59 protein-coding genes and 1 riboswitch (2 of these 60 running past the window's edge) are annotated in these 55,085 nt (G+C 66.7%); of the genes, 23 read left to right on the forward strand and 36 right to left on the reverse strand.

Annotated elements, in window-relative coordinates; translation table 11 throughout:
• The 5 genes from D3877_RS09075 to D3877_RS09095 all read left to right on the forward strand — a co-directional run.
• Positions 1-574: the 3' portion of an extracellular solute-binding protein gene (locus D3877_RS09075; RefSeq protein ID WP_119830289.1), read on the forward strand. 1,256 nt of this gene lie to the left of the window's left edge; the window shows 574 of its 1,830 coding nt (coding positions 1,257-1,830); its start codon lies beyond the left edge, outside the window; its stop codon occupies positions 572-574.
• A gap of 130 nt (positions 575-704) precedes the next feature.
• On the forward strand, positions 705-2,531 hold the full coding sequence (locus tag D3877_RS09080) for an extracellular solute-binding protein (protein WP_420796894.1): 1,827 nt from the start codon (positions 705-707) through the stop codon (positions 2,529-2,531).
• A 38-nt stretch (positions 2,532-2,569) separates the two neighbouring features.
• Positions 2,570-3,682, forward strand: a complete 1,113-nt coding sequence (locus D3877_RS09085) for a microcin C ABC transporter permease YejB (RefSeq protein ID WP_119830291.1) — start codon at positions 2,570-2,572, stop codon at positions 3,680-3,682.
• A 9-nt stretch (positions 3,683-3,691) separates the two neighbouring features.
• Entirely contained in the window at positions 3,692-4,732 is a 1,041-nt protein-coding gene (locus D3877_RS09090; RefSeq protein ID WP_119830889.1) for an ABC transporter permease, read from the forward strand.
• Between the two features lie 7 nt (positions 4,733-4,739).
• Positions 4,740-6,371: an ABC transporter ATP-binding protein gene (locus tag D3877_RS09095; protein WP_119830292.1), complete on the forward strand. Its 1,632-nt coding sequence runs from the start codon at positions 4,740-4,742 to the stop codon at positions 6,369-6,371.
• Positions 6,372-6,374: 3 nt separating this feature from the next.
• Here the strand turns inward: D3877_RS09095 and D3877_RS09100 are convergent, their stop codons facing one another.
• Together D3877_RS09100 and D3877_RS09105 are read right to left on the reverse strand one after the other, a co-directional pair.
• Positions 6,375-6,896: a GNAT family N-acetyltransferase gene (locus D3877_RS09100; protein WP_238474794.1), complete on the reverse strand. Its 522-nt coding sequence runs from the start codon at positions 6,894-6,896 to the stop codon at positions 6,375-6,377.
• 21 nt (positions 6,897-6,917) lie between these two features.
• Positions 6,918-7,562 (reverse strand): glutathione S-transferase family protein, encoded by a 645-nt coding sequence (locus D3877_RS09105; protein WP_119830293.1) that lies wholly within the window; start codon positions 7,560-7,562, stop codon positions 6,918-6,920.
• 201 nt (positions 7,563-7,763) lie between these two features.
• On the opposite strand from D3877_RS09105, the gene D3877_RS09110 reads away from it, so the two are divergent.
• From D3877_RS09110 to D3877_RS09125, 4 genes are all read left to right on the forward strand, one after another.
• Positions 7,764-9,134 (forward strand): leucyl aminopeptidase family protein, encoded by a 1,371-nt coding sequence (locus D3877_RS09110; protein WP_119830891.1) that lies wholly within the window; start codon positions 7,764-7,766, stop codon positions 9,132-9,134.
• A 164-nt stretch (positions 9,135-9,298) separates the two neighbouring features.
• Positions 9,299-10,321 (forward strand): flagellar motor switch protein FliG, encoded by a 1,023-nt coding sequence (fliG, locus tag D3877_RS09115; protein WP_119830294.1) that lies wholly within the window; start codon positions 9,299-9,301, stop codon positions 10,319-10,321.
• Positions 10,322-10,486: 165 nt separating this feature from the next.
• Positions 10,487-10,876 carry a hypothetical protein gene (locus D3877_RS09120; RefSeq protein WP_147395121.1) on the forward strand — a complete coding sequence of 130 codons (390 nt, stop codon included), beginning with the start codon at positions 10,487-10,489 and terminating at the stop codon, positions 10,874-10,876.
• Positions 10,877-10,993: 117 nt separating this feature from the next.
• Positions 10,994-11,458, forward strand: a complete 465-nt coding sequence (locus tag D3877_RS09125) for a MarR family transcriptional regulator (RefSeq protein ID WP_119830296.1) — start codon at positions 10,994-10,996, stop codon at positions 11,456-11,458.
• Between the two features lie 34 nt (positions 11,459-11,492).
• Here D3877_RS09125 and D3877_RS09130 read toward each other — a convergent pair whose 3' ends face one another.
• Positions 11,493-12,419: a 2-hydroxyacid dehydrogenase gene (locus tag D3877_RS09130; RefSeq protein WP_119830297.1), complete on the reverse strand. Its 927-nt coding sequence runs from the start codon at positions 12,417-12,419 to the stop codon at positions 11,493-11,495.
• A 96-nt stretch (positions 12,420-12,515) separates the two neighbouring features.
• Here D3877_RS09130 and D3877_RS09135 point away from each other — a divergent pair, with 96 nt between their 5' ends.
• On the forward strand, positions 12,516-13,181 hold the full coding sequence (locus D3877_RS09135; protein WP_119830298.1) for a pseudouridine synthase: 666 nt from the start codon (positions 12,516-12,518) through the stop codon (positions 13,179-13,181).
• 19 nt (positions 13,182-13,200) lie between these two features.
• On the opposite strand, the gene D3877_RS09140 is transcribed toward D3877_RS09135, so the two are convergent.
• The 4 genes from D3877_RS09140 to D3877_RS09155 all read right to left on the reverse strand — a co-directional run bounded on the left by D3877_RS09140 (position 13,201) and on the right by D3877_RS09155 (position 16,318).
• Positions 13,201-14,340, reverse strand: coding sequence for a TAXI family TRAP transporter solute-binding subunit (locus tag D3877_RS09140; protein WP_238474795.1), 1,140 nt, complete (start codon positions 14,338-14,340; stop codon positions 13,201-13,203).
• Positions 14,341-14,428: 88 nt separating this feature from the next.
• Positions 14,429-14,923 (reverse strand): HupE/UreJ family protein, encoded by a 495-nt coding sequence (locus D3877_RS09145; protein ID WP_119830300.1) that lies wholly within the window; start codon positions 14,921-14,923, stop codon positions 14,429-14,431.
• Positions 14,924-15,018: 95 nt separating this feature from the next.
• A complete protein-coding gene (locus D3877_RS09150; protein WP_119830301.1) occupies positions 15,019-15,540 on the reverse strand; it encodes a hypothetical protein in 522 nt (173 codons plus the stop codon).
• 40 nt (positions 15,541-15,580) lie between these two features.
• Positions 15,581-16,318, reverse strand: a complete 738-nt coding sequence (locus tag D3877_RS09155) for an SDR family NAD(P)-dependent oxidoreductase (protein WP_119830302.1) — start codon at positions 16,316-16,318, stop codon at positions 15,581-15,583.
• Positions 16,319-16,436: 118 nt separating this feature from the next.
• Here D3877_RS09155 and D3877_RS09160 point away from each other — a divergent pair, with 118 nt between their 5' ends.
• Positions 16,437-17,654 carry a ChaN family lipoprotein gene (locus tag D3877_RS09160; protein WP_238474796.1) on the forward strand — a complete coding sequence of 406 codons (1,218 nt, stop codon included), beginning with the start codon at positions 16,437-16,439 and terminating at the stop codon, positions 17,652-17,654.
• Between the two features lie 27 nt (positions 17,655-17,681).
• Here D3877_RS09160 and D3877_RS09165 read toward each other — a convergent pair whose 3' ends face one another.
• From D3877_RS09165 to D3877_RS09180, 5 genes are all read right to left on the reverse strand, one after another.
• Positions 17,682-18,836 (reverse strand): glycosyltransferase, encoded by a 1,155-nt coding sequence (locus tag D3877_RS09165; RefSeq protein ID WP_119830304.1) that lies wholly within the window; start codon positions 18,834-18,836, stop codon positions 17,682-17,684.
• Entirely contained in the window at positions 18,833-20,293 is a 1,461-nt protein-coding gene (locus D3877_RS09170) for a Mur ligase family protein (RefSeq protein WP_158599825.1), read from the reverse strand. The genes D3877_RS09165 and D3877_RS09170 overlap by 4 nt, the downstream gene beginning before the upstream one ends.
• Positions 20,290-21,273, reverse strand: coding sequence for an MvdC/MvdD family ATP grasp protein (locus D3877_RS09175; protein ID WP_119830306.1), 984 nt, complete (start codon positions 21,271-21,273; stop codon positions 20,290-20,292). Before D3877_RS09175 ends, D3877_RS09170 begins: the two co-directional genes overlap by 4 nt.
• A 10-nt stretch (positions 21,274-21,283) precedes the next feature.
• A complete protein-coding gene (locus D3877_RS29790) occupies positions 21,284-21,454 on the reverse strand; it encodes a hypothetical protein (protein ID WP_158599829.1) in 171 nt (56 codons plus the stop codon).
• Between the two features lie 262 nt (positions 21,455-21,716).
• Positions 21,717-22,487, reverse strand: coding sequence for an SDR family oxidoreductase (locus tag D3877_RS09180; protein WP_119830307.1), 771 nt, complete (start codon positions 22,485-22,487; stop codon positions 21,717-21,719).
• 125 nt (positions 22,488-22,612) lie between these two features.
• Here D3877_RS09180 and D3877_RS09185 point away from each other — a divergent pair, with 125 nt between their 5' ends.
• Complete coding sequence (locus tag D3877_RS09185; RefSeq protein ID WP_119830308.1) at positions 22,613-23,050, forward strand: winged helix-turn-helix transcriptional regulator; 438 nt, start codon at positions 22,613-22,615, stop codon at positions 23,048-23,050.
• Between the two features lie 20 nt (positions 23,051-23,070).
• Here the strand turns inward: D3877_RS09185 and D3877_RS09190 are convergent, their stop codons facing one another.
• Positions 23,071-23,691, reverse strand: a complete 621-nt coding sequence (locus tag D3877_RS09190) for an NUDIX hydrolase (RefSeq protein WP_119830309.1) — start codon at positions 23,689-23,691, stop codon at positions 23,071-23,073.
• Positions 23,692-23,852: 161 nt separating this feature from the next.
• Between D3877_RS09190 and D3877_RS09195 the strand changes: the two genes are divergently transcribed.
• Complete coding sequence (locus D3877_RS09195) at positions 23,853-25,283, forward strand: DNA recombination protein RmuC (RefSeq protein WP_119830310.1); 1,431 nt, start codon at positions 23,853-23,855, stop codon at positions 25,281-25,283.
• 6 nt (positions 25,284-25,289) lie between these two features.
• Here the strand turns inward: D3877_RS09195 and D3877_RS09200 are convergent, their stop codons facing one another.
• Positions 25,290-26,273 carry a GlxA family transcriptional regulator gene (locus D3877_RS09200; RefSeq protein WP_238474797.1) on the reverse strand — a complete coding sequence of 328 codons (984 nt, stop codon included), beginning with the start codon at positions 26,271-26,273 and terminating at the stop codon, positions 25,290-25,292.
• A 96-nt stretch (positions 26,274-26,369) separates the two neighbouring features.
• On the opposite strand from D3877_RS09200, the gene D3877_RS09205 reads away from it, so the two are divergent.
• Positions 26,370-27,056, forward strand: a complete 687-nt coding sequence (locus tag D3877_RS09205) for a DJ-1/PfpI family protein (protein WP_119830312.1) — start codon at positions 26,370-26,372, stop codon at positions 27,054-27,056.
• Between the two features lie 6 nt (positions 27,057-27,062).
• Here the strand turns inward: D3877_RS09205 and D3877_RS09210 are convergent, their stop codons facing one another.
• The gene (locus tag D3877_RS09210; RefSeq protein WP_119830313.1) at positions 27,063-27,434 is read right to left on the reverse strand and encodes a hypothetical protein; all 372 of its coding nucleotides are present in this window, start codon (positions 27,432-27,434) and stop codon (positions 27,063-27,065) included.
• Positions 27,435-27,573: 139 nt separating this feature from the next.
• Between D3877_RS09210 and D3877_RS09215 the strand changes: the two genes are divergently transcribed.
• The 6 genes from D3877_RS09215 to D3877_RS09235 all read left to right on the forward strand — a co-directional run bounded on the left by D3877_RS09215 (position 27,574) and on the right by D3877_RS09235 (position 33,431).
• The gene (locus tag D3877_RS09215) at positions 27,574-28,131 is read left to right on the forward strand and encodes a DUF2975 domain-containing protein (RefSeq protein ID WP_119830314.1); all 558 of its coding nucleotides are present in this window, start codon (positions 27,574-27,576) and stop codon (positions 28,129-28,131) included.
• A 4-nt stretch (positions 28,132-28,135) separates the two neighbouring features.
• Entirely contained in the window at positions 28,136-28,381 is a 246-nt protein-coding gene (locus D3877_RS09220) for a helix-turn-helix domain-containing protein (protein WP_119830315.1), read from the forward strand.
• Positions 28,382-28,615: 234 nt separating this feature from the next.
• A complete protein-coding gene (locus D3877_RS09225) occupies positions 28,616-30,634 on the forward strand; it encodes a methyl-accepting chemotaxis protein (protein WP_119830316.1) in 2,019 nt (672 codons plus the stop codon).
• 97 nt (positions 30,635-30,731) lie between these two features.
• The gene (locus tag D3877_RS30185) at positions 30,732-30,905 is read left to right on the forward strand and encodes a zinc ribbon domain-containing protein (protein WP_199720731.1); all 174 of its coding nucleotides are present in this window, start codon (positions 30,732-30,734) and stop codon (positions 30,903-30,905) included.
• A 178-nt stretch (positions 30,906-31,083) separates the two neighbouring features.
• Complete coding sequence (locus D3877_RS09230; protein ID WP_119830317.1) at positions 31,084-33,105, forward strand: methyl-accepting chemotaxis protein; 2,022 nt, start codon at positions 31,084-31,086, stop codon at positions 33,103-33,105.
• Between the two features lie 41 nt (positions 33,106-33,146).
• Entirely contained in the window at positions 33,147-33,431 is a 285-nt protein-coding gene (locus tag D3877_RS09235; RefSeq protein WP_238474798.1) for a hypothetical protein, read from the forward strand.
• A 53-nt stretch (positions 33,432-33,484) separates the two neighbouring features.
• Here the strand turns inward: D3877_RS09235 and thiC are convergent, their stop codons facing one another.
• The 17 genes from thiC to ffh form a co-directional block, all read right to left on the reverse strand.
• Positions 33,485-35,209, reverse strand: a complete 1,725-nt coding sequence (gene thiC, locus D3877_RS09240; RefSeq protein ID WP_119830318.1) for a phosphomethylpyrimidine synthase ThiC — start codon at positions 35,207-35,209, stop codon at positions 33,485-33,487.
• A 106-nt stretch (positions 35,210-35,315) separates the two neighbouring features.
• Positions 35,316-35,445: riboswitch (TPP riboswitch) on the reverse strand.
• 271 nt (positions 35,446-35,716) lie between these two features.
• The gene (locus tag D3877_RS09245; RefSeq protein WP_119830319.1) at positions 35,717-36,700 is read right to left on the reverse strand and encodes a CorA family divalent cation transporter; all 984 of its coding nucleotides are present in this window, start codon (positions 36,698-36,700) and stop codon (positions 35,717-35,719) included.
• A 52-nt stretch (positions 36,701-36,752) separates the two neighbouring features.
• Positions 36,753-37,049: a hypothetical protein gene (locus D3877_RS09250; RefSeq protein ID WP_119830320.1), complete on the reverse strand. Its 297-nt coding sequence runs from the start codon at positions 37,047-37,049 to the stop codon at positions 36,753-36,755.
• Positions 37,050-37,096: 47 nt separating this feature from the next.
• Positions 37,097-37,996: an acetylglutamate kinase gene (argB, locus tag D3877_RS09255; RefSeq protein WP_119830321.1), complete on the reverse strand. Its 900-nt coding sequence runs from the start codon at positions 37,994-37,996 to the stop codon at positions 37,097-37,099.
• Between the two features lie 62 nt (positions 37,997-38,058).
• Positions 38,059-39,333, reverse strand: a complete 1,275-nt coding sequence (locus tag D3877_RS09260; protein WP_119830322.1) for a cation:proton antiporter domain-containing protein — start codon at positions 39,331-39,333, stop codon at positions 38,059-38,061.
• Positions 39,334-39,337: 4 nt separating this feature from the next.
• Positions 39,338-40,015: a ribosome biogenesis GTP-binding protein YihA/YsxC gene (gene yihA / locus D3877_RS09265; protein ID WP_119830323.1), complete on the reverse strand. Its 678-nt coding sequence runs from the start codon at positions 40,013-40,015 to the stop codon at positions 39,338-39,340.
• Positions 40,012-40,389 (reverse strand): helix-turn-helix domain-containing protein, encoded by a 378-nt coding sequence (locus tag D3877_RS09270; protein WP_119830324.1) that lies wholly within the window; start codon positions 40,387-40,389, stop codon positions 40,012-40,014. Before D3877_RS09270 ends, yihA begins: the two co-directional genes overlap by 4 nt.
• Positions 40,386-40,673: a type II toxin-antitoxin system RelE family toxin gene (locus D3877_RS09275; RefSeq protein ID WP_119830325.1), complete on the reverse strand. Its 288-nt coding sequence runs from the start codon at positions 40,671-40,673 to the stop codon at positions 40,386-40,388. The genes D3877_RS09270 and D3877_RS09275 overlap by 4 nt, the downstream gene beginning before the upstream one ends.
• A 78-nt stretch (positions 40,674-40,751) precedes the next feature.
• Positions 40,752-42,500, reverse strand: a complete 1,749-nt coding sequence (gene yidC, locus D3877_RS09280; protein ID WP_119830326.1) for a membrane protein insertase YidC — start codon at positions 42,498-42,500, stop codon at positions 40,752-40,754.
• A gap of 55 nt (positions 42,501-42,555) precedes the next feature.
• Positions 42,556-42,843, reverse strand: a complete 288-nt coding sequence (gene yidD / locus D3877_RS09285; protein WP_238474799.1) for a membrane protein insertion efficiency factor YidD — start codon at positions 42,841-42,843, stop codon at positions 42,556-42,558.
• On the reverse strand, positions 42,840-43,289 hold the full coding sequence (gene rnpA, locus D3877_RS09290) for a ribonuclease P protein component (RefSeq protein WP_119830327.1): 450 nt from the start codon (positions 43,287-43,289) through the stop codon (positions 42,840-42,842). Before rnpA ends, yidD begins: the two co-directional genes overlap by 4 nt.
• A 7-nt stretch (positions 43,290-43,296) precedes the next feature.
• The gene (gene rpmH / locus D3877_RS09295; RefSeq protein WP_085555993.1) at positions 43,297-43,431 is read right to left on the reverse strand and encodes a 50S ribosomal protein L34; all 135 of its coding nucleotides are present in this window, start codon (positions 43,429-43,431) and stop codon (positions 43,297-43,299) included.
• Positions 43,432-43,526: 95 nt separating this feature from the next.
• Positions 43,527-43,937, reverse strand: a complete 411-nt coding sequence (gene rplS, locus D3877_RS09300; RefSeq protein WP_119830328.1) for a 50S ribosomal protein L19 — start codon at positions 43,935-43,937, stop codon at positions 43,527-43,529.
• 40 nt (positions 43,938-43,977) lie between these two features.
• Positions 43,978-44,793, reverse strand: coding sequence for a tRNA (guanosine(37)-N1)-methyltransferase TrmD (gene trmD / locus D3877_RS09305; RefSeq protein ID WP_119830329.1), 816 nt, complete (start codon positions 44,791-44,793; stop codon positions 43,978-43,980).
• Complete coding sequence (rimM, locus tag D3877_RS09310; protein ID WP_119830893.1) at positions 44,790-45,368, reverse strand: ribosome maturation factor RimM; 579 nt, start codon at positions 45,366-45,368, stop codon at positions 44,790-44,792. The genes trmD and rimM overlap by 4 nt, the downstream gene beginning before the upstream one ends.
• 27 nt (positions 45,369-45,395) lie before the next feature.
• On the reverse strand, positions 45,396-45,749 hold the full coding sequence (gene rpsP, locus D3877_RS09315; RefSeq protein WP_119830330.1) for a 30S ribosomal protein S16: 354 nt from the start codon (positions 45,747-45,749) through the stop codon (positions 45,396-45,398).
• A gap of 70 nt (positions 45,750-45,819) precedes the next feature.
• Positions 45,820-47,187 (reverse strand): signal recognition particle protein, encoded by a 1,368-nt coding sequence (gene ffh, locus D3877_RS09320; protein WP_119830331.1) that lies wholly within the window; start codon positions 47,185-47,187, stop codon positions 45,820-45,822.
• Positions 47,188-47,486: 299 nt separating this feature from the next.
• Here ffh and D3877_RS09325 point away from each other — a divergent pair, with 299 nt between their 5' ends.
• On the forward strand, positions 47,487-48,839 hold the full coding sequence (locus D3877_RS09325; protein WP_119830332.1) for a pentapeptide repeat-containing protein: 1,353 nt from the start codon (positions 47,487-47,489) through the stop codon (positions 48,837-48,839).
• Positions 48,840-48,845: 6 nt separating this feature from the next.
• Here the strand turns inward: D3877_RS09325 and D3877_RS09330 are convergent, their stop codons facing one another.
• The 4 genes from D3877_RS09330 to D3877_RS09345 form a co-directional block, all read right to left on the reverse strand.
• On the reverse strand, positions 48,846-49,538 hold the full coding sequence (locus D3877_RS09330; protein ID WP_119830333.1) for a J domain-containing protein: 693 nt from the start codon (positions 49,536-49,538) through the stop codon (positions 48,846-48,848).
• A gap of 86 nt (positions 49,539-49,624) precedes the next feature.
• Positions 49,625-50,263, reverse strand: a complete 639-nt coding sequence (locus tag D3877_RS09335; RefSeq protein WP_119830894.1) for a hypothetical protein — start codon at positions 50,261-50,263, stop codon at positions 49,625-49,627.
• A 26-nt stretch (positions 50,264-50,289) separates the two neighbouring features.
• A complete protein-coding gene (locus D3877_RS09340) occupies positions 50,290-51,615 on the reverse strand; it encodes a DUF2336 domain-containing protein (RefSeq protein ID WP_238474801.1) in 1,326 nt (441 codons plus the stop codon).
• Positions 51,612-53,345 carry a sensor domain-containing diguanylate cyclase gene (locus D3877_RS09345; RefSeq protein ID WP_238474802.1) on the reverse strand — a complete coding sequence of 578 codons (1,734 nt, stop codon included), beginning with the start codon at positions 53,343-53,345 and terminating at the stop codon, positions 51,612-51,614. Before D3877_RS09345 ends, D3877_RS09340 begins: the two co-directional genes overlap by 4 nt.
• Before the next feature lie 205 nt (positions 53,346-53,550).
• On the opposite strand from D3877_RS09345, the gene D3877_RS09350 reads away from it, so the two are divergent.
• Both D3877_RS09350 and dapD read left to right on the forward strand, forming a co-directional pair.
• Entirely contained in the window at positions 53,551-54,267 is a 717-nt protein-coding gene (locus tag D3877_RS09350; protein ID WP_119830897.1) for a pyrimidine 5'-nucleotidase, read from the forward strand.
• Between the two features lie 100 nt (positions 54,268-54,367).
• On the forward strand, positions 54,368-55,085 hold the 5' portion of the coding sequence (dapD, locus tag D3877_RS09355; protein WP_119830334.1) for a 2,3,4,5-tetrahydropyridine-2,6-dicarboxylate N-succinyltransferase. The gene runs 125 nt beyond the window's last position; 718 of the gene's 843 nt are visible here — the first part of the coding sequence; it begins with the start codon at positions 54,368-54,370; its stop codon lies off the right edge, out of view.

Consider the following 55,085-nt stretch of genomic DNA (forward strand, 5'->3'; position numbering starts at 1 on the left):
CTGGGAAGCTCGCAACGGCAAACTGACCAACGTGAAAAGCGGCGAAATCTTCCGCATCGAGTTTCTCGACGGCAGCGGCGCCCTGACCCGCGTGATCCAGCCCTACATCGAGGCCCTGCGCAAGATCGGCGTCGAGGCCAGCCTGCGCATCGTCGACAGCGCCCAGTATCAGGCGCGGTTGGACGATTTCGATTTCGACGCGGTCGTGGTGAACATGAATTTCTTCACCCCGCCGGGCACCGAATTGCGCGGCTATTTCGGCTCAGCGGCGGCGGCGACCAAGGGATCGGCCAATTACGCCGGAATCCGCGAACCCGCCGCCGACTCTCTGATCGAAAAAGCCCTGTCGGCCAAGGATCTGGACAGCGTGCAGGCCGCCACCCGCGCGTTGGACCGGGTGCTGCTGTGGGGCTTTTACATGATCCCGCACTGGCACAACCCCGACAATTGGATCGCCCACAAAACATGGCTGGCCCACCCGGCGACGCCGCCGAAATACGACCAGGATTACCGCAACAGCAATTTCCCGGCGACCTGGTGGGTGGATTCGGCCAAGCTGGGCGCGCGGCCTTGATGTGGCCCCAATGACGGGCTACTTCGGGACGAGCGGAAGCAAAAAGAAAGGGTTGGGCATGAGGGGTCGGACGCGCGTGACATTGGCCGGGATGATCGGCGCGACGCTGTTGGCGGCGGCTGCGCCCGCGATGTTGGTCGCGGCTGCGCCCGCAATGTTGGTGGCGGCTGCGCCCGCGATGGCGCAAGAACGCGGCGCCCACGCCATCGCGCTGCACGGCGCGCCGAAATACGGGCCGGACTTCCAGCATTTCGACTACGCCAACCCCAACGCCCCCAAGGGCGGCGAGGTCAAGCTGTCGGCCTTCGGCGGCTTCGACAACCTCAACCCCTTCATCCTGCGCGGCCAGACCGCCGCCGGGTCCGGGCTGGTGTTTCAGACCCTGACCACCGGCAGCGGCGACGAAGTCACCACCGAATACGGCCTGCTCGCCGAAACCATCCAGATCGCCCCGGACCGCAGCGCGGTGTCCTTCACCCTGCGCCCGCAGGCCCGTTTCAGCGATGGAACGCCCGTGACCGCCGACGATGTGCTGTGGAGCTTCCAGACGCTGCGCGAGAAGGGCCACCCGCTCTACCGCACCTATTACGCCGACGTCGTCAAGGCCGAGAAAACCGGCGAACGCACCGTGACCTTCACCTTCCGCAACACCGACAACCCCGAACTGCCCATCATCATGGGCGCGTTGTCAGTGCTGCCCAAGCATGCGTTCGAGAACCGCGACTTCGCCGCCACGACGCTGGAGCCGATGGTCGGCAGCGGCCCCTATGTGGTGGCCGAGGTGCAGCCGGGCCGCTCCATCACCTACCAGCGCGTCGCCGATTGGTGGGCGAAGGATCTGCCGGTGAACCGGGGCCGCTACAATTTCGACCGGCTGCGCTACGATTATTACCGCGACCTCGACGTCGCGTTCGAGGCGTTCAAGGCTGGGGCCTATGATTTCCGGCTGGAGCATTCCTCGAAAAACTGGACGACCGGCTACAACACCCCCGCCGTCAAGGATGGCGAGATTGTCCGCGAAGAGATCAAGCATCAGGATCCGCAGGGGATGCAGGCCTTCGTCTTCAACATCCGCCGCCCGATCTTCCAGGATCGCCGGGTGCGCGAGGCGCTGAATTATCTGTTCGATTACGAATGGACCCGCGCCAATCTGTTCTATGGCCTGTACCAGCGGACCAAGAGCTTTTTCGCCAACTCCGAACTCGCGGCGACCGGCCTGCCCTCCCCCGCCGAATTGGCGCTGCTGGAACCCTATCGCGGCAAAATTCCTGACGAGCTGTTCAGCAAACCATTCGAGCCGCCGAAAACCGACGGCAGCGGCAACATCCGACCGAATCTCCGCGCCGCGCTGGGGATTTTCAAAGAGGCCGGGTGGGATCTGAAGAACAACAAACTGACCAATCTGGAAACCGGCGCGCCCTTCCGCTTTGAGATTCTGATCGCCCAGGCCGACTTGGAGCGGGTCATTCAACCCTTTCTGCGCAATCTGGAACGCGCCGGGATCGAGGCGAGCATCCGCGTGGTCGACACCGCCCAATATCAGAATCGCATGGACAATTTCGATTTCGACATGACCACCGAACGGTTGGCTCAGTCATTGTCGCCGGGCAACGAGCAGCGGGATTATTGGGAATCCTCGCGGGCCGATCAACCGGGCAGCCGCAACACCATCGGCATCAAGAATCCGGTGGTGGACGCGCTGGTCGAAAAGATCATCGCCGCCCCCGACCGCGAGGCGCAGATCGCCGCCACCCGCGCGCTGGACCGTGTGCTGCTGTGGAATTGGTACGTCATCCCCCACTGGCACGACAGCGTGCACCGCGTGGCCTATTGGAACCGCTTCTCCCATCCGCCGATCGCCGCGAAATACGGGCTTGGCTTCTCCGACACCTGGTGGGTCGATCCGGCCAAAAACGCCCGGCTGACGAGCAGCGCGCGCCGCGCGGCGGCGCCGTGACCATGCGCCATCGCTGAGACGGAAGCGGGACACCCCCCATGCTGGCCTACATCATCCGCCGCCTGTTGCTGATCGTGCCGACCCTGTTCGGCATCATGGTCGTCAATTTCCTGATCGTGCAGATCGCCCCCGGCGGCCCCATCGAGCAGATGATCGCCCGCGTGCAAGGCACGGCGGTGGAGGCCACGGCGCGAATCAGCGGTTCGGCCAGCGGCGACACCGGGGTGAACGTCCAGCAGCACGGGCAGACCGGCGGCGACAGCGGCAACCGTTATCGCGGCGCGCAGGGGCTGGATCCCGTCTTCATCAAGCAGTTGGAAAAGGAATTCGGCTTCGACAAGCCGCTGCCCGAACGCTTTTTCCACATGATGTCGAACTATGTGATGTTCGATTTCGGCAGCAGCTATTTCCGCGACCGCCGCGTCGTCGATCTGGTGATCGAAAAGATGCCGGTGTCGATTTCGCTGGGGATCTGGACGACGCTGATCGTCTATCTGGTCTCCATCCCGCTGGGCATCGCCAAGGCGGTGCGCGACGGCCAGCCCTTCGACGTCTGGACCTCGGGCGTCGTCATCGTCGGCTACGCCATCCCCGGATTCCTGTTCGCCGTGCTGTTGATCGTCGTCTTCGCCGGGGGGCGTTACCTCGACTGGTTCCCCCTGCGCGGGCTGGTGTCGGACAATTGGTCCAGCTTGCCCTGGTACAAGCAGGCGCTGGATTACCTGTGGCACATGGTGTTGCCGGTGCTGGCGATGGTGATCGGCGGCTTCGCCGGGCTGACCATGCTGACGAAAAACTCCTTCCTGGAGGAGATCGGCAAGCAGTATGTCGTAACCGCGCGCGCCAAGGGGCTGAGCGAGCGTCATGTGCTGTACGGCCATGTCTTCCGCAACGCCATGCTGATCGTCATCGCCGGTTTCCCCGGCGCCTTCATCGGCATCCTCTTCACCGGGGCCATGCTGATCGAGGTGATCTTCTCGCTCGACGGGTTGGGGCTGCTGGGGTTCGAGGCGGCGATCAACCGCGACTATCCGGTGATGTTCGGCACGCTGTATTTCTTCACCCTGCTGGGGCTGGTGATGAATCTGGTCGGCGACGTCACCTATGTGATGGTCGATCCCCGCATTGATTTCGATTCACGGAGCGTGTGAGCCGTGACGCTGACCCCCATCACCCGCCGCCGTCTGGCGAATTTCCGAGCCAACCGGCGCGGCTTCTGGTCCTTTTGGATCTTCCTGGCCCTGTTCCTGCTGTCGCTGGGGGCGGAGTTCATCGCCAACGACAAGCCGCTTTTGATCCGTTACGACCAGACGCTCTATTGGCCGGTCTTCAACGCCTATCCCGAAACCACCTTCGGCGGCGAGTTCGAGACGGAAACCGATTACCGCGACCCCTTCGTGCGCGACTTGATCGAAGCCAAGGGCTGGATGGTCTGGGCACCGGTCCGCTACAGCTACCGCACCATCAACTACAATCTGCCGGTTCCCGCCCCGGCCCCGCCATCCGCCGACAATTGGCTGGGCACCGACGACCAGGGGCGCGACGTGGTGGCCCGGTTGATCTACGGCTTCCGCATCTCCGTGCTGTTCGGGCTGGCGCTGACCGGCTTTTCCTCAATCATCGGGGTGATGGCGGGGGCGGTTCAGGGCTATTTCGGCGGGTTGACCGATCTGCTGTTCCAGCGCTTCATCGAGATCTGGCAGGGGCTGCCCACCCTGTTCCTGCTGATTATTTTGGCCAGCGTGGTGACGCCGACCTTCTGGTGGCTGTTGGGCCTGCTGCTGCTGTTCTCCTGGACGTCGCTGGTCCATGTCGTGCGGGCGGAGTTCCTGCGCGCGCGCAATCTGGATTATGTGCGGGCGGCGCGCGCGCTGGGGGCGAACGACGTCACCATCATGGTCCGCCACGTCCTGCCCAACGCCATGGTGGCGACGCTGACCTTCATGCCCTTCATCCTCAACGGCTCGATCACCACCCTGACCGCGCTGGATTTTCTGGGCTTCGGCCTGCCGCCGGGATCGCCCTCGCTGGGCGAGCTGCTGGCGCAGGGCAAGGCCAATTTGCAAGCGCCCTGGCTTGGCCTGACCGCGTTCTTCGTGCTGGCGCTGATGCTCAGCCTGCTGATCTTCATCGGCGAGGCGGTGCGCGACGCCTTCGACCCGCGCAAGACCACCGCCGCCCTGTCCAACCAACAAGGCTGAACCGCCCATGACCGCCGCGCCCCTTCTCTCCGTCACCGATCTGCGCGTCGCGTTCCGCGCGTCCGGTGGGACTGTTCCGGCGGTCAAGGGCGTGTCCTTCGCCATCGCCAAGGGCGAAACGCTGGCGCTGGTCGGCGAGTCCGGCTCCGGAAAATCCGTCACCGCGCTGTCGATTCTGCAACTGCTGCCCTACCCGATGGCCTGCCACCCAGCCGGGTCGTCGATCCGCTTCAACGGCGTGGAGATGGTCGGGGCCGACGAGCGGACCTTGCGCGGCGTGCGTGGCAACCGCGTCGCCATGATCTTTCAGGAGCCGATGACCTCGCTGAACCCGCTCCATTCCATCGAGCGGCAGATCAACGAGACCTTGTTCCTGCACAAGGGCCTGTCCACCAGCGCCGCCCGCGCCCGCACGCTGGAGCTGCTGCGGCTGGTCGGCCTGCCCGACCCGGAAAAGCGGCTCTCCGCCTACCCGCATGAGCTGTCGGGCGGCCAGCGCCAGCGGGTGATGATCGCCATGGCGCTGGCCAACGAACCCGATCTGTTGATCGCCGACGAGCCGACCACCGCGTTGGACGTCACCATCCAGGCGCAAATCCTGGAGTTGCTGAAGGATCTGCAACGCCGCTTCGGCATGGCCCTTCTGCTCATCACCCATGATCTGGGGGTGGTGCGCAAGATGGCCGACCGGGTGTGCGTGATGAACGGCGGCGAGATCGTCGAACAGGCGGCGGTCGCCGATCTGTTCATCCGCCCGCAACACCCCTACACGCAAAAACTCCTGTCCGCCGAGCCGCGCGGCAACCCGCTGACGCCGCCCGAAAACGCGGCGGAGGTGATGGCGGCCGATCAGGTGAAGGTGCATTTCCCGATCAAAAAGGGCCTGCTGCGCCGCACCGTCGATCACGTCCGCGCGGTGGACGGCGTGTCGGTGTCGGTGCGTCAGGGCCACACCGTCGGCGTTGTCGGCGAATCGGGATCGGGCAAGACCACGCTGGGGTTGGCCCTGCTGCGGCTGCACGCCAGCGCCGGGGCGATCCGCTTCGATGGAACCGACATTCAGGGCTGGTCGGCCAAACGGCTGCGCCCGCTGCGCCGTCAGATGCAGGTGGTGTTTCAGGACCCCTATGGCAGCCTGTCGCCCCGCCTGTCGGTCGGCCAGATCATCGGCGAGGGGCTGAGCATCCACAAGATGGGCGACCAAGCCGAACGCGACCGGATGGTGGCCCGCGCGTTGGAGGAGGTCGGGTTGGACCCCGCCTGCCGCGACCGCTACCCGCACGAGTTTTCCGGCGGCCAGCGCCAGCGCGTCGCCATCGCCCGCGCCCTGGTGCTGAAGCCGAAATTCATCGTGCTGGACGAGCCGACCTCGGCGCTTGACATGTCGGTGCAGGCGCAGATCGTCGATCTGCTGCGCGACATCCAGGCCCGGCACAATCTGGCCTATCTGTTCATCAGCCATGATCTGCGCGTGGTCCGCGCGCTGTCCAGCCACGTCATGGTGATGAAGGACGGCAAGGTGGTCGAACAGGGGCCGACCCAGCGCATCTTCGAGAACCCGCGCGAGGATTACACCCGCGCCCTGCTCGCCGCCGCGCTGAATCTGGAGGCCGTCAAGCCGCAAGCCGTGCGCGGCTGAGGGTTACAGCGGGTCGCGCATCATCCGCAGGCTGGGAATGACGATGCTCGCCCCGACGCGGACGTCGAACGGGGCGAGCAGCCGAAAGCCCTGCGACTGGTAAAAGGTCTGGGCGACGAGGCTCGCGTAGCACTCCAACCGCCGCACGCCGCCGGATCGCGCGTCGGCGACGCAACGCTCGATCAGCGCCGCGCCGACGCCGCGCCGGACCCAATCCGGGTGGGTGGCGAAATGCCGGACATGGCCCAGCGTTGGGTCCACCGGATCCTGCGGAGCGTCGGGCCGCTCCAGCGACCAGCCGCCACAGCCGATCAACGCCCCCTCCGCCGTTTCCACCGCGTAGAAGCGGCCCGACCGCAACAGCGCCGGGTTGGCCCGCATCATGAACGGCAACGCCTGGGACAACGCCCCCGGCGGATAGCCGGGCGCCATCAACGTCGTGTAGCAAACGCGCAACAGGGCGCTGACCGCGTCGGCGTCGTCCGGGCCGGTCGCCCGAATCACCGTAAGATCGGGGGCTGTCACGCCGTCACAACCGCCCAACGCTCACAGCTCCAGAACCCAGGGTTCGGCCTTGGCGGCGGCGGTCCATTCCCGCATGGCGGGCAGCGCCAGAACCGCGTCCATATAGGCGCGCGCCGTCTCATCGACCGCCACGCCGTAGGTGACGAAACGGGTGACGACCGGGGCGTACATGGCGTCGGCGACGCTGAAGCGACCGAACAGGAACGGCCCGCCCTGGCCGAAACGGGCGCGGCAATCGGCCCACAGCGCTTGAACGCGGGCGATGTCGGCGGCGCTGTCCGGGTTCAACCCCTGGCCGCTGCGGTCCGTCTTCAGATCCATCGACATGGCGTTGCGCAAGGCGACGAAACCGGAATGCATCTCCGCCGACGCCGAGCGGGCGACGGCGCGGGCGTAAGAATCCTCCGGCCACAACGCGGCGGCGGGGGCCAATTCGGCGGCATACTCGCAAATCGCCAGCGAATCCCAGATCACCCGGTCGCCGTCGATCAAGCAAGGCACCTTGCCAGTGGGCGAATGGGCAAGAATCTGGGCGCGGGTGTCGGGCTGACGAAGCGGAATGACGGTTTCCGCAAAGGGCAATCCGGCCTGCTTCAGCGCCAGCCACGGGCGCAGCGACCAGGAGGAATACGCCTTGTTGCCCAGAATCAGCGTCCGCTCGCTCATCATCAACCCGTGCACGAAGGAATGGGACGACGAGCATGCCGGGGGACGATGGCGCGCGCAACCCCCGCCTGCGCATGGCTCGACCAGCCGCCTTTCGCCGCATCTCTCTGGCGCGCCGCCGCATTCCCCCCTTTTCAGCGCGGCTTTCGCACGCCATCCTTAAAGAACGATGACCGTTTGATTGCCAAAGGATCGCCCGTCTTGCTCGCCACCCTGCTCGCCGTCGCCACCCCGGACACCGTCGCCCTCATCCCCGTGACCAAGGCCGATCTGCCGGGCTGGCTGGCCGACCAACCAGCGGCGACCGCCGCCTGGCTCAAGACCGTGGGCTTCGCCGGAGAGGCTGGCAGCTTCGCCTTTCTGCCGGGCGACGGCGCGCCTCGCGCGTTGGTCGGCGTGTCGGCGCTGGATGATCTGTGGGCCTTCGCCGGACTGCCGACCGCCTTGCCCGCCGGAACCTACCGGATCGACGCCGCCCTGGACCGCCACGCCGCCACCCGCGCGGCGCTGGGCTGGGCGCTCGGCGGCTACCGCTTCACCCGCTATAAGAAGACGGACAAGCCGGTCTCCGGGCTGGTCTGGCCCGCCGAGGCCGACCGGGGCGAGGTGGAGCGCACGGCCAGCGCCGTCTTCCTGGTCCGCGATCTGGTCAACACCCCCGCCTGCGACCTCGGCCCCGCTGAACTGGCCGACGCCGCCCAGGCGCTGGCCGAAGAGTTCGAGGCTGGGTTGGACGTCATCGTCGGCGCCGATCTGCTTGACCGCGATTATCCGGCGATCCACGCGGTCGGTCGCGCCAGCCCGCGCGCGCCGCGCCTGATTGATCTGCGCTGGGGCAACCCGGAGCATCCCAAGCTGACCATCGTCGGCAAGGGCGTCTGTTTCGACACCGGCGGGCTGGATTTGAAGCCGTCCTCCGCCATGCTGATGATGAAGAAGGACATGGGCGGCGCGGCGCACGCGCTGGCGCTGGGCCGCATGGTGATGATGGCCGGGCTGCCGGTGCGGCTGCGCGTGCTGGTCCCAGCGGTGGAGAACGTCGTCGGCGGCGACGCCTTCAAACCGATGGACGTGCTGAAGACCCGCAAGGGCCTGACGGTGGAGGTCGGCAACACCGACGCCGAAGGCCGCCTGATCCTGTGCGACGCGCTGGCCGAGGCGGATTCGGAAAAACCGGCTCTGCTCATCGACTTCGCCACCCTGACCGGGGCGGCCCGCGTCGCTTTGGGGCCGGATTTGCCCGCCCTGCTGTGCAACGACGACGCGCTGGCCGCCGATCTCCAAACGGCGGGAAGCGAGGTGGAGGATCCCCTGTGGCGGCTGCCGCTGTGGGCGCCCTACCGCAAGGGGCTGGACAGCAAGCTGGCCGACATTGGCAACGTGACCAGCAACGGCTTCGCCGGGGCCATCACCGCCGGTCTGTTCCTGCAAGAGTTCGTGTCCAAGGAAACCCCCTGGGCGCATCTGGACACCTACGCCTGGAACGCCAGCCCGCGCCCCGGCCGCCCGGAGGGTGGGGAGGCTTTGGGCCTGCGCGCGGCCTACGCCGTGATCGCCAAGCGGTTTGGCTGACGAAAGCGCCGCTCCCAAACGCGCGGATCGGGAGGGGGGACCGCATTTGTCCCCGCCCCGATCCGCCGAAGGAATGGCGCCGTGGTTTGGAACGTATTACAACACAGTTATTGTTGTGATGGTCGCCGGGTTGGTCGGCGCGGCGACGGGGTGGAGACGAGCAGATGGCGCTGAAGGTTCGTGAGGATTTCCGCACCCTCACCGGCCCGGAAAAGGCCGCGATCCTGATGCTTGCCTTGGGCGAGGAGCATTCGTCCAAGCTGTTTTCGATGATGGACGATGAAGAGATCAAAGAACTGTCGCAGGTGATGGCCAATCTCGGCACCGTGTCGGCCAACATCATCGAACGGCTGTTCGTCGAATTCGCCGAACAAATGTCGGCCACCGGCTCGCTGGTCGGCTCGTTCGATTCCACCGAACGCTTGCTGATGAAGACCTTGCCCAAGGACAAGGTCGATCAGATCATGGAGGAAATCCGTGGTCCCGCCGGTCGCACCATGTGGGACAAGCTGGCGAACGTGAATGAATCCGTTCTGTCCAACTATCTGAAAAACGAATACCCGCAGACCGTCGCGGTGGTGTTGTCGAAAATCCGCCCCGAACACGCCGGGCGCGTGCTGACCCAGTTGCCGGAAAGCTTCGCCATGGAAGTCATCATGCGCATGCTGCGCATGGAGGCCGTGCAGAAGGAGGTTCTGGACGACGTGGAGCGCACGCTGCGCACCGAATTCATGACCAATCTGGCCCGCACCAGCCGCCGGGACAGCCACGAAATGCTGGCGGAAATCTTCAACGGCCTGGACCGCACCACCGAACACCGCTTCATGGCCGCGTTGGAAGAACGCAACCGCGACAGCGCCGAACGCATCAAGTCGCTGATGTTCACCTTCGAGGATCTCTCGAAGCTCGACCCGTCCGGCGTCCAGACCCTGCTGCGCACGGTGGACAAGCAAAAGCTGGGCACCGCGCTGAAGGGCGCCTCGGAAACGCTGAAGGATCTGTTCTTCTCCAACATGTCGGAACGCGCGGGGAAGATCATGCGCGAAGACATGGCGGCGATGGGTCCGGTCCGCGTCCGCGAGGTGGACGAGGCGCAGATGTACATGGTCCAGCTCGCCAAGGATCTGGCGGCGCGCGGCGAACTCGTCATCTCCGAAGGCAGCGGCGAGAACGAGTTGATTTACTGATCGCCAGTTCCCGCGTTGGCGCGCGCCAACGCGTATGCTGCACTGAAAAATAGAATTTTCGCACGTCCCTGAATGGCGTTACCCCTGGCGTGTGAACGTCAATCAACGATGGGGGCGGCGGTGAATTCTCCGGCGGATGTCGCGCAGGCGTGGATGAACATGTGGATGGCGCCCCTGTCCGGCGCGTTTCAGCCCGGCGCCAAAATGCCCCTGTCGGGCAACGTCACCCAAGACATCAACCCTTGGGCGCAATGGATGAAGAACGCCAATTTCGGCATGTTCAACATCAACGTCGGGACCGGCAAGCACGCCGAAGCCGAACGCAAGGTCGAGCAGGAGTTGGGCGGCCAGTTTGAAGTGCTGATGATCGTCACGGAGGCTCTGGCCGTGCTGGTGAAGGACGTCAACGTCGCGGCGTTGCCCGCCGACCGCGACCGTCTGGCCATCTTGAAGCTGAAAGAGCTGGTGGACGAGTTGGACGTCTTCCCCGACGATTACTGGAACTGGTCGGCCCCGACGCCCGCCCCGAACCATCCCGCTGTGATCGACGCGTGACATCGCACAGATCGTTGGGCTGGCCCGCGAAAGGCTTGCTTGAATGGGGCCGGTTGGGCGACACTCGGCGCGCGTGAATCGGGTGTGTGACCGGACGCGGATTGGCTGGGGGGAAGCATGGCTCGGAACCTCAAGGCGCTTGGGTTGTGGCGGACGGCGCTGGTCGCCAGCGTTCGGCAAGACGGGCCGGACCTGTCGGCCCGTCAGTTGGCGATCCTGCTGCAAGTCTATCTGACCGATCCGCCCCACACGGTGCGCGGGCTGGCCGCGTTGTTGAACATCTCCAAACCCGCCGTCACCCGCGCGCTGGACCGCCTGTCGGTGTTGAGCTTCGTCAAGCGCAAGCGCGATCTTGAGGACAAGCGCAACGTCCTGGTTCAGCGCACCGTCAGGGGCAGCGTCTTCCTGTCCGACTTCGCCGAACTGGTGATCGCCGCCGGGGCCGTGACCGAAGAGGACATGGCCGTCGTCCGCGCCGAAGACGCGCTGGCGCTGGCCGCCAAGGCCCGGTTGGAAGCCAACCTCAAACCCACCGCCGCCGCCCCGCCGCCGCCGTCCGTCGAAGCGACGGCGGTTCTTTAAGGGGCGGTTTTGTAGACGGCGGCTTGCCGCTCTCTCAATAACCCTGCTGACGGTCCACCTGATTCGGCAGGGGCCGCCCGGCGCGAAAGGCGTTGACCGCCGCCGCCACCTGATCGGCGGAGCGCGACGGGTGGGTGATCGCCGCGACGTGCGGGGTGACGCGGATCGCCGGATGGCTCCAAAAAGGATGCCCGGGCCGCAGCGGTTCTTCGGCGAAAACGTCCAGGCTCGACCCGCGCAGACGCCCCGACTCGAGCGCTGCCAACAGATCCGCCTCCACCAGATGGCCGCCGCGCGCGGCGTTGACCACCACCGCCCCCGGTGGCAAGGCGGCGAACAAATCCGCGTTCAACAGGCCGCGCGTGTCCGGGGTCAGCGGCAGCAGGCAAATCAGAATGTCGGTCTGCGGCAGCATCGCGGCCAGCCCGTCGGCCCCGGCGAAACTCTCCACCCCGTCGACGCTCTTCGGAGTCCGGCTCCAGCCCAACACCCGGTAATCCAGGCTGCGCAGGGTGCGCGCCGACGCGGTTCCCAACTCCCCCAACCCCAGAATGCCGACGGTGACGTCGCGGGCCGGTTTGTGGCCCAACGGCTGCCAGCGCTCCGCCGCTTGCAAGGCGGCGTACTCCTCCATCTGGCGGTGCCAGCGCAGAACCTGGAGCGCCACATAGCCCGCCATGTCGACCGTCAACCCGTCCGACACCATGCGAACCAGTGGAACGTCGGGCAGCGTCGGATCCTCCAACAGCGGCTCCACGCCGGCGCCCAGCGACAGGATCAGCCCCAGATTCGGCAGGCTGGCCAGCATCCCGGCGGGCGGCTTCCACACCAGCGCCATGGTGATGTCCGCCGAATCGCCGACATCGGGCCAGACGCGGAACTCCAAACCGGGAAGCCGTTTGGCGATTTCGAGGCGCCAATCCTCAGCGTTGTCGCTGGCGGAGCAGAACAGAAGCGTCACAGCCGGTCCCCTGCTATGAAGGATGAAGGACGGCGACCATAGCGCCTTTCCGCCGGTCCTGACCCATTCCCGATCCGCAAGCCAGAAAGTCCGCCCGTGCCGCGCCTGATTTTGCTGAACAAGCCCTATGGCGTGCTGCCGCAATTCACCGACGACCAGGGCCGCCCGACTCTGGCCGCCCATGTGCCAATTCCCGGCGTCTACGCCGCCGGACGGCTCGACCGCGACAGCGAGGGACTGCTGGCCCTGAGCGACGACGGCGCGCTGATCGCCCGCATCGCCGCACCGAAGAACAAGATGGCGAAGACCTATTGGGTGCAGGTGGAGGGCGTGCCGACCGACGCGGCGCTGGCCGCGCTGCGAGCAGGCGTTACTCTGAAGGACGGCCCGACCCTGCCCGCCGAGGTGGAGCGGATCGACGAACCCGCCGATCTGTGGCCGCGCGACCCGCCGGTCCGCTTCCGCGCCGCCATCCCGACAAGCTGGCTGGCCCTGACCCTGCGCGAAGGCCGCAATAGGCAGGTCCGCCGGATGACGGCGGCGGTCGGCTTCCCAACCCTGCGCCTGATCCGCTGGTCGATTGGCGATTGGACGCTCGACGGTCTGGCCCCCGGCCAATGGCGCGAGGTGACGTTGCCGCAACCGGAGCCGGGCAAGCCGCAACGGACCAGAGCCGCGTCCGCCAAGCCGGAAGGTCCCAAGCCGCAACGTCCGCGCAAACCCGCCACCCCGGCGACCAACGCGCGCAAGCGGCGGCGTTAGGCCAACCGCCCGCGCGCCATCACGGCTTGGCCGGAGCCACCGATGGCGCGCGGGCGTTGGTTTCATTCGCCGCGTCGCCCAACAGCCCAGCCTCGCGGTAATAGCGCTCGGCCCCCGGATGCAGCGGAATCGCCACGTCGGTCGCCGCCTTCGCCGGGTCGAAGCTGCGGCCCTTGGGGTGGCCTTCGGCCAGAATGCGGCGGGTGTTCTCGTGCCACAGCGCCTTGACCACGCCATAAATCAGCTCGGGGTCGCGGTCCGCCCGCACCAGCAATTCCGCCCCCAGGCTGAGCGTCGGGGTGGGCGCGGTGCCGGGATAGGCCTCCGCCGGGATTTCGCTGTCCAGGTAAAAGCGCAGGCCCCGGCGCAGCCGCGCCGCCGGTTCGCCGTCAATCGGGATGAGACGGATCGGCGTCCGCGCCGCCACGTCGCTGACCGCCGCCACCGGATAGCCGCCGACCATGAAGAACCCGTCCAACTCGCCCTTGGCCAGCCGGTCGGCGGCGGTGCCGGGCTTCAGATATTGCGGGGTGATCGTGCTTTCCGACAGGCCATAGGCGTCCAGGATCAACCGCGCCTCAACCAACGTGCCGGATCCCTCCTCGCCCAAGGAAATGTTGCGGCCCTTCAGATCGGCCATCCGGTCGATAAAGCCGTCGGAACGCACCACCACCTGAATCGCCTCGGCGTACAACATGCCGAGCGAACGCAACCCCTCGAACGGCGGCTTGCCCAAATAGCTGCCGGTGCCGCTGTAGGCCCAATAGGCGACGTCGGCCTGGGCCAAACCCGCCTCGACCGCGCCCGACCGCAGCAATTCGATGTTCTCGACCGAGCCGTTGGTCGCCTGCGCCACCACGATCAAACCGGGAATCCCGCAACTGCCGCCCCGGTCGCAAGGACGCGATCCCGGCGGGTTGGAAATGGCGTTGGCGATCAAGCCGCCAATCGGGAAATAGGTCCCCGAGGTGGTGCCGGTGCCGATGCGGAAATAGCGCAACTCCTGCGCCCGCGCCGCGCCCCAGCCGACGCCCCAGGGCGCCAGCGCCAACCCCGCCGCCCCGGCCAAAAGCTGGCGGCGCGACGGACTGGGCGCGGCGGGCGGCGCCGTCGTCACAACGGCTGCGGAAGGGGGGGCGTTGCGTCCTGCGCGTGACACCAGGGAAATTCCCATTCGTTTGAGGGGCGGAGGAAGAACGATCCCAACAAGATCTCCGCACAACGCGCCCTTTTCAAGCCGCGAACGGTTAAATCACGCCAACCAGATCAAGAACGCCCGCGACCGACACAACGCCGCCACACATCCGCACCGCGCGGGCCGATTCCGCCTGCGTCACCACCAGCGACAGGCCCACCCCAGCGCAGGACACCAGCAACAGCCCGCTGGCGAAACCGCTCCAGAACAGCAAGGTTCCCTGGTGCGGATGGCCGTGAAACACCGCCGCGACGGCGGCGACCAGAACCACCAGCGCCACCGGCGCCCGCACCGCGAAGCCAACCAGCCCGCCCATGACGATCAAGGACACCGCCAGCCCCGGCATGGCGTAGGGCAGCCGCAGCCCCATCTGCGCCGCGATTCCCGCCGCCAGCGCCGCCGTGACGGCGGCGGTCGGGGCCTGCCAGACGGCGGCGCCGCCGGTCTGCCCGGCCCACAGGCCAATCGCCAGAAAGCCCAAAAGATGCTGAAGCACCCACACCGGCTCGATCAACCCGGCGCCAAAGGCGCCCGTCACCGTCGTCATGCGCCCATTCCCTCAAAGCCGACCGGATCACGGGTCGGTATGACGGCGGGCGCGCCGTTGGGTCAAGAGGCGAGGCGCGGCGACGGGCTTGACGCTCACCGCGCCAGCGGGTCGCCCAGTTGACGCAACTCGTTCTCCCGGCGCGTCAGATCGCGCTGTTGCAGCGGATCCAAGCGACCCAGAGCGTCGTTCTGGCGCATCCGATCCACCTCAGGCCGCAGCAAATCGCGTTTGAAAGCGTCGGTGGCCCCGTGGGTCAAGGCCGGGGGCGGCAAGGGCCTCGGGTGGGGCGTCGGCGGGTAGCCGGTCGAATCGGGCGGAGACGAGGATCCCACGCGCGGGCGACGCTCCGTTGAGCGGGGCCGGTTGTCGCGCTCCCGCCGGTCGTCGGGCGGGTTGCGGACAGCGTGCGGCATGTCCATCCGCGTGCTCCGCGTTTCCAACTCAATCGGGCGAAAGCTGGGGCTGGGGAAGGCGCGCTCCTCCCGCCGCTCCTCCGGCATCGGCGCGGCGATGCAGGCCGACAGGGCCAGCGCGGCAAGGCCGGACAGGATCAGGGAACGCGACGGGCGATTGGCGGGGATGTGGGGCATGACCGGGATATTGGGGGCCGCCATCCGCCCGGCAAGCCGGACCAATGGCCAAGCCCCCAACCGATCAAAACAGATGCTGGCCGCCGGTGATGAACATCTCGGTTCCGGTGACGTAACCGGCGTCGGGGCCGCACAAATAATGGATCACCGCCGCGACGTCCGCCGGGGTGCCCATGCGCTTCAAGGGGATGCGCGGGATCAACACGTCATATTCCGGGCCGGTCATCGCCGTTTCGATCTCGCCGGGGGCGACGGCGTTGACCCGCACGTTGATCTCGGCGAACTCGACCGCCATTTCGCGGGTCAAACCCGACAGCGCCGCCTTGGAGGTCGAATAGGCCGACCCGGCGAAGGGATGCACCCCATGGCCCGCGATGGAGGTGACGTTGACGATGGCCCCCTTGCCGCGCGACAGCGGGGCGGCGAAGCCGCGCGCCAGCACCAGCGGCGCGAAGAAGTTCAGCTCGAACACCTGATGCCAGCCCTCGATCGAGCCGTTCAGGCAGCCAAGCCGCTCCTTGATCGGGGTCTTGGGCGAGATGCCCGCGTTGTTGACCAGCGCGTGCAGCGGCCCGCCATCCAACACCCGATTCGCCTCTTCGACGAAGGCGGCCCGGCTGGCCGGATCGGCCAGATCGGTGGGGATGTGGTGCGTCCAGTTGGGATCGCGGCGGCAATGGGCCGGAATGTCCTCCCGCGCGCAGGAGATCACGCGCCAGCCCTCGGCGCTGAAGCGCGCGACGGTGGCGTGTCCGATGCCCCGGCTGGCGCCGGTGAGGATGACGGTTTTGCGGTGTGGCATGGCCCCATGTTACCGCGCTTTGCCGCGCGACGAAAGAGTTGCGAGCGATTCGCGATTGATGTTTTCGCCGCGACGCCCAACCTTGACCCCGAATCCCTGCCCGTCGGAGCCGCCGCCCGTGCCTTCCCGCCCCCTGCCCCGCCTGCTGCTCGCCGCCGCCCTGTGCCTGGGGGCCGGGACGGCCCGCGCCGATGAGCCACGCCCAGCCCCAGTGTCGGCGCCAGCCTGCGTCGCCCCCGGACTCTGGGCCGATGGCGAGGGCAAGCCCCTGACCGCCGCCACGCCCTTGCGGCGAATCGCCGAATTCCCCGTCATCCTGCTGGGCGAGCAGCACGACAAGCCCGATCACCACCGCTGGCAACTCCACACGCTGGCCGGGCTGCACGCCCACAACCCCGATCTGGCCATCGGGCTGGAGATGCTGCCGCGCCGGGCGCAACCCGCGCTGGACCGTTGGGTGGCGGGAGAGCTGGACGAGTCGGCTTTTCTGGCCGCCAGCGACTGGCGCGCGGTCTGGGGCTTCGATCCCGACTTTTACCTGCCGATTCTGCGCTTCGCCCGGATGAACCGCCTGCCGCTGGTGGCGTTGAACGTCGAGCGCAGCCTGATCGCCCGCACCGCCCGCGACGGCTGGGCCGCCATCCCGCCGACCGAACGCGAGGGCGTCGGCCAACCCGCCGCGCCCAGCGCCGCCTACCGCGACCGCCTGACCGAAGCGCTGGCCGCGCACCCGAGCAAAGAGCAGGCGAGCAAGGCCGAGCCGGACACGGCCAGCGACGCCCCCGCCCCGCCCAACCCCGCCGCCCAACGCTTCATCGAGGCGCAAACCGTCTGGGACCGCGCGATGGCCGAACGGATCGCCGACGCCCGCCGGACCAGCGGGCGCGCCGTCGTCGCGATTCTCGGCGAGGGCCACATCACCCACCGCAACGGCGTGCCGCACCAGTTGGCCGATCTTGGCCTGCCTGATTCGGTGGTTCTGCTGCCCTGGGACGCCGAGCGCGAATGCGACGCGCTGGATGGCCGCATCGCCGACGTGGTGTTCGGCCTTGGCCCGGCGTCCGATCCCGCCGAACCGCCGCGCCCGCGTCTGGGCGTGCAGTTGGAAGTTTCGGCGGAGGGGGTGCGGATCGAACAGGTGTTGGAGGGCGGCGTGGCGGCGGCCAGCGGGCTGCAAGCCGGGGACCGGCTGATCGCCGCCGCCGGTCGCCCGATCCGCCAGCCCGCCGACCTCACCGCTTTGGTTCAGCGCCAGACGCCGGGAACCTGGCTGCCGCTGACCATCCAGCGCGACGGCGAGACCAAGGAGCTGGTGGCGAAATTCCCGGCGGAGTGACGCCGCCAAACCGCGCGCGCCCCACCTTCAGCCCTTCTTCGGTTTCGCTTTCGCCTTTGGCGCGTTTTTGAGGATCAACGCCCTCTGCTGCGCGATCACCATGTCCTGCTTCGCGTTCAACGCCTTGAGGTCGGCGACATCCTTTTCATAGGCCAACCGACGCACCCGCATCTCTTCGCGCAACGCTTGAACCATGTTGGTGGAGCGATAGAGGAGAACGGCCAAATCCCGCATCGACGCCAACGCCTCCGCGTCATAGCGGTGGTTGGGCGGATCAAACCCGGCGATGGCGGCCATCAAACCGGCGGTGACGAAACGGGCGTCGTGATGGGCGCGAATCAGATCATGCCCCACGGCGCCCAAAACAGCGTCGTAGCGGGCGAAATCCTCGCTGAGCCGCTGTTGGGTCGGTTGCGCGCGCAGGGCGGTTCCGGCAAAGCCGTCGGACTCCAGCCGGGCGTAACTCTCCTCCGTGACCCAGCCATCGGATCCGGAATGTTCATGGACATAGGCGGGCCGGGCGCAGGCCATCGCCTCCAGAATCGACCGACCATAGCCGACCACGATGTCGGCCTTGGCGATGTCACCCGCCACCTCCATCGTCGGGTTGGGGTGGCCGCAGCGGCTCCACTCCAGACCATGAGCGGCCCAAGCGGCGCGCAACTGGTCGGCCCCCACATTGGCGAAGCTGCCGTAATTCCCCAGCAGCAGCACGCTCTGCGGCGTTTCCCGCGCCCGCCCACGCGGAAGGAAACGATACAGATCAACAGGCTGACGAACGCGAATCACCTCGCCGGCGCCAGCGCAGCCCCGGGCGAGCGTGGCGAGCCGGTCGTTCGGCGCGATGGTCGCGGCGACGATCCCCGGCTCCAGCGGCGGCAGCCAAAACTCGTCGATGCTGTGCATGGTGAACAGACGTCTGGCCCGTGGGTAACGGGCCGCCATTTCGACGGCCAGCACCTTGTCGCAGGCGATGGTCGCGTCCGTCTGCTCCGGCAGACTCCCAAGGTCGCCGACGATTCGAATCCCCCGGCGACGGGCGAAGTCCGCCATCATCCCCTGAAAGAGGGTGTAAACCACCACCTCATGCCCAAGGGCGGGCAAATGATCGGCGATGGTGGTTAGAAAGGTTTGCAGCCCACCGGGATTTTCCATGGTCCGCAAGGCGATGACGACCTTCACAGCGGCGACTCCCGAAGCAGCGACGCGGCGGCGTCCGCGTCGTTGAAGGCGGCATAGGCCCCCTTGTCGTTGAGCGTCTGGTAGCGCAGGGCGCCCAGACCCAAAATGGCGACGACGTCCCCCGGACGGGCCGAAACCAGCGCCCGCTGGATGGCCCGGCGGCGGTCCAAAACCAGCTCGACCGGCCCGATCTCCCGCCCCGCGTCGCGCAATTCGCGCAAACGCAGAACGCGGGAACTGCGTGGGGCCGACCCCGTGGTGAAAATGACGTGGTCGCTCAACCGCCGCGCCGCCTGGGCGCAGTCCCGCGCCTTGACCGGATCGGGCAGGCCGACCGCGCCGAACACCGTCCGCAAGGCGCCGCCGCGCGCGTCCACGACGACGCGCATGGCGTCCAGGAATTGAGCGATTCCATCGGGCGTGTGGGCGTAGTCGACCACCACGTCAAAGGGTTGCCCGTCGTCAATCAGTCGGCAACGGCCCGGCGGCGCCTCCGCCCCCGCCACCCCGGCGGCGATGTCGTCCCACCCAACGCCGGACGCCACAGCGGCGCCGACGGCGGCGGCGATGTTCAGCGCGTTGTGCCGTCCCGGCAATCGGGACGGCAAATCGATGACGCGCCCGTCATAGGCAAGGCGCACATGCGCCTCGCGCATCGTCCATCGGGCCTCGACCAGCCGCAGATCGGCGGACGGGGAAAAACCATAGGACAGGCTGCGGCCTCCGGCCTGTTGAACCGCCTGAAGGATCCGGCGCCCCCAGGGATCGTCGGCGTTCACCACGGCGCAGCCGCAGGTTCGTCCGTCGGCCACGAACATCCGCTGCTTGACCCGGCCATAGGCCTCCATGCCGCCATGGCGGTCCAGATGATCCATCGACAGGTTGGTGAAGACGGCGACGGCGGGCAAAAAGCTTGGCGCGGCCTCCAACTGGAAGCTTGAGACCTCGCAGACCACCGCCGGGCCGGGTTGGGCGGCGGACAGCGGCGGCCCGAATTCCGTGTTGCCGACCCGCTGAACGGGGTGTCCCGCCGCGCGCGTGATCGCCGCGATCAGGGCGCAGGTCGTCGATTTGCCGTTCGTCCCCGTCACCGCCGTGATCGGCGCGGAGCAAAGCCGCCAGCCGACCTCAAGCTCGTCGATGACCGGAACGCCTTGGGTCAAGGCGGCCTGAAACAAGGGCGCGTCCAGCGCAATCCCCGGACTCTTCACGATGGCCCCAAAAGGCGGGTTGGAGCCAAGCAGGGAACGGCCATCGCCGCCAAGACAAACCGACACCCCGCGCCGCCGCCATCGGGTCGCGCGCGCCTGCATGGCCTGGCTGTCGTTCGCGTCCCAGGCGTGAAGCGTTCCCGGCGGCCGCAGCCCAACCAAACGCCCCAAGGCGGCGTGGCCAGCCCGCGCCAACCCGGCGACCAGAATCGGCCCGGTGGGCAAGGGCGGCTTGTTCGCGGTCATGGAAAGGGGGGAGGGTCGGCCAGCCGCCGGGCGACCGCCGCCGCGATGGGCAGGCCGGTGGCCTGCTCCATCCAGGCCCATTGGCCCGCCGCGTTGATTTCCAAAAAGACCGCCTCGCCGTCCGGGGTGACGATCAAATCCAGCCCGGCAATTTCAAGCCCCAACGCGCGCGACAAGGCCACGCAACGGGCGGCGACCGCCGGGTCCAGATCGTGAGGCTGAATGTCCAACCCAGCGTAGCCGACGGCGCGCCAATCGACCGCCGCGTCGTCCCGCGCCTTGTTCTGGATGCGCGCGGTGAAAGCCGCGTCGCCAACAACGGTGACGCGCAATTCATAGGCCTTGGCGACGCGCCGCTGGTAAATGGCCGGACAGGCCGACAACGCGTCGTCGTCCGCCAAATCATCCGGCGTGATCGGCGTCGTGTAGACCACATATTGGGACTCGACGGACTCGCCGATGATCTGCCCACCGGCAAGCTTGGCGACCATCCGACCATCCCAAGCCTTGTAACGGCGCCGGATGTCATCCGGGTTGGCCGACACCAGAGTCTCTGGCACGGCGAAACCCAGACCAACGGCCATCCGAAGCTGCAACAGCTTGTTGCGGGCCAGACGGTTGGCGTTGGGATGATTCATCCACAGCGCGCCGTCGATGGCCGTCAGCGCGCCTTCCAAAGTCCAGCGCATTTCGGATTCGGCCATAAGCCGCGCCGCAGGGTCGCTCAGATGGGGCGCTCTCGGCAATCCAATGTTGCGCACCAGAACAGACTTGATCGCCCCGCAGCGCTCAACGCCCCGCAAGAACAGCCGTGTGCGCGGAACGCCCTGTTCGACCACAAAGCCAATATCGACCGTCGCGCCAAAGTCGGCTGTGTCGAAGACAATGACCTGTGAACCCAGCGCCGCCAATTCGGCGCGCACCAGATTCACATGGTCATCGGCCCCGTATGAAACGATCAGCGCAAAACCGTCGCTCATCAAAAGACAATCACGCCTTTCCGGCGCTTGCAGCGCTGACGATCGGCTTCACAAACGATTCCTTCGGATCCATTTCGGTGTCCGTCCCAACATACTGAGCGGCAATGCCGCCCGAAACGCTCACGCGCTTCTGAAACAGAAGAGGAGCGGCATGGGTCTTTTTGTTTTCAGAATTCGGCATTTGATGGTCTTTCAACAGTAATTTAGCGAAATTTAGATTTTGCAATTCAGATGTCAACACACAATTTTTGACAATCCCGCAAAGAGATTGAGTGTTTTTCCAGAATCAACCTAAAATTAGCCTGCGACCATTCGACGCGCCAACCTTTGCGGCGTTGGATGACCACCGGAGGACCGTCAGCGCGGCCCCGCCGGTGGCCATGCTCACGCAATGGCCAATGGGCGGTCGGAAAGAGCAATTCGCCCCACCGCCCTGACGCGCGTCAGGATTGCCCTTCGCGGGCCTTCGTGGCGAAATCGTTCAACGCCGTCAAGGTCGCGTCGAATCGACCCTCCCGTTCGGCAAAGCGCAGGAAACGGACGCGCTCCACCAAAATTTCGGGCGGCGTCGGCGTCTGCGCGAACAAGGCCATGACCTCCGTCATGAAGTCGTCGAGCGGCATGTAGCCGGGTCGGGTGGATTGGCCCGGCGTCAGGCCGGTTTGCACGGCGGGCGGGGCCAGCTCGATCACCTCGATCTTGCCCTTCAAAACCTCGCGCAGGCTGACGGTGTAGGAATGCAGCGCCGCTTTCGTCGCCGAATAGGTCGGCGCGGCGAGCAGCGGCACGAAGGCCAACCCAGAGGTGACGTTGATGATCGCCGCGTCCGGCTGACTGGCCAAATGATCGGTCAGCGCGTTGGTCAGGCGGATCGGGCCAAGCAGGTTGGTGGTGACGGCGGCCTCCGCCTCGGTCGAATCGCCCGACCGCGCCAAATCCTCAAACCCCATGATCCCGGCGTTGTTGACCAGGATGTTCACACCCGGATGCGCCGCCGTCACCGTGGCGGCAAAGGCCGTGACCGCGTCCTTGTCCGCCAGATCCAGCGCGTAACCGACCATGCCGGGATGCTCCGCCACAACCGCGTCCAACGCCGATTGGCGACGACCGGCGACGATGACGGCGTTGCCCAGCGCGTGAAAGCGCGCCGCCAGCTCCTTGCCGATCCCCGACGCGCCGCCGGTGATGAGAATGGTGTTTCCGCTCTGTTTCATGGGACTGCCCTCGAACTGGTTTTCATGCTTCCCAGACAATGCGTCCGCCACTCTCCCGATGAAAGAAGGCACCGAAAAGATTTATACTCACCAAAAAGAGAGCGTAGACAAACCAAGAGGTCGCGATGTCCACCGCCCACCGCTTCACCCCCGAACACATCGCCCGCGCCCACGCGCAGAGCGCCCAAACACCCCCGGCGGAGACGGACCCTCGGGTCGAGGCTCTGGTGCGTGACCTGATCGGCTGCGTGGCCGACAAATGGACGATGCTGATTCTCGAACTGCTGGCGGAACAGGGCGCGACGCGCTTCACCCAGTTGAATCGACGGATCGGGACCATCAGCCAGAAGATGCTGACGCAGACCCTGCGCCACATGGAACGCAACGGGCTGGTGATCCGCACCGTCCATCCGGTCGTCCCGCCAAAGGTCGAGTACGCCTTGACCGAGCTTGGCCTCAGCCTCGGGGCCGCCTTTTGCGGCGTGTGGATTTGGGCGGAAAACAACCTCGACGCGGTCGAAGCGTCCCGCAAGAGCTTCGAGAACCGCGCTGCGGAGCCATGATTACGGTCGGAACGGCCCGCTCATCCCCCACCGCGTCCCCACCGCGCCAGAGTCTCCGGCGTCGGGTTGACCGCCGGGGCGCCGTCAACACGGCCCTGCCGGTCGCCATGCTCGCGCAAGGCCCAATGGACGGTGGGGAAGGCCAGTTCATCCCACGGGATCGCGTCCCAGGCGAACAGGCCGACCTCCAGGCTTTCCGGCCCGGCGGACACGTCGTCCGACAAAAGCCGGGCGTGGAAGATCAACTGCACTTGGCTGATGCGCGGAATGTCGTAAATCGCCAGCAGGGGACCGACGGCGATGCGCGCCCGCGCTTCCTCCCACGCTTCGCGAGCGGCGCCCTCGGCGGTGCTTTCGCGCTCCTCCATGTAACCGGCGGGCAGGGTCCAGAAGCCCCGGCGCGGTTCGATGGAGCGGCGGCACAGCAGAATCCGCCCATCCTCCCAGGTGACGACGGAGCCGACGACGATCAACGGGTTCTGATAGGCGATGAAGCCGCAATCCGGGCACATCAACCGCTCGCGATCCTCGCCGGGCGGAATGGCGCGGACGCGCGGCCCGCCGCAGGATGGCGGGCAGGCTGCGGAATCGGACGGCAAAGCGGCGGGGGGCGTTGGCGCGGACGTAGTTTGCTCGGGCATGGCTTCCGATATGGCGCGGCGGCTGGTTTGGGCAAGGTGGCAAGGTCGTTCTCCACCCGTTCCAATTCTTGATTCGTTCCTGTAGGCTGTCAACCGACTCAACCCCTGAGTTACCCCCTGAACCACCCCTTGAACCACACGTAAGGCGAAGCGGAACGGTGATGCAGCAGATCGCGGTGGATGGGCTGTCGTTGGCGCTTGGGCTGGGCGTTGGGCTGTGCGTGGGGGGCGGGCTGGTGTGGGCGCTGTTGAGCGCCACCGCCGGGCGCGTCCAGGCCGACTCCGCCGCCCTGCACGCCGAACTGGCCGCCCGGCTGGACATGGCCGAACGCGGCGAAGACGATCTGCGCGACGAGGTCGAGGCGCGCGACCACCAGATCGCCCGCCTGTCGGGCGAGGTGGCGGCGGGGCGCGAGCAGCACGCCCGGCTGACCGCCCGTCTGGACGCCGAACGCGCCGCCGCCGCCGAAAAGCTGGCCCTGCTGGAACGCGCGCAGGCCGCGCTGTCCGACAGCTTCAAGGCGCTGTCGGCGGAGGCCCTGCACCACAACAACCGCAGTTTCCTCGACCTCGCCCGCGAAACCCTGTCGGGCTTTCAGGAGCAGGCGCGGGGCGATCTGGACAAACGGCAAACCGCCATCGCCGCCATCGTCGATCCGGTGCGCCAGACGCTGGAAAGCATGGACCGGCAAATCCGTGACTTGGAATCGACCCGCGCCGGGGCCTATGAGGGGCTGAAGCAACAGGTGCTGTCGCTGGTCGAATCACAAACCCAACTGCGCTCAGAAACCGGCAATCTGGTGCGCGCCCTGCGCACCCCGGCGGCGCGCGGGCGCTGGGGCGAAATCCAGTTGCGCCGGGTCTGCGAGATGGCCGGGATGCTCGACCATTGCGATTTTGTCGAGCAAGCCACCGTGGACAGCGGCGCCGGACGCTTGCGCCCCGATCTGACCGTCACCCTGCCCGGCGGCAAAACCATCGTGGTGGACGCCAAAACCCCGTTGGAGGGCTATCTCGACGGCGTGCAGGCGACGGACGAGGCCGGGCGGCGCGAGGGGATGACCCGCCATGTCCGCCATGTCCGCGAGCACATGAAGCAGTTGGGGACCAAGGCCTATTGGGACCAGTTCGCCAACAGCCCGGAATTCGTCGTGCTGTTCCTGCCCGGCGAGAATTTCTTTTCCGCCGCGCTGGAGCAGGACGCCACCCTGATCGAGGCGGGCATCGACCACCGGGTGATCCTGGCGACGCCGACCACCTTGATCGCCCTGCTGCGCGCCGTCGCCTATGGCTGGCGGCAAGAGCGGTTGGCCGACAACGCCCGCGAAATCAGCGCGCTGGGCGGCGAGCTGTACAAGCGGCTCTCCGATCTGGGCGGGCATATGGAACGGCTGGGGGCGCAGCTCGACAAAGCCGTGGGCTGCTACAACGGCGCGGTCGGGACGCTGGAATCGCGCGTGCTGGTCAGCGCCCGGCGCTTCCGCGACCTCGACGCCGCGCCGGACGGGGCGGAGTTGCCCCTGTTGGAGCCGCTCGACCACAGCCCGCGCCGCTTGCAGGCGGCGGAATTGCACGTCGCGACGCCGGGATAGGCCCCCTCAAAACCGTTCGCGGTAGCCTTGCGGGCTGGCCCCGATCTGACGCAGGAAGCTGCGGCGCATGGTGTCCTCAGCGCCAAAGCCGCAGCGCGCCGCCGTCTGCGCCACCGACGCGCCCTGTTCCAGCATCCGCCGGGCGGCCTCGACGCGGATTTGCTCCACCGCGCGGGCCGGGGTGCGCCCGGTGGCCTGCCGGTAATGGCGCGAGAAGCTGCGCGCGCTCATCGCCGCCTGTTCGGCCAGCGCGGGCAACGACAGGTCGCCCCGCAGATTTTCGGCGATCCAGGCGTGCAGCCGGTCGAAACGGGCGCCATCCTCCGGCGCGGCCCCCTCTTGCAGGCTCAAGGTCGCGCTGAACTGCGCCTGTCCGCCGGGACGCTTCAGGAAGACCACCAGTTGCCGGGCGACGGCCAGCGCCGTTTTGCGCCCCAAATCCTCCTCGACCAGCGCCAGGGCCAGATCGATTCCCGCCGTGATCCCCGCCGAGGTCCAGACCGCGCCGTCGCGGATGAAAATCGGGTCGGGATCCAGCCGCACCTTGGGAAAGCGGGCGGCGAATTCGGCGCAGCGCTGCCAATGGGTCACGGCGCGCCGCCCGTCCAACAGCCCGGCTTGGGCCAGCAGAAAGGCCCCGCTGCACACCGACGCCACCCGGCGCGCCGCCCCGGCGCGGGCCACGACCCACGCGACCAGCGCCGCGTCGGCGCAGGCCCGGCGGACTCCGGTCCCGCCCGACAGGATCAGCGTGTCGAGCGGTTGGTCCGGCGGCGGCAACGGCTCGGCGCTCAGGCTCAGCCCGGCGGTCGTCCACACCGGCGGGACGGCGGCCACCACGGCCAAACCATAGGGCGGCGGCGCCCCCGCCGCGACCGCCAGATCGTTGGCCGTGGCGAAGACCTGCGTCGGCCCGGCGACGTCGAGAAGCTGCGCGTCGGGAAAGCCCAAAATCTCAACGCGGCGGAACGGTGGCGCGGGAACCATCATTGGCGGGATTCGTGGGGTAATTGGCGATTGCGCCACAGCATCGCGCGCTATCCTGCCCCCGTCAACCCGCCCACCATCCATGACGGAGCCGCCAGCATGACCCTGCGATTTGGCATTCTCGCCTTCCCCGCCGTTCAGCAACTTGACCTGTCCGGTCCTTACGAACTGTTCGCCAGCGCGCCCGACGCCGAGGTTCATCTGCTGTGGAAGGATTGCGCGCCGCTGCGCTCGGCCACCGGCCTGATCCTGACGCCGACCACCCGCTTCGCCGATTGCCCGCCGCTGGACGTGCTGTGCGTGCCGGGCGGCGGCGGAATCAACGCGCTGCTGGAGGATGCCGAGACGTTGGCCTTCGTCCGCGAACAGGCGACGCGGGCGCGCTTCGTCACCTCCGTCTGCACCGGGGCGCTGGTGCTGGGGGCGGCGGGGCTGCTGATCGGCAAACGCGCCACGACCCATTGGAACGCGGTCGATTTCCTCGCCCGCTACGGCGCCATCCCGACCGAGGGGCGGGTGGTTCAGGACGGCGCGCTCATCACGGCGGGCGGCGTGACGGCGGGGATCGACTTCGGCCTGACGGTCATCGCCGCCCTGCTGGGCCAGACGGAGGCGGAAACCATCCAACTGTGTCTGGAATACGCGCCCGCCCCACCCTTTCAGGCGGGAACCCCGCAAGAGGCCCCCGCCCCGGTTCTCGCCGCCGCCCGCCAGCGTCTGGCCCCCTCGCGCGCCGCTCGCGAGGCGATCCTCGCCAGCGGGCGCGCGCCAGGGGTGACGGCGTAAGGCTGGTTACTCCTTGGCCTTCGGCGGCGGGCTGAATTCGACGCGCACCGGGGTGTTGTCGTTCAGCCGCCCGGTCCCCGATCCGCTCATCAGATCGGGGGAGCGGCGGATGTCCACCACGCCGTACCGGCCATCGTCGCAGGACACCGCGACGATCATGCGCGGCTCAATGCTCGACGCGTCGTAAACGCCGTTGCAGGATAGGCTCTTGTCCGCCGTCTGCACGGCGTAGCGGCCAAGCGCCGAGTCCGACCGCGCCTGGGCGATGCCCGACAGCGGCGTCTTGTCGCCCAGCGCGCCGGTGACGGGGATTTGAAAGACGGTGGTGCAGGCGCTGGTCATCGCCAGAAGAGCCAGCGCGCAAAGGGGGCGGAGCATGAAACGACCTCATCAACGGTTGAAACAGGACAATGGGATGTCGGAGCACGCCCCCGATCTGGCGCCTTGACCGGAGCGTTATCTTTCTGTAATTCGATAATTCGTTATTGCCAAGCGGTAATTTTTTGGAGGTCGCGGCATGAGTCAGGAGCTTCGTCGGATCCGTCAGGCGCGGATCATCCGCGTCAGCCGCCGCCTGTCCGCCGTGATGACGGCCCTGCTGCTGCTGACCCCCGCCGGGATCATTCTCTACGCCGTCGCCTTCTCCGAGGTGATGCTGGCCAGCCATCCCTGGTTGGCCGGGCTGCGTCTGCCGGTGCGGGCGTTGCCGTTGGAGGACTCCGCGCTCGCCGCTGCCGCCCTGCTGGTCGCCGCCCTGCCCGGCCTGTGGGGGATGTGGGAGTTGCGGGCGCTGTTTCGGGGCTTCGCCGCCGGGATGGTCTTCGCCCCAACCTCGGCCCGGCGGTTGCGGCGCTTCTCCCTGTCCTTGATGGCGTCGGGGGTCAGCGAGCCGGTCGGTTCCCTGCTGCTGTCGCTGGCGGTCCTGCGCCACAACCCGGCGGACGGGCCGCACGGCGCCCTGTCGGTCAGCACCGGCGACCTGTTCGTCGTTCTGTTGGGCGTGGTATTGCTGGTCATCGCCTGGGTGATGGGCGAGGCTGCGGCCCTGGCCGATGAAAACGCGGGTTTCGTCTGAACTTATGCCCATTCGTGTCACGCTCGACCTGATGCTGAACCGCCGGAAGATGAAGGCCAAGGATTTGGCCCAGCGCATCGGCATCACCGAAGCCAACCTGTCGCTGCTGCGCACCGGCAAGGTGAAGGGTCTGCGGTTCGAGACGCTGGCCAAGATCTGCACCGTGCTCGACTGCCAGCCAGGCGATCTTCTGGCGCATGACCCCGACGATGACGACCTGATGACGGGTGGGGATGATCTGGAGGCGTAACCACGCGGCCTGAACGTCTCCGAGTCGGAGATGGCTGAGACTCTCATGTGGCTTGCCACGGATTGCCGTGGGTGATTATGAAATAGGCAATCCGTGCCCGCGCAATAAGCAAAACTCTTTCCCCCCAATATCTTCCTTTCTGTTTCCAGTGTTTACCCGCACCGATCGTTTCATTTTTCTTCAATGCGCTCCTGATAGCTTTCGCCGCAATTGTTGTGCTGGAGGCCAATCGGCATGCTGAAAAATCTGAAAATCGCCGCCTTGACCAACCTGTTCGGGGTCGTCATCGCGCTTGGCTTCGTCGCGGTCGCCGCCACCGGGATGCTGGCCATCCGTGAGTTGAAGGTGGGCGGGCCGATGTATCAGCGGATCATCCTGGGCAAGGATCTGATCGCCGACATCCTGCCGCCGCCGGAATATGTGATCGAAGCCTATCTGGAAGTCACGCTGGCGCTGAACGACCCGGCTTCGGTCGGCCAACGGCGGGAGCGGTTGGCGCAATTGCGCAAGGATTACAACGAGCGACGCGATTATTGGAGCAAGCAGGACATCGACCCGGCCCTGCGCAACCGCCTGACCGTCGTCTCCCACGCCCCGGCGACCCTGTTTTGGGGCGAGGTCGAGAACAAGTTCCTCCCCGCGCTGGCCAATGGCGACGCGGCGGCGGCGCGGGCGGCCTACAAGGCGCTCTCCGACGCGTACGCCGCCCATCGCGGGGTGATTGATTCCATCGTCGTCAACGCCAACCGCGCCAACGCCGACACCGAACGCGACGCCAACGACCGCGAATCCCTGTTCATGACCGCCGTCTGGGCGGCGTCGGCCCTGGTGCTGGTCGTGGTCGCGCTGGGCGTGCTGGGGATTCTCCAGCGGGTGATCCGCCCGGTGGCCAGCCTGACCGGGGTGATGCGGGCGATGGCGCAGGGAAATTTGGACGTCGTTCTGCCCGACGACACCCGCCAGGACGAGATTGGCGCCATGACGATGGCCTTGCGCGTGTTCAAGGAGCACGCCGAGGAGGATCGCCGCCGCCGCGCCCAGGATCTGAACCGCGAACAGGCGGAGCAGGAAAAGCAAGCCGCCCTGCTGCGCATGGCCGAAACGGTGGAACGCGAAGCCGGAAACGCTGTGGACGCCGTCGCCCAGAAAACCGGCGACATGGCCGAAAACGCCGCCCGAATGGCTGATTCCGCCCAGGCGGTCAGCGACAACAGCCAGAACGTCGCGTCCGCCGCCGCCCAGGCGCTCAGCAACGCCCAGACCGTCGCCGCCGCGTCCGAACAGCTCAGCGCCTCCATCCGCGAAATCGCCAACCAGATCGGAGCCGCCAGCGCCATGACCGGACAGGCGGTGGACGCCTCGACCCACGAGGAAACCACCATCCAGCGCCTATCCGACGCCGTCACCCGCATCGGCGAAGTCACCACCCTCATCAACGAGGTCGCCGGACAAACCAACCTGTTGGCGCTCAACGCCACCATCGAAGCGGCACGGGCCGGCGAAGCGGGAAAAGGCTTCGCCGTCGTCGCCAGCGAGGTGAAGGCGTTGGCCGGACAGACCGCGCGCGCCACTGGCGAAATTGAATCGCACATCGCCACCATCCAGGCGACGACGTCCGAAGCGGTCGCGGCGGTGCGCGCCATCGCCGAACGGGTGCGCGGGGTGGAAAGCGTGTCTTCGACCATCGCGTCCGCCGTTCAACAGCAGGAAACCGCCACCAGCGAGATTTCCCGCAACGTCGCCCAGACCACCCAAGCCGCCCAGGAGGTCGCCAACCGCATCGCCGACGTGTCGTCGGAAGCGACCGCGACCGGCGCGCGGGCCAGCGCGGTGATGACCCTGTCCGATTCCGTCGCCGCCAGCATCGACCAGCTTCGCCATGTTCTGATTGAAACCATCCGCACCGCCACGCCCGAAGTGAACCGTCGGCGCTTCAGCCGCCATCCGCTGAACCGCCCGGGCCGTCTGCGCCTCGGCCACCAGGACGTCGCCGTCACCATCGACAACGCGTCCGAAGGCGGCGCGCAGATCAGCGGTCTGCCGCCCAGCACGCTGGCCAAACTGACCGAAGGCATGGCGGCGCAATTGATCCTGCCCGGCGTCGACAACCCCGTTCCGGCCCTGGTCCGTTCGCGGGATCGGAACGCCCAAATCCACTTGACCTTCACCTTGACGGATGGCGAGCGCTCCGGCTTCGCCGATCAATTCCGCCGTTTGACAGCGGGCTTCGCCCCGCTGGCACGCGGCGCGTGAACCCACAAGGCCGGACAACCGGAGACGCGCAGGCCGTGCGAAGACGCACAGCCTGTGCTAACCTCCCGCCTGAATTTACGTTTTCAATGAGGACGCCATGACGGAGCCGACCGTCCGTTGCCCGCGCTGCGACAACAAACACGCGGCGGATGCCCCCACCTGCCCGCATTGCCTCTCGATTCGCCGCAGCAACGCGGTGATGGGGGTGGCCTTGCTGATGCTGGTGATCCTCGCTTTGGTCGGGTGGGTTGGCACCTTAGCTCTGACTTAAAAATGTCACAGGGTGCTTTGGTATCAAAAACAAGCAAACCCTGTGCAAAACATGGGCAGCCTGCACAGGGAAACATCATTTCCTTCTTCTGGTGCCGTTTTGTAACTTTCTGCTTGTTTTCCCGCTGCGCATTTGACATCCAAGCCTTCAGACGTCGCTCCGTTGAAGGGTCTCCGACATGCTGAAAAACCTGAAGATCGCCGCCTTGACCAATCTGTTTGGCGTCGTGGTGACTCTGGGCTTCATCGTGGTCGCCGCCACCGGGATGCTCGCCATCCGGGAGTTGAAGGTGGGCGGTCCGATCTATCAGCGGATCGTGCTGGGCAAGGATCTGATCGCCGACATCCTGCCGCCGCCGGAATACGTCATCGAAGCCTATCTGGAAGCCACCCTGGCGCTGAACGATCCGTCCACGGTCAAGCAGCGGCAAGAGCGGCTGGCCCAGCTTCGCAAGGATTATGATGACCGTCACGGCTATTGGCTGAAAGAGGATTTCAACCCGATCATCCTCAAACAGCTCACCGTCGCGTCGCACGCCCCGGTCATGCGGTTCTGGACGGAGGTCGAAACCAAATTCCTGCCCGCCCTGGCCAAAAAGGATGAGGCGACGGCCCGCGCCTCTTACAAGGCGCTGTCGGACGCCTACGCCGCCCACCGGGCCGAGGTGGACGCCATCGTCACCGCCACCAACCGCTACAACAGCGAGACGGAGGTCTACGCGGCCAGCCGCGAATCCCTGTTCATGACCGCCGTGTGGGTGGTGACGGCCCTGGTGCTGGCCGTGGTGGTGCTGGGCGTGCTTGGCATCTTGGGCCGGGTGGTTCGCCCCGTCGCCGCGCTGACGGCGATCATGCGCACCCTGTCCCAAGGCGATCTGGCCGTCGCCATCCCCGAGGCCACGCGCCAGGATGAAATCGGCGCGATGACGTCGGCGTTGCGCGTCTTCAAGGACAACGCCCAGGAAGCCGCAAGGCTGCGCCGCGCCCAGGACGAGGACCGCGTCAACGCCGAACAGGAAAAAGAGGCCGCCTTGCTGCGCATGGCCGAAACGGTGGAGCGCGAGGCGACCAACGCGGTGGACACCGTCGCCACCCACACCGGCCAGATGGCGGGCAACGCCATGCGCATGGCGGAATCGGCCCGCGCGGTCAGCGACAACAGCCAGAACGTCGCCGCCGCCGCCACCCAGGCGCTCAGCAACGCCCAGACCGTCGCCGCCGCGTCCGAACAGCTCAGCGCATCGATCCGCGAAATCGCCACCCAGATCAACACCGCCACGTTGATGACCGGGCAAGCGGTCGACGCCTCCACCCACGCCGAGGCGACCATCCAACGCTTGTCCGAGGCCGTGACCCGCATCAGCGAGGTGACGACGCTGATCAACGACGTCGCCGGGCAAACCAACCTGTTGGCGCTGAACGCCACCATCGAAGCGGCGCGCGCCGGAGAGGCCGGCAAGGGATTCGCCGTGGTCGCCAGCGAGGTGAAGGCGCTGGCCGGGCAAACGGCGCGGGCGACCGACGAAATCGAATCGCAGATCGCCGCCATCCAGGCGACGACGTCCGACGCGGTGAAGGCGGTGCGCGCCATCGCCGATCAAGTGCGCGGCGTCGAAACCGTCTCCACCACCATCGCCGCCGCGATTGAGGAGCAGGAGGCCGCGACCGGCGAAATCGCCCGCAACGTGGTGCAGACCTCCAACGCCGCGCAAGAGGTGGCGTTCCGCATCGCCGACGTGTCGTCGGAAGCCACGGCGACCGGCGAACGGGCGACCGAGGTCAACGCCCTGTCGGGCGCCGTGGCGGCCAGCATCGACCAACTGCGCCGCGTGCTGATCCAGGCGATCCGCACCGCCACGCCGGAGGTCAACCGGCGTCAGTTCGCCCGCTACCCGATCAACCGTCCGGGCCGCGTGCAGATTGGCGGGCGTGATCTTGCCGTCACCATCGACAACGCGTCGGAAGGCGGCGCGCAAATCAGCGGCCTGCCCGCCGAGGCCATCGCCGGTTTGTCCGTCGGTCAATCGACGCGCCTCAGCTTGAGCGGCATCGATGTGGCGGTTCCGGCGACCATTCGCTCGGTCAACCCCAATGGCCGCCTGCACATCACCTTCTCGATCCACGACCATGACCAGAAGCGCTTTGTTGAACAGTTCGAGCGGATGGTGGCGGGAATCACCCCGATGGCGCAGGCCGCCTGAACGGCGACGGCAAGCCACGGATGACAGGGATTTCATGACCGTTGACGGGTCTGATGTTCCACAATGGGCGTCCGTTTGACGCCATCGCGGCGCTTGCCCGCCCGCCGAAAGCCCGGTTCATCATGAGCGACACCACCGCCTGCCCCCATTGCGGCGCCGATTACGGGCATGGCCCCAAGGATTGCCCCCTCTGCCGCTCCGTTCGCCGCAAGGACATCGTCATCCGCTGCGTGATCGGCCTGATGTTTCTGGTGCCGATCCTGACCCTGTTCGCCACCGTGCTGCTGGACAGCGGAACCGGGGCGAAGATCTTTTCCCTGGATTGACGCGCGCATGACGGGTTGACCGGGGCGACATTCGCCGCCCCGGTCGTTTGCCGTTACGCCTGCGGCTGATAGATGTCCCCGCCCGAGGCGCGGAACTTCTCGGCCATCTCCGCCATGCCGGATTCAGCGGCGTCGCGGATTTCCTGCGTGATCTTCATCGAGCAGAATTTCGGCCCGCACATCGAACAGAAATGCGCGGTCTTCGCCCCTTCCGCCGGAAGCGTTTCGTCGTGGAAGGCTTCCGCCGTGTCAGGGTCAAGCGCCAAGGCGAACTGATCGCGCCAGCGGAAGGAGAAGCGCGCCCGCGACATGGCGTCGTCGCGCAGCCGCGCCCCCGGATGGCCCTTGGCCAGATCGGCGGCGTGGGCGGCGATCTTGTAGGCGATCACCCCGGCCTTGACGTCGTCGCGGTCGGGCAACCCCAAATGCTCCTTGGGCGTGACGTAGCAGAGCATGGCCGTGCCGAACCAGCCGATCATCGCCGCGCCAATGGCGCTGGTGATGTGGTCATAGCCGGGCGCGATGTCCGTCACCAACGGCCCCAGCGTGTAAAAGGGGGCCTCGCCGCACAGCGCCAGTTGCTTGTCCACATTGTGCTTGATCTTGTGCAGCGGCACATGGCCCGGCCCCTCGATCATCACCTGGACGTCGCGTTCCCACGCCACCTTGGTCAATTCGCCCAGCGTCTCCAACTCGGCGAATTGCGCGGCGTCGTTGGCGTCGGCCTGGCTGCCCGGACGCAGGCCGTCGCCCAGCGACAGCGCAACGTCATAGCGACGGCACAGCTCGACGATCTCCGGGAAATGGTCGTAGAGGAAATTCTCGCGATGGTGCGACAGGCACCATTTCGCCATGATCGAGCCGCCGCGCGACACGATGCCGGTCACGCGCTTGGCGGTCAGCGGGATGTGGGCCAGCCGCAAACCGGCGTGGATGGTGAAGTAATCCACCCCCTGCTCGGCCTGTTCGATCAGCGTGTCGCGGAACAGCTCCCAGGTCAGATCCTCGGCCTTTCCATTCACCTTTTCCAGCGCCTGATAGATCGGCACGGTGCCGATGGGAACCGGGGCGTTGCGCAGGATCCATTCGCGGGTCTGGTGAATGTCGGCCCCGGTGGACAGATCCATCACGGTGTCGGCGCCCCAGCGAATCGCCCACACCATTTTCTCCACCTCCTCCTCGATCGACGAGGTGACGGCGGAGTTGCCGATGTTGGCGTTGATCTTGGTCAGGAAGTTCCGCCCGATAATCATCGGTTCGGATTCCGGGTGGTTGATGTTGGACGGAATGATCGCCCGCCCGCGCGCCACCTCGTCGCGGACAAACTCCGGCGTGACGAAATCGGGGATTGAGGCGCCGAAATCCTCGCCGTCGCGCGGCGTTTCCAGCGCGGCCAGCCGCCCGAGATTCTCACGGATGGCGATGTAGTCCATCTCCGCCGTGACGATCCCGGCCCGCGCGTAGGCCATCTGGGTGACGGCGACGCCGGGCTTGCCGCGCAGCGCGCCGCCCTCGGTCGGCTCAACGTCGCGGCGGCTGATGATCCAGTCACGGCGCAGCGCCTCCAACCCCTTGCGCACGTCGATGTGGACCGACGAATCGGTGTAGGGACCGGACGGGTCATAGACGGTCAAGGGCGGCTCGCCGCCGCCCAGGCAAATTTCCCGCAGGGCGACGCGCAGGCCGGGAAAGCGGCTGCTCGACACATAGCGCTTGCGCGACGCGGCCAGCGGGCCGGTCGTGATCGGGTGGACGGCTTGATCGAAATCTTTTGGCACGGGGTTTCTCCGTCTGACAGATGGGCGGACAAACCCGGGACAGACGGAGGCGATGGATCGCGGATGGGGGGTCTTGTGAGCGGACCAACCGGGCCGCCAAAAGCGGCCCCATCGCGTGTTCCCTCCCTTCGCCGGCATGACCCGGATCAGGTTCAAAGGGTCATCACGCTGCCGGACGCCGAAACGGCCCGCCGTTGATATCTCAGCCCCTTGTCGGGACCCCCCTGGAATGGCCGCGATGGTGCACAGGCCTGCGCCCGCTGTCAAAGGAAAGCGGCGAGAATCAGGACAATCGCTTGAACGATTGCGCATCGGAGAAAGCCCTTCTCCCCTTGCGGGAGAAGGGTTGGGATGAGGGGTGCGGCCCGGCCCAATTGGGCCGGGAAGGTTCCCTTTCCCCCTCACCCCAACCCCTCTCCCGCGAGGGGAGAGGGGCTTCATCAGCCTTCGATAGTTCAAGCAATTGCCCTGCGGCGCGGATGATCGCGGAGTCGAACAAAGGGCGCTTTACAGCCAGCGGCGCAGCCGGACGAAAATCATCGGCAGCAGCGCCGACAGAAGCATCAGCAGCAGGGCCGACGGGTAGCCGAAGGATTCGTCCGATCCCGGCATCCACGAAAAATTCATGCCGCAGACGCTCGCCACCAGGGTCGGCGGGAACAGCAACACGGTGATGATCGAGACGATCTTGACGATCTCGTTCTGCTCGACGTTGATCCGGCCCAGCGTGCTGTCGAGCAACAGCGCCACTTTGGACGACAGAAAGGCGCTATACTCGTCCAAGCCGGTGGCGTCCTGCAACGCGGTGCGCGCCCAGCGGCGGGTCGGCTTTCGGGTGTTCCAGCCCTCGTTGCTGGACAAGAATTCCAGCATGCGAATCACGCTGGCCAAACTGACATGGGCCTTGCCGACCAGATGGCCGGTGTTGCCGATGCGTTTCAGGGTTCCCGAATCGTCCATCACTTCGCCGCGCCGGGGCAAGGACGGTCCCCGGAAGGCGCGGCGGTTGATGGTGTCCAACTCCACACCGGCCCGGCGCAGGACGGCGGCGGTGCGGTCGATCAGGCCATCGACCAGCGCCCCCATCACCGACTCGGCGGTCGCCAGCGGAATCGGGGCGTGGCTGACCTTGCGGCGGAAGGCCAGGAACGCCTTGGGGTCGATGTGGTGGACCGTGACCAAACAGCGCCCGGCCAGCACAAAGCCAACCGCCGTCAAACGCGGCTCGTCGGTGTCCGCCCAAACCAGAGCCATCACCGTCAAGGACAGGATGCCATTGACGACGCGCAGACGGCTTGATTCTTCGATTTCCGCCATCTGCTCGCGGGTGGGCAGCGGCACGCCGACCATCGCCTCGACCCGCGCCAATTCGGCGGGCGTCGGATTCAGCAGGTCGATCCAAACGACGGAGTCGGGCAGCGGCCCCAACGCGGCGTCCGCCGCCTTGTCCCAGCGCAGCAGACCGCCGTCGTTGACAAACACGTGCAGCACGGGCGGCGCTCCTCTGGTTGGGGGGCGGTGGTTGCGGTGAAAGCCCCCTCGCCTACGTCATCCGTCCACCCCGCCGGGGCTTGACCGGCGGCGTAGTCGGCGGCGCGGCGGGCGGCGGCTCCAGATCCAGCCCCGCCCCTTCCGCCTTCAGCGCCTGGGCCAATTTCCGCCGGAACGCCCCGCCATCGTCGCGGGCGTCCAGAAAATGGCCCACCGCCTCCTTGGCGTTGGCGCTGTCGTAGGGCACCTTGCCGAACACCGCCAGCTTGGCGCGCTCCACCAGTTTGGGATCCATCTTGTCACGGATGGCCTTGATCTGGCGGAGCAGTTCCTCACGCGGGTCGGTCATCGGGCGCTCTCGTCGGCTCTTCGGGGTCTACTCCCCAATATAGGCGGTCACTCCCGCCCGATCAGGGTGCCGACGCCGCCTTCGGTGAAGATCTCCAGCAGCAGGGCGTGCGGCACCCGACCATCCAGAATCACCGCCGCGTCGACGCCCTTTTCGACGGCGTCGACGCAGGTTTCGATCTTCGGGATCATGCCGCCCGACGCGGTGCCGTCGGCGATGGCCGCGCGCGCCTGATCCAGCGTCATCGTGTCGATCAGCTTCTTGTCCTTGTCGAGCACGCCCGCGACGTCGGTCAGCAGGAAGAAGCGCGCCGCCTTCAACTCCGCCGCGACGGCGCCCGCCGCCGTGTCGGCGTTGATGTTGTAGGTGTCGCCCTTTTCGTCAAAGCCGACCGGCGCGATCACCGGGATGATGTCCGACTTGGCGAGCGCGTTGAGGATCTCCGGGTTGACCTTGTGCGGCTCGCCGACGAAGCCGAGGTCGAGGACCTGCTCGATGTGGCTGTCGGGGTCGCGGTGCACGCGCTCCAACCGGCGGGCGGTGATGAGGTTGCTGTCCTTGCCCGACAGGCCGACGGCGCGGCCGCCCGCGCTGTTGATGGCGGCGACGATCTGCTTGTTGATCGACCCGGCCAGAACCATTTCGACCACCTCGACCGTCGCCTTGTCGGTGACGCGCAGGCCGTCGATGAAGCTCGACTGGATTTTCAGACGGTCGAGCATCTGGCCGATCTGCGGGCCGCCGCCATGGACGACCACCGGGTTGATGCCGACCTGCTTCAGCAGAACGATGTCGCGGGCGAACAGCTCGGCCAGGGCAGCGTCGCCCATGGCGTGACCGCCATACTTGATGACGAAGGTGCTTCCGGCGTAGCGGCGCATGTAGGGCAGCGCCTCGGACAGGGTGCGGGCCTTGGTCAGCCACTCGTCACGGGTCGTGTTCGACACGGCAGGTTCCCTTTGTCGGGATGGACAGTGGGGCTTCTTTAACGGAAAGCCCACGCCGTTGCCTAGAGGGCAATTTTTTGGTCATGAACGGCAAGGGCCGCCCAGCGCTCCGCCAGCCGGGTCATCGGCTGGGTCAGCGCCGTCACCGCCACCGCCATCAACACCATCGCGGAAAAACAGGCGTTCGACAGCACGCCCGCCTCCAACAGAATGGTCAGCACGATGACCTCCATCAACCCCTTGCAGGGCATCAGCGCGCCCAGCCGCAGGGCGTCAACCCAGCGTTCCCCGGTCAAACGGGCGGGAATCGCCGTTCCCGCCATCTTGCCGACCAGCGTCGCCGCGCTCGCCAACCCAAACACCGCCCATTGCGACGAGTCGCCCAGATCCAGATCGACCTTCAGCCCGGTCAGGGTGAAGAAGAAGGGCAGCAGGATCAGGGTGGAGAAATGCTCCAATCGCGCCAGAATCGCCGCCGCCAACCGCCGGGGCATGGCGGTTCCCGCGACGAAGGCCCCCAGAATGTAATGCAGCCCGATCATCTCGGTGATCGCCGCCGAGGCCAGCAGCGCGGCGCAGGTGACGACCACCGCCATGTCGCCGATCTCCCCGCCGGGGGCCACGCGCGCCATCAGCCGGGCCAGAACCGGACGGGCGACCAGTTCGGTCACGCCGACATAGGCGAAGCCCAACACCGCCACCCCGGCGATCGCCTCAACCCCGCCGGAGCCGCCCGCCGCCCAGGCCAGTACTCCGGTGATGAGCAGCCACAGCAGCGCGTCGTTGACGGCGGCGTAGCCCAGCGCCAAGCGCCCAATCCGGTCGCCCAACAGCCCCATTTCGCGCAGGATCGCCCCCAAAACCGGCAGCGCGGTGACGCCGACGCAAATGCCGAATCCGGCGGCGAACAGCCCCGGCGTGGCGCGCGGCCCGGCCATGCCGGGATAGGCCCCGGCCAACCACCAGCCCAGCCCCAGCCCGACCAGCGTCGGCACGGCCATGCTCGACAACGCCACCGCAGCGAAGGCCCGGCCCCGCCCGCGAAACTCGGCGGGGTCGAGGTGCAGCCCGGTCAAAAAGGCGAAAAACAGCACGGCCAACAGAGCCAGGCCGGACAAAGGGGCCAAGGCCGCAGGCGCGAACAAAGTCGCCCACAGATCAGGGGCCAGCCGCCCGAGCAGCGAGGGGCCAAGCGCGATCCCGGCCAAAATCTGGATGACCACCATCGGCGCGACATGGCGCGCCCCGGCCAACCGCCAAACCAGAAACGGCCCGGCGATCAGCAACAGCGCCTGCGCCAGAAACAGCAGCGCCGGGGTTAGCGTCACCGTCGGCATGGCGTCATTCAGCGGCGAGCGTGGCGAGGCTGGCCCGCAACTCGGCGATGCCGATGTTTTTTTCCGAGCTGGTGACGTGAATTTCCGGGAAGGCCGCCGGGTGCTTTTTCAAGGCCGCCTCGGTCGCCTTGCGCACGGCGTCGAGTTCGTTCGGCTTCACCTTGTCGATCTTGGTCAGCACGACGACGTAAGGCACGGCGGTGCGGTCGAGCATCTCCATGATCTCCTCGTCGTTGGGCTTCAGCCCATGACGCGAATCGACCAGAACCAAGGCCCGCTGCATGGTGACGCGCCCGCGCAGGAAACGGCGGACCATGTGGTTCCAGGCCTCGACCTTTTCCTTCGATTCCTTGGCGTAGCCGTAACCCGGCATGTCCACCAGCTTCAGCCGGTTGCCCAGATTGAAGAAATTGAGCTGCTGGGTGCGGCCCGGCGTGTTGGAGGTGCGGGCCAGCGTCTTGCGCCCGGTCAGCGCGTTGACCAGACTCGATTTCCCGACGTTTGAGCGCCCGGCGAAGGCGACCTCCGGCAGATCGGCTTCCGGCAACTGGTTCAGCGCGTCGGCCCCCCAGACGAAATCGCACTCCTTGGCGAACAGCAGCCGCCCGGCCTCCAACGCCGCCTCGTCAAAACCGGAAATGATGCTGGGCTTGGTCGGGCCGGAGCTGGTCGGGTTGGTCATGGGAACGCTTTCGGTTGCAGAAGCAGGTCATCGACGGTGACGCCAAGCGCCGCCGCCAACGCGCGGTAAACATCAACGGTCGGGCTTTTCCGCCCGGCTTCGATTTGGGACACATAGCTGGCGGTGAGGCTGGCGGCGGCGGCAAGATCGGCCTGGGTCAGGCCGCGATGCTCGCGCCAGACCCGCAGCGGCGGCTCCCCCTCGATCAACCGACGGGCCATCGCCCAGGGCAGATCCTCGTCATCCTCGGCGTCCAGGGCGGCGCGGATGTCGCCTTGATCCATCGCGCGGGCGCGCAACGCCTCGAATTCGGCGATGGGAACGACCGCGTATTCGGTCTTGCCGTCCTTGTCGGCAATGAACTGCACAGTCATCGTTGCAGCCTCCTGACGTCGTAGGCTTGACCCCTGGGTTCGACCGCCATCACGTCGATGACGCGCACCCCATCATCCCGCGTGAAGATCGCCCGAAACGCACGGGCCGGGTTGCGGAATTTCAGCCGCAAATACCCGGTTCCGACGATGGCCTCCACATCAAGCGCCGCGTCGTCGGGGTTGGCCGCCAACGCGTCAAGGTCCGTCATCATCTGGTTGCGGATCGCCGGGATTTGACGGGCGATGGATTTCATCGCCGCCCGCTTGATGAACAGATCATGCATCGCAAAAACATAACCGCCGGAAAACGTCCGTCAAGGGGAACGTTTACCGGCGGTCATGTCAGGCGATCAGTCGAAGGATCAGACCTTCACGCCCATGCGGCGCATGATGGTCCATTGCTGCAACACCGACAGCAGGTTGTTCCAGGCCCAGTAGATCACCAGACCGGCGGGGAAGCCCGCCAGCATGAAGGTGAAGACGATGGGCAGGAACTGGAAGACCTTCTGCTGCACCGGGTCGGGCGGCGCCGGGTTCATCTTTTGCTGGAGCCACATGGTCACGCCCATGATGATCGGCCACAGGCCGAGATGCAGCATGGCGGGGGGATCCCAGGGGATCAGGCCGAACAGGTTGAAGATGGTCGTCGGATCGGGCGAGGACAGATCATGGATCCAACCGAAGAACGGCGCGTGCCGCATTTCGATGGTCACGAACAGCACCTTGTAGAGCGAGAAGAACACCGGAATCTGGATGATGATCGGCAGACAGCCCGACACCGGCGAGACCTTCTCGCGCTTGTACATGGCCATCAGCTCTTGATTCATCCGGGCCTGATCGTCGCCGAACTTCTCACGCAGCTCCTGCATCTTCGGCTGGAGCGCCTTCATCTTGCTCATCGCCTGATAGGACTTGTTGGCGAGCGGGAAGAAGACGGCCTTGACGCAGATGGTCAGCATCAAGATGGCCAGACCGAAATTGCCGATCACGCGGGCAAAGAAATCCAGCGCGTAGAAGAAGGGCTTGGTCAGGAAGTAGAACCAGCCGAAATCAATCGCCAGATCGAAGTTGGTGATGCCCAGCTTCTCGGCGTAGTCGTCCAGCAGATTGACCTGCTTGGCGCCCGCGAACAGACGCCCGGTCTGCTCGACCGACGCGCCCGGCGCCACCTCGACCACCGCGCCCAGCGTGTCGGCCTGATAGCGGTCGGTGTTGGCCACCACGGTGTGGACGTAGCGCGCCGTGACCTTTTCCTTCTGGTCGGGGACCAGCGAGACCAGCCAATATTTGTCGGTGATGCCGATCCAGCCGCCGGTGGTGTCCTTGGCGATGGTTCCGGTCTTGCGGACATCCTCGTATTTCTGCTCGTCCAGCTTGCCGTTGAACACGCCGAGCGGGCCTTCATGCAGAATGTAATAGCCCGAGGTCTGCGGCGTGCCGCTGCGCGACACCAGGCTGTAGGGCATCAGGCGGACCGGGGCCGCGCCGGTGTTGCGCACCGTCTGCGTCACCGTGAACATGTAGTTGGCGTCCACCGCGACCATCCGGGTGAACAGCAGCCCCTGGCCGTTGTCCCAGGTCAGCGTCAGCGGCTGCGCCGGAGTCAGCGCCGCGCCCGAGGCGGTCCACAGCGTCTTGTCGCTGGGGATGGCGATGGCGCGGTCTTCCGGCACCCAGCCGAATTCGGCGTAATAGGCCTGCGGCGTTCCCGCCGGGGCCAGCAGCACGATTTCCGCGCTCTTGGGGTCGGGCGTCTCGTGATAGGTCGCCAGCGTCAGATCGTCGATCCGACCGCCTTGCAGGTTGATCGAGCCGTGCAGCGACGGCGTGTCGATCTTCACCCGGGCGCCGGCGGCGACCTGCTCGGCCACCAGGGCGGCGCGGTCCTTGGTGAGTTCCGACACCGTGCCGGGAACCTGACCGGGGAGCGTCGGCCCGCCAGGAATGGCCCCGGGAACCGGCTTGGGCGCCAAAAGTTCCGCCTGCGCGGCCTGCTGGGCGGCGAGTTGCTTCTGCTGGTCCATCCGTGGCTTTTCGTAAAAATACTGAAAGCCGAGCAGGATGGCGATCGACAGGGCAATCGCGAGGATGAGGTTGCGTTGGTCGTTCATGGCGTCCCGGTTGCCGTGAGGCCTTTGAAGAAGGGCGGCGTGTGCGCGGCCTTGATTACGGGTTTTCGCGCGGCGCGGCAACAGCCGCCTGCCCTCGCCCGCCCGTTGAGGCGTTGGTCACAGGCCCCGGCACAGGGTCATAGCCCGATCCGCCCCAGGGATGACAGCGCCCGAGGCGGCGCAGCGTCAGCCATCCGCCACGGATGGCCCCATGCTTTTCCAACGCCTCGATGGCGTAGCAGGAGCAGGTTGGCTGAAAACGGCAATGCCAGCCGACGAAGGGCGACAGCGTCCAGCGATAGAGATAGACCAGCGCGCGCAGCCCATGGGCCAGCGGACTCATGGGGCGGCGTCCGGGGCGGCGTCCACAGGCCCAACGTCCGATTCGTCCGGCAGGACGACCGGGGCGGGCGGCTCCACCCACAGGCCAAGCCGCTTCAGCCCGGCGGTGAGATCGCCGATCAGGTCGGTCCACGGACGTTCCGCCGTGGCGGCGCGCGCCACCAGGACAAAATCATGCCCAGGGGTCGCGAAGACGGGAAGAATCTGTCGGGCCGCCTCACGCAAACGGCGGCGGGCGCGATTGCGCACCACCGCGTTGCCGACCTTGCGGCTTGCCGTCAGCCCAACGCGAACAAGCGGCTCGCCGGGGGCGGGCCGCTGTCGTTCGTCGTGCCGACGCACCTGGAGGATCAGGCCGGGCGCCACATGCTTGCGCCGTGTCCCAGCCACGGCCAGAAACTCCGGCCGGCGCATCAGGCGCCCGACCGCGCGGTCCGGCGCCGTCATGGCGGACTTAGGCGCTCAGGACCTTGCGACCGCGCGCACGGCGGCGGGCGATGACCTTGCGACCGCCAACGGTCGCCATGCGGGCGCGGAAACCATGACGGTGCTTGCGCACGATGTTGCTGGGCTGGAACGTGCGCTTCATGGCGCCTACTCCTCAAAGAACGATGATGGGACTGACCAGCGCCCGGACGGTTCCGGGCGTTGGCGTGATGAACCTGCGAAAGACGCTGGCCCGCCTTATTCGGCGGCGGCAACGGCCTTCTTGCTGACGCGCGGGGTGATCCCGTGGCCGGTCGTGCGCTCGGAGATGCGAGCCGACTTGCCGCGACGATCGCGCAGATAGTACAGCTTGGCGCGACGGACGTCGCCCTTGCGGATCAGCTCCAGCGAGTCGATGCGCGGGGAGTACAGCGGGAACACACGCTCCACGCCTTCGCCGTAGCTGATCTTGCGGACGGTGAACGAAGAGTTCACGCCGGCGTTCTTGCGGGCGATCACAACGCCCTCATAGGCCTGGACGCGCTCGCGCGTGCCTTCGACGACCTTCACGTTCACGCGGACGGTGTCGCCCGGCGAGAAAGCGGGAATGGTCTTGCCACCGAGGGCCTTTTCGATCTGTTCCTGCTCGATCTGCTGCAACAGGTTCATAGCACTATCCTTTTCATTCGGCGCGCCTCGCGGCGGACCGTCACTCCGGTTTCGGATCGCGCCGGCGAACCTGCCGTCGACCCTTGTTCGTAACACTCGCGTCCCGCGCCCGGCGCTCCGCCTCGTAGAGCGACCACAGGTCCGGTCGCCGGGCCTCTGTGATCCGCTCCGCCTCGGCAAGCCGCCAGGCTCTTACCTTTTCGTGGTGGCCGGACATCAGAACATCCGGAACCACGCGCTCCACACCCTGCCCATCGGTCCAGACCGACGGTCGGGTGTAGTGGGGATACTCCAGCAATCCCCGCTCGAAACTCTCTTCCCCCGCCGTCGCCACGTTGCCCATGACGCCGGGGAGCAAGCGCACCACCGCGTCGATCAGGCACAGCGCGGCGGGTTCGCCGCCAGACAGCACAAAATCCCCGAGGCTCACTTCCTCAAGGTCGTGCGCGTCCAGGACCCGCTCATCCACCCCTTCGTACCGGCCACAAAGCAGCGTCACCACCGGGGTGGCCGCCAACTCCTTCACCAGTTCCTGGTTCAGCACCCGACCGCGCGGCGACAAATAAATTGCCTTGCCGCGCCCCGGCGCTCCCACAGGTCCGGCCGTCGCGGTCAACGCCGCGTCGAGCACGTCGGGCCGCATGACCATGCCAGCCCCTCCGCCAAAGGGGGTATCATCGACGGAGCGGTGTTTATCGCGCGCGAACGAGCGAATGTCCACTGATTCCAGCGCCCAGACTCCATTTTCCAACGCTTTCCCGGCCAAACTTTGGCCAAGCGGCCCCGGAAACATCTCCGGGAACAGCGTCAGAACCTTGACGGTCCAGAGCAGCGAGCCTTCGGCGCCGTGATTCACGGCTCCAGCCCCCCGCCGCCATCCTCAGCGGCCTCATCGCCCCCTTCGCTGCCGTCTTCGTCACCCTCGCGGGCCTCGACGACGGTCGGCAGATCGACGATGATTCGCCCGCCCCGGACATCCACCACCGGCACGCAGGCTTTGGAGAAGGGCAACATCTCCAAAGCGCCCGAACCGACTCGGATTTCCAGGACGTCGCCGCCCCCAAAATCATAGATCGCCTTGACCGTGCCATAGAGGCTGCCGTCGGCCCGTTCCGCCCGCAGACCAATCAGGTCGGCGTGATAGAACGAATCGTCGTCCTCCGTCTCCGGCAAAGCCGCGCGATCCACATGAAGGCGCACACCGGCCAGCGCCTGGGCCTGTTCACGGGTGGTGACGCCATCGACCTTGGCCAGGAACAGATCCTTGGCCTTGCCCTGAAGCGTCACCTTAAACAGACGGGCGCCGGTGTCGTCGACGAGCGGCCCATAGGCCGCCACATCGGCGGGATCCTGGGTGAAGCTGCGCAGCTTCACCAGGCCCCGAACACCATGCGATCCCGCGAATTGGCCGACGCAAAGCTTGCTGGTCATCGAAGGATCGCCCGACATTCGGTCTTATCAGGCTTCGGCGGCGGCGCGAGCGGCGGCCTCGGCCTTCAGACGCTCTTGCGCCTTGGCCTTCGGAGCCGACTTCTTCGGCGTCTCGCGCTGGACGGGCTTCTCGATCAGGCCGGCGTTGGCGAAGAACAGGGCCACGCGGTCGGTCGGCTGACCGCCAACCGACAACCAATGCTTGGCGCGCTCAACGTCGAGCACGATGCGCTGGTCGCTTTCGCGCGGCAGCATCGGGTTGTAGGTGCCGATCTTCTCGATGAAACGGCCATCACGCGGGCTGCGGGCGTCGGCGACAACGATCGCGTAGAACGGACGCTTCTTGGCGCCACCACGAGCCAGACGAATCTTGAGAGACATGAGTCGAAACACTTTCCTGTTAGAACGTTGACGTCACTGCGCGAATCGCGCGGGTCCTCTTCACGGGGGCTTAGAACGGCCCCCGGAAATTCTTTGGCAGAAGGCTTTGCAGCCCGTGGCGCATCAGCCCCTTCTTGCCCATCTTTTGCACCTGTTTCATCATGCCGCGCATGCCTTCAAACTGCTTCAGCAGCTTGTTGACCTCCTGCACCGAGGTGCCGGACCCGGCGGCGATGCGCTTGCGGCGCGACGCCTTGATGAGTTCAGGATTCTTGCGTTCGGCCTTGGTCATCGACGAAATGATCGCTTCCTGACGCTTAATCAGGCCGTCGTCGATGTTGGCGCCCTTCATCTGCTCTTTGATCTTGCCGATGCCGGGCAGCATCCCCATCAGGCCGGACATGCCGCCCATCTTGCGGAGTTGCTTGAGCTGCATCGCCATGTCGTCGAGGTCGAAGCCCTGGCCCTTCTCCATCTTGCGGGCGAGCTTTTCAGCCTCGTCCTTGTCGATGGTTTCCACCGCCTTCTCGACCAGCGACACGACGTCGCCCATGCCCAGAATGCGACCGGCGACCCGGTCGGGGTGGAACGGCTCCAGCGCGTCGATCTTTTCGCCGACGCCCAGCAGCTTGATCGGCTTGCCGGTGATCTGACGCATCGACAACGCGGCGCCGCCGCGCGCGTCGCCATCGACGCGGGTCAGCATGATGCCGGTGATGCCGACCTTGTCGTTGAAATTGGTGGCGACCGTCACAGCGTCCTGGCCGGTCATCGCGTCGGCGACCAGCAGGGTTTCCACCGGGTTGGTGGCGTCGCGGACCGCCGCGACCTCCGCCATCAGCTCCTCGTCGATCGACAGGCGACCGGCGGTGTCGAGCATGACGACGTCGTAGCCTTCCAGCCGCCCGGTCTCCATCGCGCGCTTGGCGATGGTCACGGGATCCTGGCCGGGAATGACGGGCAAGGTGGCGACGCCGACCTGCTCGCCCAGAATCTTCAACTGCTCTTGCGCGGCGGGACGGCGGACGTCCAGCGAGGCCATCAGGACCTTCTTGCGGTCCTTGGTCTTCAGGCGCAGCGCGATCTTGGCGGTGCTGGTGGTCTTGCCGGAGCCTTGCAGGCCGACCATCAGGATCGGCACCGGGGCGGCGGCGTTCAGATTGATCTCGACGCCCTCGCCCAGCATTTCCACGAGGTTGTCGTGGACGATCTTGATGACCTGCTGGCCGGGGGAGATGGAGCGCAGAACCTCGACGCCGACGGCGCGTTCCTTCACCTGAGCGACGAACTGCTTGACCACCGGCAAAGCGACGTCAGCCTCCAGCAACGCCACGCGCACTTCGCGCAAGGCGGCGGAGACGTCTTCCTCGGTCAGCGCGCCACGGCGGCGCAGCTTGTCGAAGATGTCGCCCAGGCGTCCGGTCAAACCTTCAAACATCAGGCAATCGATCCCACAACAACGTTTCCATCACCGCACAAGCGCAAAAGCGCCAGTGCGCGACATTCGCGGACTGGCGGAGACACCCGACTCAGGGTCGAGGCGCCCGGTCTATCGGCTTGGCGGAAGACAGGTCGGCGGACCATAGAGAAGCGGGGCGTCTGAGTCAACACCGACAAAAACAGTCTTGAAACGCGCGGGTTGCCGGAGGAAAGTTTTTTGACACCTTTACGATCCTTAACTGTTTTTTGGCGTATTCCTTTCATTCTAAGCCGCTACACGAAAGAGGGTATCCGGCGATGTCGACCGCCCAGGGCTTCGGGTCCAACACGCCGCGCACCAAGCTGACCCAGAGTCAGTTGAACGCGATTCTCATGCGCCATCTGGCGTTCCGCAAAAGCCAGCCCGGCGGCGTGCGCGCCAGCCTGAAGATGCGCGACCTGTCGAATTTGGATCTGTCGGGCATCGATTTGTCTGACGCTGATTTGTCGGGGGCCAAGCTGTTCAGCGCCCGGCTGACCGGGGCCAACCTGTCGAACGCCAACCTCTACGCCGCCGATCTGCGGCTGGCCAATCTGGAGCGGGCCGACCTGCGCCGGGCCGATCTGCGCGGGGCCTGCCTGCGCGGCGCGGTGTTGAGCGAGGCGTCGATGGTCGAGGTCGATCTGCGCGACGGCACGCTCCTTCACTACAGCGCCAGCGGCGAGATGAGCGCGCATCAGTATGAGGACTCGGTCCTGACCTCGGAATTGACGGCGGCGACCATTCGCGGGGCCGACCTGTCGCGGGCCAAGATCGCCAACGCCTTCGTCATGCAGACCGACCTGACCGACGCGGTGCTGCGCGGCACCAAATTCATGCGGGCCAATCTGACCGGCTCCAACCTGACCGGCTGCGATCTGACCGACGCCGACCTGACGGAGGCCAACCTGTCGGGGGCCAAGCTGTCGGGCGCGGTGATGACCGGCTGCGCCATCAACCGCACCAATTTCAGCGGCGCGACGATGATCGGGGCGATTCTCGACGCCGCGCAACTGCGCGCGCCCAACCTTCAGGCGGCGGTGCTGGCCAAGGCGCTGGAAAATCCCGACGACGACCTGCGCAACCTGCTGACCGAACATCTGTCCTGGATCGACAGCGGCGGCAAATCCGGCACGCGCGCCGATCTGTCGGCGCTGGATCTGTCGGGCCGCGCGCTGGACGGCGTCAATCTGTCCGCCGCCATCCTGCAATGCATCACGCTGCGCGGCGCGACGCTGACCGGCGTGTCGATGGCCATCGCCGATCTGTCGCTGGCCGATCTGCGCAAGGTCAATTTTACCGACGCCGATCTGCGCGGGGTGAATCTGGAGCGGGCGACACTGACCGGGGCCAATTTGACCGGGGCGCAGCTCGGCCCCGTTCACATCCAGACGATGAGCGGGCATGTCTGGCGCGCCAACCTCCAGCGCGCCCGGCTGGGCATGGCGATTCTGCGCAACGCCGACCTGCACAAGGCCAATCTGGCCGGCGCCAACCTCGCCGGGGCCGACCTGCGCGGCGCCAACCTGAACGAAGCCGATTTGAACGGGGCCGATCTGACCGGGGCGGCTCTGGACGGGGCCACGCTGGAAAACGCCAACATTGCGGACGCCATCGGCTTGGCGCGCTGAGCGGGGTTACAACGCCCGCCGCGCCACCCACGCGCCCGAGGCGTAGACGGTGCGGACATGGTGGATCAGGATGTTGCGCGCGTCGATCAGTTGCGCCATTCGCTCCCGGCAGGCCACCACGCCGGTGTCGGGGTGATAGACCGGCGCCAATTCACGAAAGCGCCGCCGCACCAGATCCTCGTCGAAACACCATTCGCTGAGAAAGCCGAACATCAAGGCCGCGTCGCGCACCTCAGTGATCTGGCCCTCCAGCGGTTGGAAGGACAGGCGTTTCAGCGCGTGCGCCAAGGTCTTGTTGCGGTAGCCCAGCGTTTCGACCGCCGCCTCCAACCGCCCAACGTCGCCAGCGGGAATCACGCGAAAGCCCGGATCCGCCAAAGCCACGGCGGCGGCCAGCGCCCGGCGCAGCGCCGCGTCATCGCCGCCAACGGACGCGCGCAGAACCAGAACCGCCGCCCCCTCCGTGTCGCTCTCCCCCGGATCATCGGCCCCGTCCGGCAGCAGAAGCTGCGCCGCCAGCGCCAAGGCTCCGGCGTCGGTTCCCCGTGCGGCGGCCAACGCCAACACCGCGTCCCGCAGACGGACGCCGCAAGGCAAGCGTCGCGGCGGCGGCGATTCGGCGATAAGATGGGGGGCGATGGCCGACCCGCCGGACGGAAGGTCCAGCGCGTCAAACGGAACGCCATCGGGAATGGTCATTGTCGGCGCCAACAGATCGTGTGCACAGCGGAATCCTAACGCAAAGGCTCGATTCGCCGCAACATTCCTATGGGGATAGCGCCGACCTACCGCCTCATCATTCCCGGCTTGGCGGCGGGCAGCTTGTCCAGCAGATCGGCGATGTAGGCGGATTCGCTCTTGCCCGACATCGCGGCGAAGCCCTTCAGCATCTGGCTGCCAAAGGAAAACACGTTGGCCAGTTCGATGCGCCACGCCCCGCCCTCGCGCACGAAGTCGGCGGGCACCAGCGCCGGGCGGTTGTCCACCATCAGCAACCCCGACGCGTGGTCGCCCTTCACCCGCACCGGCCCCAAGGCGCTGCGCGCGATGATGTTCGGCCCCAGCCACCCCTGTTTCAGCGCGTGGTCGGCGATGTCGCCCACCGACATGCGCCGCAACTCCGACGGCCCCAGATACCGCCGCAAGCCCATCGCGGCGAAGCGTTCCGCCGGTTCCAGCCGATCCACCGCCGAATCCCCCGGCGCGCGGGCGGCGGCGCGCACCGACTCCAACGCCTTGACCGACGCGCGCGACAGCAGCGGCACGGCGTCGCCGCCGCGCTGGCTCGACAAAGCGGCCTTGGCCGCGTCGAACGCGGCGGCGACCTCGCGCTCTTCCGCCGTCGCTCGTGGCGGGGTTGCGGCGAGGCCCGCGCCGGACGCCACCATCAGACACAGACTGAACGCCAGAACCCAAACGCGCATGGCAAAACCCATAGGGTAAGAGACCGTCACGCCTTTTCCTCGACCCCGAAGAACTCAAGCTGCCAGCGCATCTCGTCGTCGCTCATCGGGTAATAGGTTCCATCCCGCGCGTTCAGCGCGGTTTTTGGCGGAATCTGAGCAAGCCGCAATTGGGCCTGCCGGGCGAACCGCATGGTCAGGCCAGCCCGCCAGCACAAGGCCGTCACCGCGCGCGGCGCGTGGGTGCCGATGATGCGGTCGATGATCGCCACCGGAATTTGCGACAACTCGCCCAGAGCAGCCAGGACAAAGGCGCGGTCGCCTTCGACCATCGAGCCTTCCAGCACCGATTCGGTCAGCTTGCCTTCCTTGAACAGCCGCGCCGCGCGATCGGATGGACGCTCCACCGGCTTTTCCGGCCCCGCCGCCGCGCCGCCGACCAAATCGTCGTCGAACTCGACCGGACCGCGCACGACGTCCGCGCCGCCACTCCCCGCCGACGCCGCCTTGCCGACGCGCTGGCGCACCGCTTCCGCCAAGTCACGGGCCGCCGCCGGGTCGAGATCGTCGCGGCCTTGCAGCACCTTGAGCAACCCATCCGCCACAAAGCTGGCCAGCCGCGCCACCGCGCGGGCGGGCAAACGCGGGCGCCGAACCAGCGGGGCGTGCCACGGCTCATGCTGCGGCGCCTGATCGAGGATGCGGTCCAGCGTCTCTTCCCGCACCTGGGCCGAGGAGTTGCCGAGCAGCGCCGTCACCGCCGCCTCGTCGTCGGAGCGGGCGATGGCGTCGGCGACCGACGCCGAGACGTTGCGGCGGCTGGCGATGGCCGTCATCGCTCCGGCCACCGGCCCCTTCAGGATGATGTCCGCCAGATCCTCGTCGGTCAGAATCGGCGAATTCAGCAGGACCGGGCTGCACACCGACAACTCGACGTCGCGGGCCAGCGTGTTGATGACGCCGTGCGGGGCGTTCGGCAGATCCTTCAGCGCCTCGGCCAGAATGCCGCGCACCTCGCTGGCCTGATCGCGGGCCAGGGTTTCCAGGCACTCGACCGTCAGCTTTTCGATCTGCGCCGCCTGATTGGCCGACAATTCCGGCAACAGCCGGGCGATCTTCTGGGCGACCGCCCGCCGCACCATGACCTCGCGGTCCTTGGCGAGCATGAGGTCGGCCTGACGCGGCGTTCCGGCGTTGGTGGCGATGGCGCGCCGCACCTCCGCCGCCGCGTCGGCGGCCAGAAAATACAACAGCTCGGGCCGCGTCTTGGGATGCTCGGCCACCTTCCGGCGCACCGCCGGATCGGCGCTGCGCACCATCTGCTTGGCGGCTTCGTAATCAGCGGGGTCGAGATGCTCAGGACGCGAGGTCACGGCGACGTCTCCGCGACGGGGGTGGAGGACGGGGTGGGTTGGTGCGCCGGGGCCAACGCGTAATGCCCCTTGCCGCTTTTCTTCGCCGCATACATGGCCGCGTCGGCGCGATCCGTCAACTCACGCACGGATTCCCCCCGTCCGGGCGCGTGGACGGCGATGCCGATGGACAGGCCCAAGGGCTTTTCCGGGCTGGCCGACAGATGCGCCAGACCGATCATGCCCGACAGCAGACGGTCGGCCACCCGGCGGGCCTGCTCCTCGTCGGCGCGGCCCAGCCACAGCACGAACTCGTCGCCGCCCAAACGCCCCGGCAAATCGCCGGGCCGGACCCCGGTGGACAGCAGCGTGCCAATCGCCTTCAGCACCGTGTCGCCCTGCTGGTGGCCGTGCAGGTCGTTGACCGCCTTGAAATTGTCGAGATCGACGTACAGCAGGGCCGAGGCCCCGCTGTCGGGCCGCGCCAGACTTTCCTCCAGCCGCTCGAAGAAGGTGCGGCGGTTGAACAGGCCGGTCAGCCCGTCGCGCTCCGACAGACGGCGCAAACGCTCCTGATAGGCCAAATGGGCGTGGGCGATGCCGATGTGATCGGCCACGCCGGACAACAGATGATGGTCTTCCTCGTCCCACGGTTCCGAATCGTCGCCGCGCCAGACCAGAACCGCGCCGTTCAGCGCCTGTCGGTGCTCCGTCCGCTCGCCAATCACCAACAGATCGCCCAGGCTGGCGACCACCACCCCGTCGGTCGCCGCGATGCGGTCGAGCAGGGGTTGCAACGCGCCCTCCCCGCCCATCTTGTCATCGGACAGATCGGCGCCGAACTCCGCCACCAGAGCCAGACCGCCGCCCGCGCCGACCGCGCCATCCGTTTGCGCCTCGCTCGCCCGATAAATCCGGCAACCATCGGCGCTCAGCGCCCGAGCCGTCTCAGCCGACGCCACCGTCAGCGCCTCCACCGCGTCGAGCCGGTCGCGCAGGGTGTGGACGATGTGGGCGAGCAGCCGTTCGCGGTTTCGCACCCGCGCCAATTCCGCCGACCGCAACACCTGGTCGGTCACGTCGCGGCAGACGCCGCGCGCGCCCAACCATTCGCCTTGCGAGCCGAACAGCGGCAGGGCCGACGCCACCACGCAAGCCGGGGCGCCGTCCGCGCTCTTCAACCACAGCTCGCTTTGATCGACCGGGCGGCGGCTGTCGAAGGGCAGCGGCAAATCGCCCCACTCGTCCAGCGCGAGGCTGCGCGGATCGCGCCCAATCAGGCTGTCCGCGTCGTAACCCAGCGCGCCCTTGTGGGTGACGAAGACAAAGGCGCCATCCGGCCCGGTTTCCCAGGCGAAATCGGACGACACCTCGACCAGATCCTTGTAGCGCCGCCGCGACTCGGTCAGCGTGTGGCGCAACTGCCGCTCCAGCGTGTCATCACGGCCCAGCAGCAGGAAACCGCCGTCCGACAGCGGCACCCCGGCCCATTCGACGATCATGATGCCGCGCGCCGACTCGACCGGGACCGACCGCAGCCCCGGCGCGACGCTCGACGCCGACAGCCAGGATTGCAGATCCGGCAGCCAGCGCGGATCATTGTCCAGCATCTCCTCCGCCTCCGCGTTGACCTCGGCCACGGTCATATCCTCGGCCAAGCGCAAGGCGGGGCCGGGGTACGTGGCGACCAGCGCGGCGGTGCCGGCAGGGTCATGGGCGGAAGCGGACGCTGTGGCCAAGATAAGATCCACGGGTGGTCTCTGTGGTGGTCTCGATGATCGCGGGCGACGGTCGCGTTTCGGGAAAAACCAATATCTGATAAAACGTAGAAGTGCGAGCCAACACGGCACGTCACATGCTAACGCCTTGCTGGTTAATCTTCAATCAACCATCGCATACGGGCAAATCCCCGCAAAGCGGCTTGCCGCCAGCGCGGCGGCGCTCCATTCTTGGGCCATGACCGCACTTGCCAGCCTTGCCGCGCTGCGTGACACCGGGGTTTGGATTTTCGACCTCGACAACACGCTTTACCCCGCCTCGTGCAACCTGTTCGCCCAGGTGGACCGGCGCATCAGCGAATTCATCGCCAACCAGTTCGACATCCCGTTCGATCAGGCGCGGATTCAGCAGAAGCGGTTTTTCCGCGACTATGGCACCACCCTGCGCGGCCTGATGGTCGAGCATGGCGCCGATCCCGTCGCCTATATGGATTACGTCCACGACATCGACGTCAGCGGCGTGCAGCCCTCGCCCCTGCTGACCCAGGCGCTGGACCGGCTGCCGGGGCGCAAGCTCATCTACACCAACGGCTCGACCCGCCACGCCGAAAATGTCGCCGGGCGGCTGGGCATCCTTGACCGCTTCGAGGCGGTGTTCGACATCGCCGCCGCCGATTACGTCCCCAAACCCGATCCCCGCCCCTACGCGACCTTGATCGAACGCCACGCCATCGACCCGTCCCGCGCCTGCATGGTGGAGGACATCGCCCGCAACCTCGCCCCCGCCCACGCGCTGGGCATGACCACGGTGTGGCTGCGCGGCGAGAAGGATTACGAGCGCGCCGGGGTGGAGGACGGCATCCACATCGACCACAGCGTGGACGACCTGCCCCTCTGGCTGGCCCAGGTGGTCGGGCTGGACACGGCGAACCTCCATCAAACAAACGGCGGCTGACCAGACGGCGACGCATGGTCGCAGCCGGTTGGTTGACAGGCGAACGGGTCGGCTCCATGGTGCCGGTCCCTGCCATTTTCGACAGCCGAACGACCGCGCCATGAGCAACGCCAGCCTGCAAGCCACCATCGACGCCGCCTGGGACAACCGCGACGGCCTGAACACCGCCACCACCGGCGACGTCCGCGCCGCCGTGGACGCGGCGCTGTCCGCCCTTGATTCCGGCGACCTGCGCGTCGCCGAGAAGACGGAAAGCGGCTGGAAAGTCAATCAGTGGCTGAAAAAGGCGGTTCTCCTGTCCTTCCGCCTGAACGCCAACGAAATGATCCCCGGCGGCCCCGGCGGCTCCTCCTGGTTCGACAAGGTGCCGCCGAAGTTCGAGGGCTGGAGCGAAGGCCAGTTCCAGGCCGCCGGTTTTCGCGCCCTGCCCGGCGCCATCGCCCGCCGCTCCTCCTACATCGCCCCCGGCGTCATCCTGATGCCCAGCTTCGTCAATGTCGGCGCCTATGTTGACAGTGGCACCATGGTGGACACCTGGGTGACGGTCGGCTCCTGCGCCCAGATCGGCAAGAACGTGCATCTGTCAGGCGGCGTCGGCATCGGCGGCGTGCTGGAGCCGTTGCAGGCCGATCCGGTCATCATCGAAGACAATTGCTTCATCGGCGCGCGCTCCGAAATCGTCGAGGGCGTGATCGTCGAAACCGGCGCTGTGGTGTCGATGGGCTGCTACATCGGCGCCTCCACCAAGATCATCGACCGCCACACCGGCGAGGTCTTTGTCGGCCGCGTCCCGGCCTATTCGGTGGTGGTCCCCGGCA

The organism is Azospirillum cavernae, assembly GCF_003590795.1.
Lineage (GTDB): Bacteria > Pseudomonadota > Alphaproteobacteria > Azospirillales > Azospirillaceae > Azospirillum > Azospirillum cavernae.

Excerpts from the sequence above, each read along its gene's own strand:
- D3877_RS09080 (WP_420796894.1), top strand. The coding sequence starts at position 705 with ATGTTGGTCGCGGCTGCGCCCGCAATGTTGGTGGCGGCTGCGCCCGCG.
- D3877_RS09085 (WP_119830291.1), top strand. The coding sequence starts at position 2,570 with ATGCTGGCCTACATCATCCGCCGCCTGTTGCTGATCGTGCCGACCCTG.
- D3877_RS09095 (WP_119830292.1), top strand. The coding sequence starts at position 4,740 with ATGACCGCCGCGCCCCTTCTCTCCGTCACCGATCTGCGCGTCGCGTTC.
- D3877_RS09105 (WP_119830293.1), bottom strand. The coding sequence starts at position 7,562 with ATGAGCGAGCGGACGCTGATTCTGGGCAACAAGGCGTATTCCTCCTGG.
- fliG (WP_119830294.1), top strand. The coding sequence starts at position 9,299 with ATGGCGCTGAAGGTTCGTGAGGATTTCCGCACCCTCACCGGCCCGGAA.
- D3877_RS09120 (WP_147395121.1), top strand. The coding sequence starts at position 10,487 with ATGGCGCCCCTGTCCGGCGCGTTTCAGCCCGGCGCCAAAATGCCCCTG.
- D3877_RS09125 (WP_119830296.1), top strand. The coding sequence starts at position 10,994 with ATGGCTCGGAACCTCAAGGCGCTTGGGTTGTGGCGGACGGCGCTGGTC.
- D3877_RS09145 (WP_119830300.1), bottom strand. The coding sequence starts at position 14,923 with ATGACGACGGTGACGGGCGCCTTTGGCGCCGGGTTGATCGAGCCGGTG.
- D3877_RS09150 (WP_119830301.1), bottom strand. The coding sequence starts at position 15,540 with ATGGCGGCCCCCAATATCCCGGTCATGCCCCACATCCCCGCCAATCGC.
- D3877_RS09155 (WP_119830302.1), bottom strand. The coding sequence starts at position 16,318 with ATGCCACACCGCAAAACCGTCATCCTCACCGGCGCCAGCCGGGGCATC.
- D3877_RS09170 (WP_158599825.1), bottom strand. The coding sequence starts at position 20,293 with ATGACCGCGAACAAGCCGCCCTTGCCCACCGGGCCGATTCTGGTCGCC.
- D3877_RS09175 (WP_119830306.1), bottom strand. The coding sequence starts at position 21,273 with ATGAGCGACGGTTTTGCGCTGATCGTTTCATACGGGGCCGATGACCAT.
- D3877_RS29790 (WP_158599829.1), bottom strand. The coding sequence starts at position 21,454 with ATGCCGAATTCTGAAAACAAAAAGACCCATGCCGCTCCTCTTCTGTTT.
- D3877_RS09180 (WP_119830307.1), bottom strand. The coding sequence starts at position 22,487 with ATGAAACAGAGCGGAAACACCATTCTCATCACCGGCGGCGCGTCGGGG.
- D3877_RS09185 (WP_119830308.1), top strand. The coding sequence starts at position 22,613 with ATGTCCACCGCCCACCGCTTCACCCCCGAACACATCGCCCGCGCCCAC.
- D3877_RS09190 (WP_119830309.1), bottom strand. The coding sequence starts at position 23,691 with ATGCCCGAGCAAACTACGTCCGCGCCAACGCCCCCCGCCGCTTTGCCG.
- D3877_RS09195 (WP_119830310.1), top strand. The coding sequence starts at position 23,853 with ATGCAGCAGATCGCGGTGGATGGGCTGTCGTTGGCGCTTGGGCTGGGC.
- D3877_RS09200 (WP_238474797.1), bottom strand. The coding sequence starts at position 26,273 with ATGATGGTTCCCGCGCCACCGTTCCGCCGCGTTGAGATTTTGGGCTTT.
- D3877_RS09205 (WP_119830312.1), top strand. The coding sequence starts at position 26,370 with ATGACCCTGCGATTTGGCATTCTCGCCTTCCCCGCCGTTCAGCAACTT.
- D3877_RS09210 (WP_119830313.1), bottom strand. The coding sequence starts at position 27,434 with ATGCTCCGCCCCCTTTGCGCGCTGGCTCTTCTGGCGATGACCAGCGCC.
- D3877_RS09215 (WP_119830314.1), top strand. The coding sequence starts at position 27,574 with ATGAGTCAGGAGCTTCGTCGGATCCGTCAGGCGCGGATCATCCGCGTC.
- D3877_RS09220 (WP_119830315.1), top strand. The coding sequence starts at position 28,136 with ATGCCCATTCGTGTCACGCTCGACCTGATGCTGAACCGCCGGAAGATG.
- D3877_RS09225 (WP_119830316.1), top strand. The coding sequence starts at position 28,616 with ATGCTGAAAAATCTGAAAATCGCCGCCTTGACCAACCTGTTCGGGGTC.
- D3877_RS30185 (WP_199720731.1), top strand. The coding sequence starts at position 30,732 with ATGACGGAGCCGACCGTCCGTTGCCCGCGCTGCGACAACAAACACGCG.
- D3877_RS09230 (WP_119830317.1), top strand. The coding sequence starts at position 31,084 with ATGCTGAAAAACCTGAAGATCGCCGCCTTGACCAATCTGTTTGGCGTC.
- D3877_RS09250 (WP_119830320.1), bottom strand. The coding sequence starts at position 37,049 with ATGACCGACCCGCGTGAGGAACTGCTCCGCCAGATCAAGGCCATCCGT.
- D3877_RS09260 (WP_119830322.1), bottom strand. The coding sequence starts at position 39,333 with ATGCCGACGGTGACGCTAACCCCGGCGCTGCTGTTTCTGGCGCAGGCG.
- yihA (WP_119830323.1), bottom strand. The coding sequence starts at position 40,015 with ATGACCAACCCGACCAGCTCCGGCCCGACCAAGCCCAGCATCATTTCC.
- D3877_RS09270 (WP_119830324.1), bottom strand. The coding sequence starts at position 40,389 with ATGACTGTGCAGTTCATTGCCGACAAGGACGGCAAGACCGAATACGCG.
- D3877_RS09275 (WP_119830325.1), bottom strand. The coding sequence starts at position 40,673 with ATGCATGATCTGTTCATCAAGCGGGCGGCGATGAAATCCATCGCCCGT.
- yidC (WP_119830326.1), bottom strand. The coding sequence starts at position 42,500 with ATGAACGACCAACGCAACCTCATCCTCGCGATTGCCCTGTCGATCGCC.
- yidD (WP_238474799.1), bottom strand. The coding sequence starts at position 42,843 with ATGAGTCCGCTGGCCCATGGGCTGCGCGCGCTGGTCTATCTCTATCGC.
- rnpA (WP_119830327.1), bottom strand. The coding sequence starts at position 43,289 with ATGACGGCGCCGGACCGCGCGGTCGGGCGCCTGATGCGCCGGCCGGAG.
- rpmH (WP_085555993.1), bottom strand. The coding sequence starts at position 43,431 with ATGAAGCGCACGTTCCAGCCCAGCAACATCGTGCGCAAGCACCGTCAT.
- rplS (WP_119830328.1), bottom strand. The coding sequence starts at position 43,937 with ATGAACCTGTTGCAGCAGATCGAGCAGGAACAGATCGAAAAGGCCCTC.
- rimM (WP_119830893.1), bottom strand. The coding sequence starts at position 45,368 with ATGACCAGCAAGCTTTGCGTCGGCCAATTCGCGGGATCGCATGGTGTT.
- rpsP (WP_119830330.1), bottom strand. The coding sequence starts at position 45,749 with ATGTCTCTCAAGATTCGTCTGGCTCGTGGTGGCGCCAAGAAGCGTCCG.
- ffh (WP_119830331.1), bottom strand. The coding sequence starts at position 47,187 with ATGTTTGAAGGTTTGACCGGACGCCTGGGCGACATCTTCGACAAGCTG.
- D3877_RS09325 (WP_119830332.1), top strand. The coding sequence starts at position 47,487 with ATGTCGACCGCCCAGGGCTTCGGGTCCAACACGCCGCGCACCAAGCTG.
- D3877_RS09330 (WP_119830333.1), bottom strand. The coding sequence starts at position 49,538 with ATGACCATTCCCGATGGCGTTCCGTTTGACGCGCTGGACCTTCCGTCC.
- D3877_RS09335 (WP_119830894.1), bottom strand. The coding sequence starts at position 50,263 with ATGCGCGTTTGGGTTCTGGCGTTCAGTCTGTGTCTGATGGTGGCGTCC.
- D3877_RS09350 (WP_119830897.1), top strand. The coding sequence starts at position 53,551 with ATGACCGCACTTGCCAGCCTTGCCGCGCTGCGTGACACCGGGGTTTGG.